Origin of the sequence: Acidovorax sp. FJL06 (assembly GCF_003852545.1) — a bacterium.
Taxonomy (GTDB): domain Bacteria; phylum Pseudomonadota; class Gammaproteobacteria; order Burkholderiales; family Burkholderiaceae_C; genus Acidovorax.
Map to the genome: position 1 here is coordinate 1 of NZ_QAJR01000008.1, position 42,082 is coordinate 42,082.

At 68.1% G+C, this 42,082-nt stretch carries 44 protein-coding genes and 1 riboswitch; of the genes, 15 read left to right on the plus strand and 29 right to left on the minus strand.

The window, feature by feature from the left end:
- Positions 1-126 precede the first annotated feature (126 nt).
- Entirely contained in the window at positions 127-738 is a 612-nt protein-coding gene (locus tag DBV10_RS04995; RefSeq protein ID WP_124511240.1) for a hypothetical protein, read from the minus strand.
- Positions 739-835: 97 nt separating this feature from the next.
- Positions 836-1,228 carry a hypothetical protein gene (locus DBV10_RS05000; RefSeq protein WP_124511242.1) on the minus strand — a complete coding sequence of 131 codons (393 nt, stop codon included), beginning with the start codon at positions 1,226-1,228 and terminating at the stop codon, positions 836-838.
- Positions 1,229-1,726: 498 nt separating this feature from the next.
- On the opposite strand from DBV10_RS05000, the gene DBV10_RS05010 reads away from it, so the two are divergent.
- Genes DBV10_RS05010 through DBV10_RS05020 form a run of 3 tightly spaced genes read left to right on the plus strand, consistent with a single transcriptional unit; the run spans position 1,727 to position 4,249 of the window.
- The gene (locus DBV10_RS05010; RefSeq protein WP_370451099.1) at positions 1,727-2,065 is read left to right on the plus strand and encodes a ferrous iron transport protein A; all 339 of its coding nucleotides are present in this window, start codon (positions 1,727-1,729) and stop codon (positions 2,063-2,065) included.
- Complete coding sequence (locus DBV10_RS05015; protein WP_124511244.1) at positions 2,062-3,987, plus strand: ferrous iron transporter B; 1,926 nt, start codon at positions 2,062-2,064, stop codon at positions 3,985-3,987. The genes DBV10_RS05010 and DBV10_RS05015 overlap by 4 nt, the downstream gene beginning before the upstream one ends.
- 13 nt (positions 3,988-4,000) lie before the next feature.
- Positions 4,001-4,249 (plus strand): hypothetical protein, encoded by a 249-nt coding sequence (locus DBV10_RS05020; protein ID WP_199740042.1) that lies wholly within the window; start codon positions 4,001-4,003, stop codon positions 4,247-4,249.
- 93 nt (positions 4,250-4,342) lie between these two features.
- Here DBV10_RS05020 and DBV10_RS05025 read toward each other — a convergent pair whose 3' ends face one another.
- Genes DBV10_RS05025 through DBV10_RS05035 form a run of 4 tightly spaced genes read right to left on the minus strand, consistent with a single transcriptional unit; the run spans position 4,343 to position 7,335 of the window.
- Complete coding sequence (locus DBV10_RS05025) at positions 4,343-5,023, minus strand: hypothetical protein (RefSeq protein ID WP_124511246.1); 681 nt, start codon at positions 5,021-5,023, stop codon at positions 4,343-4,345.
- Positions 5,024-5,030: 7 nt separating this feature from the next.
- Positions 5,031-5,195, minus strand: a complete 165-nt coding sequence (locus DBV10_RS22845; protein WP_199740041.1) for a hypothetical protein — start codon at positions 5,193-5,195, stop codon at positions 5,031-5,033.
- Positions 5,192-6,121 carry an ornithine carbamoyltransferase gene (gene argF / locus DBV10_RS05030; RefSeq protein ID WP_233589810.1) on the minus strand — a complete coding sequence of 310 codons (930 nt, stop codon included), beginning with the start codon at positions 6,119-6,121 and terminating at the stop codon, positions 5,192-5,194. The genes DBV10_RS22845 and argF overlap by 4 nt, the downstream gene beginning before the upstream one ends.
- Before the next feature lie 17 nt (positions 6,122-6,138).
- The gene (locus DBV10_RS05035) at positions 6,139-7,335 is read right to left on the minus strand and encodes an aspartate aminotransferase family protein (RefSeq protein ID WP_124511250.1); all 1,197 of its coding nucleotides are present in this window, start codon (positions 7,333-7,335) and stop codon (positions 6,139-6,141) included.
- 241 nt (positions 7,336-7,576) lie between these two features.
- Here DBV10_RS05035 and DBV10_RS05040 point away from each other — a divergent pair, with 241 nt between their 5' ends.
- Positions 7,577-7,900, plus strand: a complete 324-nt coding sequence (locus DBV10_RS05040) for a DUF3579 domain-containing protein (RefSeq protein ID WP_124511252.1) — start codon at positions 7,577-7,579, stop codon at positions 7,898-7,900.
- A gap of 17 nt (positions 7,901-7,917) precedes the next feature.
- Here the strand turns inward: DBV10_RS05040 and DBV10_RS05045 are convergent, their stop codons facing one another.
- Both DBV10_RS05045 and rpsT read right to left on the minus strand, forming a co-directional pair.
- The gene (locus DBV10_RS05045) at positions 7,918-9,123 is read right to left on the minus strand and encodes an AAA family ATPase (RefSeq protein WP_124511254.1); all 1,206 of its coding nucleotides are present in this window, start codon (positions 9,121-9,123) and stop codon (positions 7,918-7,920) included.
- Positions 9,124-9,352: 229 nt separating this feature from the next.
- Positions 9,353-9,655, minus strand: coding sequence for a 30S ribosomal protein S20 (gene rpsT / locus DBV10_RS05050; RefSeq protein WP_124511256.1), 303 nt, complete (start codon positions 9,653-9,655; stop codon positions 9,353-9,355).
- A 187-nt stretch (positions 9,656-9,842) separates the two neighbouring features.
- Here rpsT and murJ point away from each other — a divergent pair, with 187 nt between their 5' ends.
- Together murJ and DBV10_RS05060 are read left to right on the plus strand one after the other, a co-directional pair.
- Positions 9,843-11,402 carry a murein biosynthesis integral membrane protein MurJ gene (gene murJ, locus DBV10_RS05055; protein ID WP_124511258.1) on the plus strand — a complete coding sequence of 520 codons (1,560 nt, stop codon included), beginning with the start codon at positions 9,843-9,845 and terminating at the stop codon, positions 11,400-11,402.
- A gap of 93 nt (positions 11,403-11,495) precedes the next feature.
- On the plus strand, positions 11,496-12,347 hold the full coding sequence (locus DBV10_RS05060) for a SirB1 family protein (protein WP_124511260.1): 852 nt from the start codon (positions 11,496-11,498) through the stop codon (positions 12,345-12,347).
- A gap of 83 nt (positions 12,348-12,430) precedes the next feature.
- Here the strand turns inward: DBV10_RS05060 and DBV10_RS05065 are convergent, their stop codons facing one another.
- Both DBV10_RS05065 and DBV10_RS05070 read right to left on the minus strand, forming a co-directional pair.
- The gene (locus DBV10_RS05065; protein ID WP_124511315.1) at positions 12,431-13,306 is read right to left on the minus strand and encodes a plasmid replication/partition related protein; all 876 of its coding nucleotides are present in this window, start codon (positions 13,304-13,306) and stop codon (positions 12,431-12,433) included.
- A gap of 63 nt (positions 13,307-13,369) precedes the next feature.
- Positions 13,370-14,440 (minus strand): transporter, encoded by a 1,071-nt coding sequence (locus DBV10_RS05070; RefSeq protein ID WP_370451100.1) that lies wholly within the window; start codon positions 14,438-14,440, stop codon positions 13,370-13,372.
- Positions 14,441-14,559: 119 nt separating this feature from the next.
- Here DBV10_RS05070 and ppk2 point away from each other — a divergent pair, with 119 nt between their 5' ends.
- Positions 14,560-15,474 (plus strand): polyphosphate kinase 2, encoded by a 915-nt coding sequence (gene ppk2 / locus DBV10_RS05075; protein WP_124511322.1) that lies wholly within the window; start codon positions 14,560-14,562, stop codon positions 15,472-15,474.
- Positions 15,475-15,606: 132 nt separating this feature from the next.
- Here ppk2 and DBV10_RS05080 read toward each other — a convergent pair whose 3' ends face one another.
- The 7 genes from DBV10_RS05080 to DBV10_RS05110 all read right to left on the minus strand — a co-directional run bounded on the left by DBV10_RS05080 (position 15,607) and on the right by DBV10_RS05110 (position 23,265).
- A complete protein-coding gene (locus DBV10_RS05080; protein WP_124511262.1) occupies positions 15,607-16,608 on the minus strand; it encodes a GlxA family transcriptional regulator in 1,002 nt (333 codons plus the stop codon).
- A 48-nt stretch (positions 16,609-16,656) separates the two neighbouring features.
- Complete coding sequence (locus DBV10_RS05085) at positions 16,657-17,271, minus strand: DJ-1/PfpI family protein (protein WP_124511264.1); 615 nt, start codon at positions 17,269-17,271, stop codon at positions 16,657-16,659.
- On the minus strand, positions 17,268-17,828 hold the full coding sequence (locus tag DBV10_RS05090) for a cysteine hydrolase family protein (protein ID WP_124511266.1): 561 nt from the start codon (positions 17,826-17,828) through the stop codon (positions 17,268-17,270). Before DBV10_RS05090 ends, DBV10_RS05085 begins: the two co-directional genes overlap by 4 nt.
- 149 nt (positions 17,829-17,977) lie before the next feature.
- A complete protein-coding gene (locus DBV10_RS05095; protein WP_124511268.1) occupies positions 17,978-19,579 on the minus strand; it encodes a methyl-accepting chemotaxis protein in 1,602 nt (533 codons plus the stop codon).
- Positions 19,580-19,782: 203 nt separating this feature from the next.
- Positions 19,783-20,889, minus strand: coding sequence for an AI-2E family transporter (locus DBV10_RS05100; RefSeq protein WP_124511270.1), 1,107 nt, complete (start codon positions 20,887-20,889; stop codon positions 19,783-19,785).
- A gap of 34 nt (positions 20,890-20,923) precedes the next feature.
- Positions 20,924-21,967 carry a phosphoribosylformylglycinamidine cyclo-ligase gene (gene purM / locus DBV10_RS05105; RefSeq protein ID WP_124511272.1) on the minus strand — a complete coding sequence of 348 codons (1,044 nt, stop codon included), beginning with the start codon at positions 21,965-21,967 and terminating at the stop codon, positions 20,924-20,926.
- Between the two features lie 80 nt (positions 21,968-22,047).
- On the minus strand, positions 22,048-23,265 hold the full coding sequence (locus DBV10_RS05110) for an MFS transporter (RefSeq protein WP_124511274.1): 1,218 nt from the start codon (positions 23,263-23,265) through the stop codon (positions 22,048-22,050).
- A gap of 272 nt (positions 23,266-23,537) precedes the next feature.
- Here DBV10_RS05110 and hda point away from each other — a divergent pair, with 272 nt between their 5' ends.
- The 4 genes from hda to folK are packed head-to-tail and all read left to right on the plus strand — an operon-like array spanning position 23,538 to position 27,148.
- On the plus strand, positions 23,538-24,236 hold the full coding sequence (gene hda, locus DBV10_RS05115; RefSeq protein ID WP_124511324.1) for a DnaA regulatory inactivator Hda: 699 nt from the start codon (positions 23,538-23,540) through the stop codon (positions 24,234-24,236).
- Positions 24,237-24,270: 34 nt separating this feature from the next.
- Entirely contained in the window at positions 24,271-24,981 is a 711-nt protein-coding gene (locus DBV10_RS05120; protein ID WP_124511277.1) for an HAD family phosphatase, read from the plus strand.
- A gap of 38 nt (positions 24,982-25,019) precedes the next feature.
- Complete coding sequence (pcnB, locus tag DBV10_RS05125) at positions 25,020-26,624, plus strand: polynucleotide adenylyltransferase PcnB (RefSeq protein ID WP_124511279.1); 1,605 nt, start codon at positions 25,020-25,022, stop codon at positions 26,622-26,624.
- An 11-nt stretch (positions 26,625-26,635) separates the two neighbouring features.
- Positions 26,636-27,148: a 2-amino-4-hydroxy-6-hydroxymethyldihydropteridine diphosphokinase gene (gene folK, locus DBV10_RS05130; protein ID WP_124511281.1), complete on the plus strand. Its 513-nt coding sequence runs from the start codon at positions 26,636-26,638 to the stop codon at positions 27,146-27,148.
- A gap of 179 nt (positions 27,149-27,327) precedes the next feature.
- On the opposite strand, the gene DBV10_RS05135 is transcribed toward folK, so the two are convergent.
- The 4 genes from DBV10_RS05135 to DBV10_RS05150 are packed head-to-tail and all read right to left on the minus strand — an operon-like array spanning position 27,328 to position 32,322.
- On the minus strand, positions 27,328-28,305 hold the full coding sequence (locus DBV10_RS05135) for a tripartite tricarboxylate transporter substrate binding protein (RefSeq protein ID WP_124511283.1): 978 nt from the start codon (positions 28,303-28,305) through the stop codon (positions 27,328-27,330).
- Positions 28,306-28,337: 32 nt separating this feature from the next.
- Positions 28,338-29,030: a response regulator transcription factor gene (locus DBV10_RS05140; RefSeq protein WP_124511285.1), complete on the minus strand. Its 693-nt coding sequence runs from the start codon at positions 29,028-29,030 to the stop codon at positions 28,338-28,340.
- Positions 29,027-31,255 (minus strand): ATP-binding protein, encoded by a 2,229-nt coding sequence (locus DBV10_RS05145; RefSeq protein ID WP_233589811.1) that lies wholly within the window; start codon positions 31,253-31,255, stop codon positions 29,027-29,029. Before DBV10_RS05145 ends, DBV10_RS05140 begins: the two co-directional genes overlap by 4 nt.
- Before the next feature lie 2 nt (positions 31,256-31,257).
- A complete protein-coding gene (locus DBV10_RS05150) occupies positions 31,258-32,322 on the minus strand; it encodes a CDP-6-deoxy-delta-3,4-glucoseen reductase (protein ID WP_124511287.1) in 1,065 nt (354 codons plus the stop codon).
- 49 nt (positions 32,323-32,371) lie between these two features.
- Here DBV10_RS05150 and DBV10_RS05155 point away from each other — a divergent pair, with 49 nt between their 5' ends.
- Complete coding sequence (locus tag DBV10_RS05155; protein WP_124511289.1) at positions 32,372-33,346, plus strand: NAD-dependent epimerase/dehydratase family protein; 975 nt, start codon at positions 32,372-32,374, stop codon at positions 33,344-33,346.
- Between the two features lie 4 nt (positions 33,347-33,350).
- On the opposite strand, the gene DBV10_RS05160 is transcribed toward DBV10_RS05155, so the two are convergent.
- From DBV10_RS05160 to DBV10_RS05190, 7 genes are all read right to left on the minus strand, one after another.
- Positions 33,351-34,013 carry a DUF4124 domain-containing protein gene (locus DBV10_RS05160; RefSeq protein WP_124511291.1) on the minus strand — a complete coding sequence of 221 codons (663 nt, stop codon included), beginning with the start codon at positions 34,011-34,013 and terminating at the stop codon, positions 33,351-33,353.
- A 21-nt stretch (positions 34,014-34,034) separates the two neighbouring features.
- Positions 34,035-34,583 carry a hypothetical protein gene (locus DBV10_RS05165; protein WP_124511293.1) on the minus strand — a complete coding sequence of 183 codons (549 nt, stop codon included), beginning with the start codon at positions 34,581-34,583 and terminating at the stop codon, positions 34,035-34,037.
- A 326-nt stretch (positions 34,584-34,909) separates the two neighbouring features.
- Positions 34,910-35,869 (minus strand): chemotaxis protein, encoded by a 960-nt coding sequence (locus DBV10_RS05170; RefSeq protein WP_124511295.1) that lies wholly within the window; start codon positions 35,867-35,869, stop codon positions 34,910-34,912.
- 154 nt (positions 35,870-36,023) lie between these two features.
- Positions 36,024-36,329: an antibiotic biosynthesis monooxygenase gene (locus DBV10_RS05175; protein ID WP_124511297.1), complete on the minus strand. Its 306-nt coding sequence runs from the start codon at positions 36,327-36,329 to the stop codon at positions 36,024-36,026.
- Between the two features lie 33 nt (positions 36,330-36,362).
- Positions 36,363-37,241, minus strand: a complete 879-nt coding sequence (locus tag DBV10_RS05180; protein WP_124511299.1) for a LysR family transcriptional regulator — start codon at positions 37,239-37,241, stop codon at positions 36,363-36,365.
- A gap of 29 nt (positions 37,242-37,270) precedes the next feature.
- On the minus strand, positions 37,271-37,675 hold the full coding sequence (locus DBV10_RS05185; protein ID WP_124511301.1) for a hypothetical protein: 405 nt from the start codon (positions 37,673-37,675) through the stop codon (positions 37,271-37,273).
- Between the two features lie 297 nt (positions 37,676-37,972).
- The gene (locus tag DBV10_RS05190; RefSeq protein WP_124511303.1) at positions 37,973-38,875 is read right to left on the minus strand and encodes a LysR family transcriptional regulator; all 903 of its coding nucleotides are present in this window, start codon (positions 38,873-38,875) and stop codon (positions 37,973-37,975) included.
- A 119-nt stretch (positions 38,876-38,994) separates the two neighbouring features.
- Between DBV10_RS05190 and DBV10_RS05195 the strand changes: the two genes are divergently transcribed.
- From DBV10_RS05195 to DBV10_RS05205, 3 genes are all read left to right on the plus strand, one after another.
- Positions 38,995-39,636, plus strand: a complete 642-nt coding sequence (locus DBV10_RS05195) for an NAD(P)-dependent oxidoreductase (protein WP_124511305.1) — start codon at positions 38,995-38,997, stop codon at positions 39,634-39,636.
- Positions 39,637-39,703: 67 nt separating this feature from the next.
- Positions 39,704-40,201 (plus strand): hypothetical protein, encoded by a 498-nt coding sequence (locus tag DBV10_RS05200; RefSeq protein ID WP_124511307.1) that lies wholly within the window; start codon positions 39,704-39,706, stop codon positions 40,199-40,201.
- Between the two features lie 231 nt (positions 40,202-40,432).
- A riboswitch (FMN riboswitch) is annotated at positions 40,433-40,606 on the plus strand.
- A gap of 319 nt (positions 40,607-40,925) precedes the next feature.
- Positions 40,926-41,480 (plus strand): 6,7-dimethyl-8-ribityllumazine synthase, encoded by a 555-nt coding sequence (locus DBV10_RS05205; RefSeq protein ID WP_124511309.1) that lies wholly within the window; start codon positions 40,926-40,928, stop codon positions 41,478-41,480.
- An 89-nt stretch (positions 41,481-41,569) separates the two neighbouring features.
- Here the strand turns inward: DBV10_RS05205 and DBV10_RS05210 are convergent.
- The coding region (locus DBV10_RS05210) for a methyl-accepting chemotaxis protein (RefSeq protein ID WP_233589812.1) at positions 41,570-42,082 on the minus strand (513 nt) is incomplete at its 5' end.

The following is a 42,082-nucleotide window of genomic DNA, read 5'->3' on the forward strand; positions in this document are numbered from 1 at the left end:
ATCTCACAACCCTAAACAACACCAGCCGGTGGCAGCCAAAGAAAGCGGACGCTCAACGTTTGAGTTAAGCGGCGCCGTCAGGCGTCCGCTTGAACAAAGGGTTAGGCGTCACCGTAGATGACTCTACTAGTACTTCTTTTGGACCCATTCGCGGAGCCAGATAACGCCGTCTTCGAGTTCTATGCACTGGAGGGCTGTCAGCCGGTTAACGGCCGAAGCGTACTGACCTTGGGTTAGCGGAGGCAACGTGTATCGTCCTCTGACTTCATTGGTCTTCACAAAACCCTCTTGCTCTGGAATTTTGTTCTTCCCGTTCCTGTGCTCCCACAGCGCCAAAATCGTGACGGCTTCCACATCCGAAAACTCCTCCACTGCCCCGCGCCAGACCTTGTTCCAGATGTAGAGGCCGGCAAGAACGACTGCTACTTGCGGGGCAACTGGCAATGTTGCCGCACCGAGGCCGGCTAGTGATACGTCCGGGACGATGTCAAGTAGTTTCCGCCAATTCAAGACTACGTTGCCTGGCTTGCGCGAACTCGCTTTCGGCGCGTCGTAGAGCGAGCTGATGGTGATCAGTTCGAGCGTGATTTCTGGTTCTGCTGGGGGCGTGACCCTGGCGAATGCGTCGACAAGCTGACGCAGCGCGTCTTCGGAAAGCTTTTGACCGATCGGGCCGAGTGCCGCATGTTCCAAGAGCTGTGCTCGCTTTGCGCGTGCTGCGTCTTTGTCGTATTCCATCGTCGGTGAGATCCCCGGGGAGTTGTTGTGTGACGCCTAACGTTTGAGCTCAGCGGGCGGCGAAGCCGTCCGCTGGAGCGACCAGTTATGCAGTGCGTCAGCGAGCGAGAAATGTACTTGGAGCATCGCCACGTATTCCGAAAGAACCCCAGCCGTTCTCCGGGGTGCCACTCACAAGCACATACTCTCTGACCGCTGGATCGAACAGCAGTCGGTAACTACCATCTTCAGCTACTACCCAAGCTGAGCGCACGACAGGGGCCGCTCGTTCGGCATCAGGCAGTATTCTGTCTTCGGAAAAGTACTCGAACGGGTAGGGATCCACCAACAAAGTTCGCATCGTTTCCAACTCCGCCGCGACTCGCTCTTTCGACCATGGCGTTCCATAAGTCGCGCCAGAAAGTGGCAACGTGTACTCAGCCAAATATCGCGCCATATCCTCAAGCACGGCTCGGCGCAGAGCATCCGGATCGACGTCAAAGTGCTGCATAACGAAATGTAGACCGCACCAAGCCGCAGGCCATATCTGGCGCCTGCGGTCTAAATTGGCACGCGAAAAGCGCCGCAAGGGGCTTGCAGCCTAGCTGCGCGGCACGTTCTCTGCATACAAATACAGTACTAAATTTGGTCATGAAACCCGCCGCCCCTCCTGTGTTGCGCGCGACACGGTTGCTGGATCAAGTCCGTGAGCGAATTCGTTACAAACACTATAGCCTGCGCACGGGGCTGGGCCACGCCATGGCGCCGTTCATCGTCAGACGACGGCTTTGTAGCTGTGCACTGGCCGGCTGCTCCGGGCCCTGAGCCGACAGTGATGGCTCAGGGCTCTAAGTGGTATGGGCCGCGCCAGTCTCGTGTGAAGCGCGCGGCGCACAGCGCCCAGGGCTGGGTTTGCTCTGGATCAGACTCCGCAGCCTCGCCCTCAGCAGCAGGGCTGTGATATTGATAAAATTGAGAATCAATATCATTCACAACAAGGCATTCCCCCATGAAAGCCATGGATCATGGCGCGGCTGCGCTGCTGCATCAGCGCGCCGGGTGCTCCGCATCCACCGGCCTGGACACGCTGCCCCTGCACGCCCAGGCGCTCGTGACCGGGCTGTTGCCTGCCCGCGATGCGCAGGAGCACAGCGTTCTGTTGCGCCTGCTGGAAATCGGTTTTCTGCCCGGTGAAACCGTGCGCGTGGTGGCACGCGGCGGGGTGGGGGGCGACCCCATCGCGGTGCGCGTGGGGCAGGTCACGTTTGCGCTGCGCAGGCAAGAGGCGTCCATGGTGCAGGTGCAGTGGCTGGATGCCGCCGGGCAGGCGCTGGAGGTGGCGGCATGAACGCACCCACGGCAGCGTCCGTGCCCCCGTCTGATGCCCCCTTGCGCATCGCGCTGCTGGGCAACCCCAACTGCGGCAAGACCGCGCTGTTCAACCTGCTCACCGGTGCGCGCCAGAAGGTGGCCAACTACGCGGGCGTGACGGTGGAGCGCAAGGAGGGCTTGCTGCAGACCGCCGCAGGCCGCCGCGTGCGGGTGCTCGACCTGCCGGGCGCCTACAGCCTGCACGCGCACAGCCTGGACGAGGCCATCACCCGCGACATCGTGCGCGGTCGGCGCGCGGGCGAACCCTTGCCCGATGTGCTGGTGTGCGTGACCGACGCCACCCACCTGCGCCTGAACCTGCGCCTGGTGCTGGAGGCCCGCGCCTTGGGCCTGCCCATGGTGCTGGTTCTCAACATGATGGACGTGGCCCAGCGCCAGGGCATAGAGATCGACCGCGAGGTGCTGGCGCGCGAGCTGGGCATGCCCGTGCTGGCCACCGTGGGCGTGCGCGGGGATGGCGCCCGGGAGCTGGTGCAGTGGCTGGACGGGGCCGACCTGCAGCACCTGCAGCGCCCGGTGGTGGCGGCCGGTGCGGCGGCACGGCTGGATGCGGGCGATCTGGACGCGCAGAACGATGTCATCCGCACGCACCAGGAGGTGCGGCGCATTCTGGATCGGGCCGTGCGTGTGCCTGTGGTGAGCCTGCGCGCCGACGACCGGATTGATGCGGTGGTGCTGCACCCGGTCTGGGGTTTGCTGATCCTGGCGGCCACGCTGTTCCTGATGTTCCAGGCGGTGTTCAGCTGGGCCGAATACCCCAAGTCCTGGATCCAGGCGGGTGTGGCCGGGCTCACGGCGCTGCTCAATGGTCACATGGCCGACGGCCCCTTGCGCAGCCTGCTGACCGACGGGGTGCTGGCGGGCGCGGGCGGGGTGCTGGTGTTCCTGCCGCAGATTTTGTTTTTGTTCCTGTTCATCCTGGCGCTGGAAGACTCGGGCTACCTGCCGCGCGCGGCGTTTTTGCTGGACCGTGTGATGGGCACGGTGGGGCTGTCGGGGCGCTCGTTCATCCCGCTGCTGTCGAGCTTTGCCTGCGCCGTGCCAGGGGTGATGGCCACGCGCTCGATCACGCACTGGCGCGACCGGCTGGTGACCATCATGATCGCCCCGCTCATGACCTGCTCGGCGCGCCTGCCGGTGTATGCGCTGCTGATTGCGGCCTTCATCCCCGAGCGCACGGTGGCGGGGGTGTTCAACCTGCAGGGCGTGGTGCTGTTCGGCCTGTACGTGGCGGGCATTGCCAGCGCCATGGCTGTGGCAGCGGTGGCCAAGCTGGCCCGCAGCGACACCCGTGCCACACCGCTGATGATGGAGCTGCCCGCCTACCGCTGGCCCAGCGTGCGGGGCCTGGCGTTTGGCCTGTACGAGCGGGCGCTGATCTTCATCAAGCGCGTGGGCGGCATCATCCTGGCCGTCACCGTGCTGCTGTGGTTTTTGTCCACCTACCCCGGCGCGCCGGAAGGCGCCACCCAGGCGGCCATCACCTACAGCTATGCGGGCCAGCTGGGTCGGTGGCTGGAGGTCATCGTGGCGCCGATTGGCTTCAACTGGCAGATCGCCATCGCCCTGGTGCCCGGCATGGCCGCGCGCGAGGTGGCGGTGAGCGCGCTGGGCACGGTGTATGCCTTGTCTGCCACGGGCGACGAGGCGGCCAACCAGTTGGGGGCGCTGGTGGCAGGCTCGTGGTCGCTGGCCACAGCGCTGTCGCTGATGGCCTGGTATGTGTTTGCGCCCCAGTGCATTTCCACCATCGCCGCCGTGCGGCGCGAGACCAATGGCTGGCGCTACCCGCTGCTGATGCTGGGCTATTTGTTTGCGCTGGCCTACGGTGCCAGTTTTGTGACCTACCGCGTGGCCCTGGCGCTGGGCGCGGGTTGAGGAGGCGTTTCGCATGGCCCAGCAACTCATCGTCGGTGTGATCGTCGCCGCCGCCGCGCTGTATGTGCTCTGGCGTTACCTGCCCGCGCGCTGGCGCCGGGCGCTGGGCCGGGTGCACCCGGGGCTGGCCGAGGTGCCCGGTTGTGGCGGGGGCGATGGGGGCGGTGGGGGATGCAGCAGCTGCGGCAGTTGTGGGGTGGCGCCCGATGCGGGGGCTGAAAAGCCCGTGGCCATGCCCGCGCGGCGCGGACCTGCACCGTAGCGGGTTGCTCTTGTTTTAATAGCTTTTTGCGCTTTGTGGGTGCGCGGAAAAGGCGGTTTTGTTCTATAAACGCCTGCGCTGTTGCACGCTTTGCTACTGGTAGAGCTGGCCTTCGCCCAGGGCCCGCAAGGCCTGTTGCAGGTTGGTGCGTGCCTGCGCCTCATAGCGCTGCGCAAAGTAGCCCGTGCCGTAGATCTGCGGGCGGTCCAGAAACCCTTGTAGTACCGCGCTGCGCCCCGCCACATAGCGCGGCCAGCGCACAAAGAAGTATTCGCGCCGCACGTTGCGCTCGAACTGGCGGTACACGGTGTCGCTCTGGCCGAGGATGGCCAGGTCGATGTCCACCACCCACAACGCGTCGCCCGTGAGCGGGCCCGGGGTGTGGCGGGTGTCCATCACATGCTGGTGCACGGCCTCGGCCAGTGTGGTGGGGAGCCCTTGGCTTAGCAGGAACTGGCGCGCCCAGTCGGCGCTGCGCGCCTCGTTGTGCCCGCTCCACGGGCAGTAGATGGCGTCGTGGTACCACAGGGCCAGCGCCACGGCATGGGGGTTATGGAGCACGCCGGGGTGCCGCTCTTGCACCGCCTGCAGGTGCCGCAGGCAGGCCCGCAGGTGCGTGGTGTCGTGGTAGGCCCGGGGCCAGCGGGCCCAGCTGCGCAGCAGGCGCCGGCCCTCGGCGCGCCAGGCGGGGGTGTCGCGCCCCAGCGCTTGGCCCAGGGCCTGCCAGTGCGCCAGCAGTTCGGCGCTGTGGGCGGGCTGGCGGCGCCAGGGCATGGGGCTGTCAGGCCAGCTTGCCCAGAAGCAGATATTCCATCAGTGCTTTCTGCACATGCATGGCGTTCTGGCTACGGCCCGCAGCCTCTGGCTGCTTCACGTCCGCTACGCGGACATGAGCCTGCGCCGAAACAGGCTGCTGGCGCTGGCGCGCCACCGCATTGCATTTCATGCAATACGGCCGAGCAAAAGGTACTCCATGAGCGCCTTCTGCACGTGCATCCTGTTTTCCGCCTCATCCCACACCACCGACTGCGGCCCGTCGATCACGTCGGCCTCGACCTCTTCGCCCCGGTGCGCGGGCAGACAGTGCATGAAGAGGGCATCGGGCTGGGCGGCGGCCATCATTTCGGCGTCCACGCACCAGTCGGCAAAGGCCTTTTTGCGCGCCTCGTTCTCGGCCTCGTAGCCCATGCTGGTCCACACGTCGGTGGTGACCAGGTCGGCGCCCTGGCAGGCTTCCATGGGGTTGCTAAAAAATTGATAGCTATCAGCGCTTATCCCGTGTGCGCCAGCGGCCAATTTCTCATCCACTTCATAGCCGCGCGGGGTGCTCACGTGCACCTTGAAGCCCAGCAGCGAGGCGGCCTGCAGCCAGGTGTTGGCCATGTTGTTGCCGTCGCCCACCCAGGCCACCGTCTTGCCCTGGATGGAACCCCGGTGCTCGATGTAGGTGAAGATGTCCGCCAGGATCTGGCAGGGGTGGTACTCGTTGGTCAGGCCGTTGATGACGGGCACACGCGAGTTGGCGGCAAAGCGCTCGATCTTGGCCTGCTCGTAGGTGCGGATCATCACCAGGTCGGTCATGCGGCTGATGACCTTGGCGCTGTCTTCGATGGGCTCGGCGCGGCCCAGCTGGCTGTCGCCCGTGGTCAGGTGCACCACCGAGCCGCCCAGCTGGTACATGCCCGCCTCGAAGCTCACGCGCGTGCGGGTGCTGGCTTTCTCGAAGATCATGGCCAGCGTGCGGTCCACCAGCGGGTGGTGCTTGTCGTAGGCCTTGAACTTCTTCTTGATGAGCGCGGCGCGCTCGAACAGGTAGGCGTATTCGTCGGCGGTGAGGTCGGTGAACTGCAGGTAGTGTTTCAGCGTCGTCATGACAATCTTGCTTTGCTTCATTCAGCCAGGATGGCTTTGACCAGCGGGGCCAGTATGGCGACGATGGCGTCGGCCTCGGCGGTGGTGAGGATCAGCGGGGGCACCAGGCGGATCACGCTGTCGGCCGTGACCGACAGCAAGAGGCCTGCCTCAGCCGCGCGGCCAATCAGGGCGCCGCAGGGCTTGTTCAGTTCGATGCCCAGCATCAGGCCCTGGCCGCGGATTTCCTTCACGCCCGGCAGGCTGCCCAGCTCGCGCTGCAAGGCGGCCCGCAGGTGGTCACCCACCTGGACGGCATTGTGCAGCAGGCCGTCTTCTTCCATGATGCGGATGGTCTCGACCCCGGCGCGCATGGCCAGCGGGTTGCCACCAAAGGTGGTGCCATGGTTGCCGGGCTGCAGCACGTGGGCGGCCTTGGGGCCCGCCACCACCGCGCCAATCGGCACGCCCGAGCCCAGGCCCTTGGCCAGGGGCATCACGTCGGGCACGATGCCGGCCCACTGGTGGGCAAACCACTTGCCCGTGCGGCCCATGCCGCACTGCACTTCGTCGATCATCATCAGCCAGCCGCGCTCGTCGCAGAGCTTGCGCAGCTGCTGCAGGTATTCGATGCGCATGGCGTTGATGCCGCCTTCGCCCTGGATGGTCTCGAAGAACACCGCCACCACGTTGGGGTTGCCCTCGGTGGCCTGCTTGATGGCCTCGATGTCGTTCATCGGCACGCGCACAAAGCCTTCGACCAGCGGGCCAAAGCCGTTGTGGATCTTGGGGTTGCCCGTGGCCGACATGGTGGCAATCGAGCGGCCATGGAAGGCCTTTTCGTACACCACGATCTCGGGTTTGGCGATGCCCTTGTCCACGCCGAACTTGCGCGCGATCTTGAGGGCCGCCTCGTTGGCTTCCAGGCCCGAGTTGCAGAAGAACACGTTCTGCATGCCCGACAGCTCCACCAGCTTGGCTGCAAGCGCCTCCTGGCCGGGCACGTGGTAGTAGTTGGAGGTGTGGATCAGCTTGGCGATCTGGTCCTGCAGCGCGGGCACCAGCCGGGGGTGGTTGTGGCCCAGCGTGTTCACCGCGATGCCGCCCAGGCCGTCGATGTATTCCTTGCCGTTCACGTCCCACACGCGGCAGCCCTGGCCGCGCTCCAGTGCGATCGGCACGCGGCCGTAGGTGTTCATCACGTGGGGCGAAGCGGCTTCGATGAAAGCGGTCATGCGGGAATCTCCAGACGGTACGGTGGCAAAAATCGAAGCACGATTCTAGGGGGCGCACGGTGATCGTCTGTTGACGATTGCGCATTACTGCAATGCAGGCTGCTACCAGGGATTTGCGCCAGATTCCCGGTGCTGGCGATGGATTAGAGGCCCAGCTCTTATATAAGAGTTAGAATGTCGCGTTGCGGTGCAGCACGCAGTGATCCTGTGTCTGGCGCGCTCACTACCACTCCAATCCCCGATGGTTTCCCCCTCCTCCAAAGAAGTCTTCATCCAGGGCATCACCCACGACGGGAAAACCTTTCGTCCCAGCGACTGGGCCGAACGGCTGGCCGGGGTGATGAGCAGCTTTCGCCCGGGCGGTGCCCGGCCCGGCAGCCACCTGAGCTATTCGCCCTGGTGCATTCCCACCACGCTCAATGGCATCAAGTGTGTGGTGGTGCACCGCGATCTGCAGGGGCACGAGCCCATGGCCTGGGATTTCGTCATCAACTTCGCCCGCGACAACAACCTGCAGGTGGCCGAGGCCTGCCTGCTGCCCGACCCGCCCGCCGCCAAGGGCTGAGGCGCTCAGTTTCCCCTTCAGCTTCCCTTGCTCGCCTTCAGCCGGGGCACGCCGCCTGCTGGGCTGGCGCGCAGCAACTGGTCGGCCTGCAGCCGGCCCATCCAGGCTTTTTCCACAAACGGGTCCGTCACGCCGTAGTGCCCGTGCTTCACACGCATGAGCAGGTTGGCCGAGGTCATCATGCCGATGATGCCCTGCACCTCCTGGGCCGTGACCTCGCGGCCGATCTGCGCCGCATAGGCCTTGAGCGCCTCGCTGGTGAACACGCCCTTCACGTCGCCGCCAATGCTGCAGATGCGCGAGAACACGGCCTCGGCCAGCGGGCCCATGGCTTCCACCTTCTGCAGTTCCACATCGGCCGCCGCTGCCCCCAGGGACTGGGCGATGGTGGGCAGGTGTTCGTCGGGCAGGGCGTCCGGCGGCAGGCTGCGCAGCACGTTGAGCGCCTTCATCAGCTCCTCGGGCCGGCTGCCCATGCTGCGAAAAGCGGCCTCGGTGACCTCTGCCGAAGGCAGCATGGCGCCCAGTTGCGGGCGGACCTGCGCCAGCACATAGTCGATGAAGTCCCGCCCCAGCACCGGAAATTCGTTGGTCACCGCGCCGTTGAAGGCCTGGTTGCCCTTGAGCGTGAGCTCCTGCACACGCGCACGGTGCGAGCCGGTGCCAATGAAAAGGAAATGGCCCGGTGTGCCCGGGCGGGTGTTGATGGCGTCGCGCGCGGCTTTGAGTGCGTGCAGCAGGTGGTCGCCGTCGGCGCTGCCCAATGCGTGCTGCACCTCGTCCACGATGAGCACCACGTCGGTTTGGGCCTGGTCGATCAGCTCCTGGAACGCCTGGGCCAGGCTCACGCCATCGTCCTTGCCCACGTCCGCGAGCTTGAAGCCGAACTTGAAACCCGCCGCGCCGGCTTCGAGGTTGGTCACCTGCTTGAGCCGCTTCAGGAGGCCTGAGCCGGGCATCTGCAGCTCCTTGAGCGTCTTGCGGATGGCCTCGTGCACCAGGTCGGCCGGGTTGGCCTGGGGCTGGCTCCACAGGTCCACATACACCACGATGGCGCCCAGGGCCTCCAGCGCGGGGATCAGGTCGGTGGCCAGGAAGGTGGTCTTGCCCACGCGCCGCTGGCCCGACAGGAACAGGCCGGAGCGCAGCGAGGTGTCCAGGAAGGAGGGCCGTAGCAGCTGTGTGGCCATCTGCTCGGCGAGGGCGGTGCGGCGGAAGGTCATGGTTTATTGGTTTTTATGAAATTCCAATAATTATGCTTTGCCACTAATTTTTGATAAAGCCCGCCGGTATGGCCTGCGTGGCTGGTAGGGCGATGGTGTCAGCAAGGCCCGGAAACGAAAAAACCGCCCGAAGGCGGTTTGTTCGTTTTTGCTGGCAGCGCACCCGTTACAAACGGCGAACGGCGCGGGCCGTCCGGGCTGTTTGCCTGCCGGGGCAGGCGGTGAGTTTTTAAGCGGAAGCGAGTGCCAGGGCTTTCACCTTGGCAGACAGACGGCTCTTGTCGCGAGCGGCCTTGTTCTTGTGGAAGATGCCCTTGTCAGCCACGGTGTCGACCACGGCTTGCATCTTGGCGAACAGTTCGGTCGCCTTGGTCTTGTCGCCAGCCAGAACAGCCTTTTCGACGTTCTTGACAGCGGTACGGTACTTGGAGCGCAGCGAGGTGTTCGCAGCGTTGATCTTGACGTCCTGGCGGACGCGCTTGCGGCCCGATGCCAGGCGGGGGTTCTTCTTTTTGGGTTTAGCGGATGCCATTATTTAGTTCCTTGGGTCTGAGGATGATGCCAGCAAAGCCCGCAATTATAGCCCAGGGACGATTTTCTGCCACTCCCTCGCTGGAAACCGATGCGGCTTCGTCGCAGGCGCCCCCATGGGGCCGGCTTGGCCCGGCCACGGGGCGCGCGATCTGGGGGGATGATCATCCAGGGCTACACTTCTTGCGGTGTCGTTATTCAAAGCCGCCTCCACCGTTTCCCTGTTGACCCTCGCCTCCCGCATCACCGGGCTGGTGCGCGAGCTGCTCATGGCCTCCGTCTTCGGGGTCAGCGCCATGACGGACGCCTTCAACGTGGCGTTCCGCATTCCCAACCTGTTCCGCCGGGTGCTGGGCGAGGGCGCCTTCAGCCAGGCGTTTGTGCCCGTGCTGGCCGCCACCCGCGCGCAAGAGGGAGACGACGGCGCCCGGGCGCTGATCGACCATGTGGGCACGCTGCTGGCCTGGACGCTGGTGCTTGTGTGCATTGCCGGCGTGCTGGGCGCGCCGTGGATGGTGTGGGCCATGGCCAGCGGGCTCCAGCCCCAGGGGTTTGACGCCGCCGTCACCATGACGCGCTGGATGTTCCCCTACATCGGCTTCATGTCGCTGGTCGCGCTGGCCGGGGGCATCCTCAACACCTGGAAGAAGTTTGCTGTGCCGGCGGCTTCGCCCGTGCTGCTCAACATCGCGCTGATCCTGTCCATCACGCTGGGCGCGCCTTTGTTTGCACGCCACGGCATCGAGCCCATCTATGCCCAGGCGGCGGGCGTGATGCTGGGCGGTCTGCTGCAGCTGGCTTTGCAAGTGCCCGCGCTGCTGCGCCTGGGGCTGTTGCCACGCATCGGCGTGCGCTGGGCGGCCATCCGCGCGGCCTGGGCCGACCCCACCACGCGCAAGGTGGCCCGCCTGATGCTGCCCGCGCTGCTGGGGGTGAGCGTGGCGCAGATCTCGCTGCTCATCAACACGCAGATCGCCTCGCACCTGGCCACGGGCAGCGTGAGCTGGATCACCTATGCCGACCGCCTGATGGAGCTGCCCACGGCGCTGCTGGGCGTGGCGCTGGGCGTGGTGCTGATGCCGCAGCTGGCCGGCGCCCGCGCCAAGCAGGACGACGAGCGCTACTCGGCCATGCTCGACTGGGGGCTGCGCCTGGTGGTGCTGCTGTCGGTGCCCTGCATGGTGGCTTTGCTGGTGTTCTCCGAGCCGCTGGTGGCGGTGCTGTACCACTATGGCGCTTTTGGTGACGAAGACGTGCGCAAGACCACGCTGGCGCTGACGGGCTACGGCGCGGGCCTGGTGGGCATCGTGGCCATCAAGGTGCTGGCGCCGGGCTTTTATGCCAAGCACGACATGCGCACCCCCATGCTGATTGCCGTGGCGGTGCTGGTGCTCACGCAGCTGATGAACCTGGTGCTCGTGCCCTACCTGCAGCATGCGGCCTTGACGCTGACCATTGGCATCGGCGCGCTCATCAACGCCACCTGGCTGTTGGTGGGCCTGCTGCGGCGCGGCAGCTACCAGCCCCTGCCGGGCTGGGGCAAGTTCGCGCTGCAGGTGATTGCTGCGAGCGCCTTGCTGGCGGTGCTGCTGGGGTGGGGCGCGCAGCATTTCGACTGGGTGGAGATGCGGGGCAAAACCCTGCAGCGCATCGGGTTGCTGGCCGCGCTGATGGTGGCGGCCGCCGTGCTGTACTTCGGTGCGCTCTGGGCGGCGGGCCTCAAGCTGCGCCACATGCTGCGGCGTTGACCGGCAGGGCGCCCCCAGGACCGCTCCATATGCTCCGCAAAGCCCGGCCTCCTGCTGCTTGACGCCGCCGGGCGGGGCCTTTACAACTTCACCATGTCCCTCAGCTATTCCGTGCCCACCTCGCTGGAGTACTTTGCATCGCTGGTGCAAAGCGATGAGCACTTTCCGCTGCTGGAGGCCGCTGCGAGCCTGGCCCAGGACGAATACCCCGAATTCGATGTGCAGCAACTGCTGGGCGACCTGGACCAGCTGCTCGCGCGCATACAGCGCCGCCTGCCGGCCGATGCCCCCGCGCTGCAGCGCCTGCGCACGCTCAACCAGTTCTTTTTTGCCGACCTGGGCTTTGGCGGCAACATCAACAACTACTACGACCCTGAAAACAGCTACCTCAATGCCGTGCTGCGCACGCGCCGGGGCATCCCCATCAGCCTGGCGGTGCTGTGGATGGAGCTGGCCCAGGGCCTGGGCCTGCATGCGCGCGGCATTGCGTTTCCGGGGCACTTCATGGTCAAGGTGCTGCTGCCCAAGGGCCAGGTGGTGCTGGACCCGATCTCGGGCCAGTCATTGAGCCGCGAAGAGTTGGCCGAGCGGCTGGAGCCCTACAAGCGCCGCAATGGCCTGGTGGACGACTACGACGTGCCGCTGGGCCTGTACCTGCAGGCCGCCACGCCGCGCGACATCATTGCGCGCATGCTGCGCAACCTGAAGGAAGTGCACCGCACCCAGCAGGATTGGCAGCGCCTGATCGCCGTGCTCGACCGGCTCATCGTGCTGCTGCCCGAGGCCTGGGGCGAGCGGCGCGACCGGGGGCTGGCCCATGCCGAGCGGGGCAACACCGCCGACGCCGTGGCCGATCTGGAGGCCTACCTGGCCCATGCCGAGGACGGGCTCGACATCGACCTGATCGCCGACCGCCTGAGCGCGCTGCGCCGGGCTGGCGACTGAGCGATCCGCGATCAACCCCCCGTTCAGGCTGAGCGTGAACGGTTGGGGGCATTTGATCGCAAGTTTCTAAACGCAACCTGGCGTCAGAACGGCGCGCTGCCCGCCGGAAGCGCCGCCTGCAGCTGCGCTACCTGCCGGCGCAGCTCGGTGTTTTCTGCCGTGAGTTCCGCCACGCGGCTGCGCAGGGTGTGCAGTTCGTCGGCACCGCCCTCGGCGCTCGATGTGGTTTCAGTGGTTTCCGCAGCCGATTTTTCTTCGGACGGCGCTTCGTCGCGCGGCTTGCGCTTGTTCGATTCACGCACGCGCTTGGCGGCCTGCTTGAGTTCGTCCTTGCCCGCCACCACGGCCGCCACCTGCTCTTCGGCGGGCAGGGTGGCCACGGCGGCTGCGGCATTGATGGAGATGGTGCCGGACTTCACGGCGGCCACCAGCTCCGGCGCGGCCTGCTTCTGGATCTTCTCGATCATCACCACCTGGCTGCTGCTCAGGCGTGCGGCCTTGGCAATGGCCTCGCGGCTGCTCAAGGGGTCGGGGGCGGGCAGCGCGGCCATGGCTTCGGGGGCGGCTGCCGGCACCTCGGCTGTGGTGGAGGCGGCTGATTCGGTCGGCTCCGGTGCGGTGCTGGCCCGTGCCTTGCGGTCGGAGATGATCTCGCGCTTGCGCAGCGCCAGCACGCCGCGCTGGAAGTCCGACACGCTGCGCCGACCCAGGTGCTGGTCGATCATCCACAGGTGCACGTCTTCCATTGACGTGAAGCGCGGGTTCTGCACGGTCTGGAAAGGCAGACCGTGCTTTTGGCAGATGCCATAGCGGTTGTGGCCGTCCACCAGCACATCGCCCCACAGCACCAGCGCGTCGCGGCAGCCTTCGGTGAGGATGCTGCGCTCCAGCGCATCGTGCTCGTCGGGGGTCAGGGGTTCGATGTAGGCTTTGAGTTCTTCGTTGACGACGATGTTCATGGTGGCAGGCGGGTCCGGGGAGCTGGGCAAGGGGCGGCATTGTAGTGGTGCCCGCCACCGGACCTACCGATCCCGCGTGTCCCGCAGCGCCAGCCAGCCCGCCACCGCCGTGAAGGCGACGACCACGGCCACGATGATCCAGAAGCCATGCGGGTCGGCCGACAGCGGTACGCCCCCCACGTTCATCCCGAAAAGCCCGGCCAGGATGTTGATGGGCAGGGCCAGCACGGTGACCACCGTCAGCACGAACAGGCTGCGGCTGTTGGCCTCCTGCACGCTGGCGGCAATTTCTTCCTGCAGCAGCTTGATGCGCTCCTGCAGGCCCTGCATGTCGCGCAGCACCACCGAAAACTCTTCGGTCGAATCCCGCAGCTCTTGCGCGTCGTCCGCCCCCATCCAGGCGGGCGGGTGCTGCAGCAGGCGAAACAGCGCCGCAGGTTCGGGCGCCAGCAGCCGCTGCAGGCGCACGAGCAGGCGCCGCAGCACGCCCAGGCGGGCGCGCTTGTGGTCCAGGCGGCCGGCCAGCAGCGCGTCTTCCACGTCGTCGATGCGCTGGGTCACGCCGCGCACGATGTCCACCAGGCCCGAGGCCTGCGTGCGCATCAGCTCGGCCAGCAGGGCCACGCTGGAGCTGGGGGCGTTGCCGCTGCGCACAGCGGTGCGCAGCGCGTCCACCGAGCGCAGCGGGCGGGTGCGCCCTGTCACCATCAGGTGGGGGGCCACGCTGGTCCACAGGGTGGCGATGTCCGAAGGCTCGAACGCAAAGTCGAAATGGGCGTCGTTGAGCACCGCAATCAGCGTGTCGTCGTCGCGCTCGATGCGGGTGGAGACCGAGCGGTCCTTGAGCGCGTCGAAAAACGCCTCGGGCAGGCGGGCATGGCGCTCCATCCAGCGCACGGCCTGGGCGTGGCTCAGGTTGAAGTGCAGCCACAGGAACTGGCCTTGCGGCGCCGTCCCGGCCTGCAGGCCCGCCAACCATTGCGCAGCCTGGGCCGAATCCACCTCGCGCGGCGTGGCATCGGCACCGAGCAGGTAGCCGCAGATCAGCCCTGCGGCATCCCCGCCATAGTTCAGGCTGGTGCCGGCAGCAAGGGCTGCGGGGGCGGGAGAAGGGGGAGGGGCAGCAAGCGGCACGGGCCTGGATCGTGGCCTGCCGGCATGACAACGTTGTGACAGATCGCGCCGATGTCACGGCGCTGTCACTGCGGCGCACCACCATGGCGCATCTGTTTTGTACCGCCGGATGGCCGCCCATGTTCTACAACAACGCCCTTGACTCCCAGGAACTGATGCAGCGCATCGCCAACGACCTCATCGACAGCTACGACGAGGAGCTGGAGCTGGAGATCGAAGACCGCGAGGTGGACGACATCGGCGCCCCCACCGCTGCCGACAAGCTGGCGCGCCAGCAGTATTTCAAGGAGCTGTTCCGCCTGCAGGGCGAGCTGGTCAAGCTGCAGGACTGGGTGCAGCACAGCCGCGAGAAGGTGGTGATCCTGTTCGAGGGGCGCGACGCCGCCGGCAAGGGCGGCGTGATCAAGCGCATCACCCAGCGCCTGAATCCGCGCGTGGCCCGTGTGGCGGCGCTGCCTGCGCCCAACGACCGCGAGCGCACGCAGTGGTACTTCCAGCGCTATGTGGCGCACCTGCCGGCCGCCGGTGAGATGGTGCTGTTCGACCGCAGCTGGTACAACCGCGCGGGCGTCGAGCGGGTCATGGGCTTTTGCAGCGACGACGAGTACGAAGAATTCTTCCGCACCGTGCCCGATTTTGAAAAGATGCTGGTGCGCTCGGGCATCCGGCTCATCAAATACTGGTTCTCCATCACCGACGAGGAGCAGCACCTGCGCTTTCTCGGCCGCATCCACGACCCGCTCAAGCAGTGGAAGCTCAGCCCCATGGACCTGGAAAGCCGCGTGCGCTGGGAGGCCTACACCAAGGCCAAAGAGACGATGCTGGAGCGCACCCACATCCCCGAAGCGCCCTGGTGGGTGGTGCAGGCGGTGGACAAGAAAAAGGCGCGCCTGAACTGCATCGCCCACCTGCTGGCGCAGATGCCTTACCAGGAAGTGCCCCACCCCGCCGTGGTGCTGCCCGACCGGGTGCGCAACCCCGAGTACCTGCGCCAGCCCGTGCCGGGCAGCATGTACGTGCCGGAAATCTACTGAATTCCGTGGGTGCAGTGGGCCGCGATGGCGTGGGATGGTTGCTATTGATTGAATAGCTTAAAGCGCATGTCCAGTGGGCGGTAGAGGCCAAAAATAGCCCATATAGTGCGACCCGCGGGCCGCCACGGGCACTCAGTGCGTCCGGCTGGTGCCGCCCTGCGACGGCGTGCCCCCGCGCCCGAACTGGTGCCAGGCCCGGCGCAGCTGGGTGTCCGAGCTGAAGCCCGCCATCTGTGCCGCCTGCGTGACGTTCTGGCCGGACCGCAGCGCGGCCTCGGCCGTGGCCAGGCGGATGCGGCGCAGGTACTGCAGTGGCGCGATGCCCGCGTGTTCCAGAAACAAGCGGGTGAGGTGGCGCGGCGAGGTGTGCGCCACCTCGGCCATCTGGGGCACGCTCCAGTCGGCCTGGGGCTGCTGGCCCACGGCGTCCTGCACGCGGTGCAGGGCGGGGTGCAGGTGGTTGCGGTGGTGCAGAAAGGGCGAGAACTCCGGGTCATTCGGCCCCCGGCGCAGCGCCACCACCATGGACTGCGCCACCTGGGCCGCCAGCGCGGGGCCGCAGGTGTCCGAGATGCGGTGCAGCAGCAGGTCGATGCCCGTGGTCACGCCCGCGCTGCTGTACACGGCGCCATCGGCGACAAACACGCGGTTGGCCACCACGTCGCAGCGCGGGTCCACGGCGGCCAGCTCATCCAGGTGCAGGTGGTGGGTGGTGGCGCGGCGGCCCGTGAGCAGGCCGGCGTGGGCGGCCAGCACCGAACCGGCGCACACGGTGATCAGCTCCATCTGTTCGGCCACGGGCCGCAACCCGCGCAGCCAGTGCAGCAGCGCGCGGGCCTCGTCGCCCGCCACGTCGATGTGTTTGCCCGCCAGCCCCACCAGCACCACCCAGGCGGGTGCGGGCAGGGTGGCGGGCAGGGGCTCCAGCCCCGTCAACAGGGCGCCCACCGAGGTCATGGACTGCGGCGTGGGGCTCACGAAGTGCTGCACAAACCGCTCGGGCAGGCCCCGGCCCACCAGCGTCTGGTTGGCAATGCGCAAGGCCTCGGCCGGGCCGGCCCAGTCGAGCACCAGGCTGCCTGGGAGCAGGGCGAAGTACACGTGGATGGGGGAAGAAGGTGGTGTGTCCTGCATCGAAGGTTCTTGCAAACGGGGCGGTCTCAGAGCCTGTTCAAAGGCGTTTCATGGCGCCGTGTTCCACGGGGTGTCCATCTGGCGGGCGGTGCGCTCGGACAGCGCCGCGCCCGCGAGCCGGGTGACCAGGTGCAGGCTCATGTCGATGCCCGCGCTGATGCCGGCCGACGTGACCAGCGCACCCCGGTCCACCCAGCGCACATTCTCCCGCACGTCGAGTGCCGGGAACTGTGTGCGCAGGTCGGCGATGTCCTCCCAGTGCGTGGTGGCGGGCCCGTGCGTGAGCACCCCGGCGGCCGCCAGGATGAAGGCCCCCGTGCACACCGAGGCCGTGATCTGCGCGGCCCCGGCCGCTTGCGCCACCCAGGCGCGGGTGGCGGGGCAGGCGGCGGCCGCATCGACCACGCCGCCTGGCACGATGAGCACATCGGGCGCGGTGGCGCTGGCAAAGTCCGCATCGGGCAGCACGCGCAGGCCCGCGCGGGCGCGCACCGGGGGCAGCGTGCGGGCCACGCACTGCACGGCAAACGGCGCGGGGGCGCCGGGGTGCAGGCGTTGGTGCATGCGGCTGGCAGTGGTGAACACCTCGTAGGGCCCGCCCAGGTCCAGGGCTTCCACCTCGTCAAACACCAGGATGGCGATCTGCAACGGCTGGGCGCTCATGCTGCGGCCCGGTCCAGCGCCTGCTGCACGGTGCACAGCGTGGCAAAACGGCCCTGCAGCACCGTGGCGGTGCGGGTCTTGATGTCGGCGGCGGCCAGCACCTGGCCGTCGGGCTGCACCATGTCCCAGGTCAGGGTGGCGTCGGTCACGTAGTCCACGGCCCAGCCCAGGTCGGACGCGTGGCGGGTGGTGGTCTCGCAGCATTGTTCGGTGCGGATGCCGCTGATGATGAGGCGCTGGATGCCATGGCGCGTGAGCCACACGTCCAGGCCCGTGCCCACCAGCGCACTGTGGCGCGACTTGGTGAAGGTGGCCGCTGCTTCAAAGCCCGCCAGGCCGTCCAGGGCGCGCACCTGGCCCGAGGCCAGCGAGAACGGGTTCTCGGCCACCTCGGGGCCTTCGCTGTGGAACACCCGCACCACCGGGATGCCCTGGGCGACGCTGCCCGCGATCAGCGCATTCTGGGCCTGCAGGTAGGCGGGCAGGTCCTGCTCCGTGAAGAACGGGCGGTGGCGGAAGGATTCCTGGACATCAATCACAATCAGACAGGTTTTCATGGGGGTTCCTTGGGGATGGGTCGTTGGGAGCCCCTATCTTCCGGCTGCAGGCCAAGGATGTCCGAGCCCATCGGGACAGGCTTCGATCAATTTAGGCCATCATTCTGATCGCCGGCTGGCAGCCGGCCCCGCGCGCCGGTGCGGGCGTGTTACCGCAGCTGGCGGGGGGATGTTGCCGCCGGCAAGGCGGCCGGGGCGGTGTCGTGCCCACCCCCCTGCAGCTGGAAGGACGCCACCACCTGGTTGAGTTCGTGCGCCTGCTGCTGCAGCGCGGCGGCCGCGGCCGTGGCTTGCTCCACCAGGGCGGCGTTTTGCTGGGTGCCTTGGTCCATCTGGGCGACGGCCTGGTTGATCTGTTCGATGCCGTCGGTCTGCTCGCGGCTGGCCTGGCTGATCTCCTCGATCACGGCGGACACGCGCTGCACGCTGGTCACGACCTCCTGCATGGTCGTGCCGGCCTGCTGGGCCAGCTCGGCACCGGCTTTGACCTGCTCGGCGGAGTTTCCGATCAGGGCCTTGATCTCCTTGGCGGCTTCGGAGGAGCGCTGGGCCAGGCTGCGCACCTCGGAGGCCACCACCGCAAAGCCCCGGCCCTGTTCGCCCGCACGGGCGGCCTCCACGGCCGCGTTCAGCGCCAGGATGTTGGTCTGGAACGCAATGCCTTCGATCACTCCGGTGATGTCGGACACCTTGCGCGAGGACGCGTCGATGGAGCCCATGGTCTGCACCAGCTGCTCGACCACCGTGCCGCCCTTGCGCGCCACCTCGGACGCCGACTGCGCCAGCACGCTGGCCTGGCGGGCGTTGTCGGCGTTCTGCTTGACGTTGGAGGTCATTTCCTCCATCGAGGCGGCGGTCTGCTCCAGCGCGCTGGCCTGGGATTCGGTGCGGGCCGACAGGTCGTGGTTGCCGGCCGCGATCTGCTGCGAGGCGCTGGCGATGTGCTCGGTGCCGTTGCGCACCTTTTGCACGATGCGGTGCAGGCTGTCGCGCATCGCCTGCATGTCGAGCATGAGGCTGGAGCTGTCGCCGGCGCGCGTGGCCACGGCCACCGACAGGTCGCCCTCGGAGATGCTGCGGGCGATGCTGCGGGCATAGCCGGGCTCCCCGCCCAGTTGCCGGATGAGGTTGCGCGAGATCAGGGTGCCGATCACCAGCAGGGCGGCGCCCAGCAGCAGCGCCAGCACGCCAAAGCGGATCGCCTGCTGCCAGATGGCTGCGTCCACCGTGTCGATGTACACGCCCGAGCCGATGACCCAGCCCCAGGGGGCAAAGCCCTTCACGTACGAGGTTTTCTCGACCGGCGTGGTGCTGCCGGCCTTGGGCCACAGGTAGGGCACGAAGCCCGCGCCGCTGGCCTGCACGGTGCGCACGAACTCGACGAACAGCTGTTTGCCGTTGGGGTCCTTGTTGGCGGTGAGGTCCTGCCCGTTGAGTTCGGGGCGCACGGGGTGCATCACCATGCGCGGGTGCATGTCATTGATCCACACATACTCGTTGCCGCTGTAGCGCACGGCCTGGATGGCCGCCGCAGCGCGCTTGCGGGCCTCGTCTTCGGGCATGCCGCCCTTGGTGCTCAGCTCATGGAAATGCGTGGCGATGCCGTGGGCTGTTTCCACCACCTGGCGCACGCCGGCCTGGCGTTCTTCAAGGATCAGCTGGCGTTCGGACAGCAGGAACCAGGCGGTCAGGACGGCGATGCCGAGGAGGGCGCTGAGCACCAGAAGGGCCAGTTTGCGTGCGATGGTCATGGAGGGCCTCCTGAAACGGAATGGGACAACCGTGCGGAGCGGCTCCGTCTGCAGGCAAGCAAGGCAGGCAGGCAGGCAGAACAACCACTCAACCGTTTGCAGGGTACTGCCGCAACCCTGGCCCGTGGCATGGCGATAACCCGCATGGGCGGGCTGGGGAGGCCAGGAAGGTGCCCCGGGGGCGGGAAAGCAAGTGGGGGGCGCTACACCAGCCGCGCCGCCACCAGTTCCTTCTTGAGGTAGGCGTAGAACAGCGGCGCCGCCACCAGCCCGGCGGGGCCGAACACGGCCTCGGCCACGAACATCACCGACAGCAGCTCCCACACGCCCATCTGCGTGCGGCGGCCCACCACCTTGGCGTTGATCACGTACTCGGCCTTGTGGATCAGGATCAGAAAGCCCAGGCAGGCGGCGGCCGCCAGTGGCGACACCGACAGGCCCACGATGGTGATGACCACGTTGCACACCAGGTTGCCCACGATGGGCACCAGCCCTGCGACGAAGGTGAAGGTGATGAGCACCGGCGTGTAGGGCAGCTCCAGGTCCCACAGCGGCAGCGCGAACAGCAGGAACAGCGCGGTGAGCAGGGTGTTGAAGGCCGCGATCCAGAACTGGGCGGCCACGATCTGGCGAAAGGCCTCGCCAAACACCGTGATGCGCAGCTTGAGCTGCTGGGCCAGCGGCCCCCGCGCCAGCACCGGGGGGCGCACGGCGGCCAGGGCGCCAATCAGCAGGCCCACGTAGGCAAACAGCACGCTGGCCAGCCAGGCCCGCCCGGCCACGGCCAACGCACCGGCCTTGGCGCCCAGGTAGCTGGCGATGATGCGCTGGATGTCGGCGGCGCCCTCGGGCAGGTGCGAGGCCATGTCGGCCGGCAGCTTCAGCCGCAGCTCCAGCACCGTGCGCGCCATGTAGGTGAGCAGCTCCTGGTATTGCTGCGGTGCGCTGACCAGGTAGCCCCGCGAATGGGTGAGGCCGACGGCCAGCAGGGCCAGCGGCGCCAGCATGACCAGCCCCGCCGCGCCAATCTGCGCTGCGCGCAGGGTGGTTGCGGAGGGCGGGGGTTGGCGCCACACGCGGCCCAGGCCCTGTGCGAACCAGCCGGTGAGCGCGCGGGTGAGCAGAAAGCCCAGGCACACGCACAGCAGCCCGGGCAACAGCCCGCGCCACATGACCAGCAGCAGCACCCCGGCCACCAGCAGGTAGCTGGCCGTGACGATGGCCTGGTTCAGGGCACGCGGGGGTAGTGTGGCGGGCGTGGGCTCAGGCGGGGCTGAGGGTGCGGGGGCTGGAGACGGGCGCTGCGCCATGCGCTGGGGCGGGCTGAACGGGGAGCGCCGTGGTTCAGGCCACCACCACGGCGGCACCTTCGCCGCGCGCAGCAATCGTGCCGATGGCGTACACCTGCTCGCCGGCGGCGCGCAGCGTGGCGGCCGTGGCTTCGGCGTTGGCGGCATCCACCACCACCACCATGCCGATGCCGTTGTTGAAGGTGCGGTTCATCTCGATGTCGTCGATGCCCGCGGTCTTTTGTAGCCAGGCGAACAGCTCGGTCTGGGGCCAGCTGCCCTTCTTCAGGTGGGCGGCCGTGCCTTCGGGCAGCACGCGGGGGATGTTTTCGAGCAGGCCGCCGCCGGTGATGTGGGCCAGGGCCTTGATGGGATGCTGGGCCAGCGCGGCCAGCACGTTCTTCACGTACAGGCGGGTGGGTTCCATGATGGCCTGCTTGAAGGGCTTGCCGTCCAGCGTGGCGGGGGCGCTGTCGCCCGCGCGGTCGATGCACTTGCGCACCAGGCTGAAGCCGTTGGAATGCACGCCATGGCTGGCCAGGCCCAGCACCACGTCGCCGGGCTTCACATCCTTGCCGGTCAGGATCTTGGACTTTTCGACCGCGCCCACGGCAAAACCGGCCAGGTCGTATTCGCCCGCAGGGTACATGCCGGGCATTTCAGCGGTTTCGCCGCCGATCAGCGCGCAGCCGGAGAGCTCGCAGCCCTTGGCAATGCCGCCGACCACGGCCGCTGCCGTGTCTACATCGAGCTTGCCGCAGGCAAAGTAGTCGAGGAAGAACAGCGGTTCGGCGCCCTGCACCAGCACGTCGTTCACGCTCATGGCCACCAGGTCGATGCCCACGGTGTCGTGCATGTTCCATTCGAACGCCAGCTTGAGCTTGGTGCCCACGCCGTCGGTGCCGCTCACCAGCACGGGCTCTTTGTAGCGCTTGGGCACCTCGAACAGCGCGCCAAAGCCGCCGATGCCCGCCAGCACGCCTTCGCGCATGGTCTTCTTGGCCAGCGGCTTGATGCGCTCGACCAGGGCGTCGCCCGCGTCGATGTCAACGCCGGCGTCTTTGTAGGAGATGGGGGTGGAGGAGGCAGAGGAGCTCATGGGAGGTGCTTTGGTGCTGGTAGGCCCGCCAGGCGGGCTGGAATCCGGGGATTTTAAGGGGCATGCCCCGCCACCCCTGCTCAGCCCTGCGGGGTGGGGGGCTTTGGGGTGGCGCGGACCCGCGCCGCATGCACCAGCACACCGGCCAGCGCCAGCGTGGCAAACAGCATTCCGGCGCTGAAGGTGGCGCTGGCGCCCAGGCGGTCCCACAGCAGGCCGGCCAGTGCGCTGGCCACCAGCAGTGCCACGCCGCTGACCAGGTTGAACATGCCAAACGCCGTGCCGCGCAGGTCGGCGGGTGCAGCGCTGGCCACCATGGTGGCCAGCAGCCCCTGCGTCATGGCCATGTGCAGGCCCCACAGCGCAATGCCCAGCCAGGCCACCAGGCCGCGCCCGCTCAGGGCCAGCAGGGCATCGGCGGCGAGCAGCACCACCAGGCCCCAGGCCAGCAGCGTGGTGTGGCTCACCCGGTCGGAGAGCTTGCCCAGCGGGTAGGCGCCGAGCGCGAACACCAGGTTCATGAGCACCAGCGCCAGTGGCGTCCAGGCCAGGGGCAGCCCATCCTGCTGCAGGCGCAGCACCAGGAACGCCTCGCTGAAGCGCGCCAGCGTGAAGATAGCGCCCAGGGCCACCACCCACCAGTAGCCCGGGCTCAGGCGGCGCAGGTTTTCGCGCCGGATGGGGTTGGTGCGGGGCTGGCCGGCCGGGCGCTCGGGCTCCTTCACGCCGCACACCAGCACCACGATGCACAGCGCGGCCGGGATCACGGCCACCCAGAACACGGCACGGAAATCATTGGCCCACAGCAACATCAGCCCCATGGCCAGCAACGGGCCCACGAAGGCCCCCACGGTGTCCAGCGACTGGCGCAGCCCGAACGCCGCGCCGCGCTGCTCCGGCGGCGCCAGGTCGGCCACCAGCGCATCGCGCGGCGCCCCCCGGATGCCCTTGCCCACCCGGTCCAGCAGCCGGGCCGTGACCACCCAGCCGGCCGTGGAGGCCAGGGCGAACAGCGGCTTGGACAAGGCCCCCAGGCCGTAGCCCAGCACGGCCAGCGGCTTGCGCTTGCCCCACCAGTCGCTCAACGCCCCCGAAAACACCTTCAGGATCATCGCCGTGGCCTCGGCCGCCCCCTCGATGAGGCCCACGGTGAGCATGCTCACGCCCAGGGCTGTGACCATGAAGACCGGCAGCAGGCTGTGGATCATTTCGGAGGAAATGTCCATCAGCAGGCTGACAAACCCCAGGGCCCAGATGCCGGCAGGCAGGCGCTTGGAGGGGGAGGCGGGAGGGGCCATGGTGCAGGGATCTTGACGACGGGGATGAATGGGGCCGCGAGGGCGCTTGCGGCAGACTAAAATCCTTCCGATTGTCGCCCACCGCCCTGCAAGGGGCCTGGCCAGGACAACGCGCTGCAAGCCCCTTTTTTCGCCGAGCCCCGCCGCAGTCACCTACGGCCGGGCCCTTCCTCCCATTCTCCTGTGATGCTGCTGCTGATCCTTTCCTCGCCTGCCGCTCCCGCACCGACCGCCACGGGCCTGCCCTTGCCGCCGGGGTGCCGCGCATGATGATGAAGCAACTGGCGCTGGACATCGGCCTGGCCACGGGCCCCACCCTGGCCCGTTTTTATGCCGGCCCCAACGAGGCCGCCCTGCAGCACCTGCGCCTGGCCGCCGGCGAGGGCAGCAGCCAGGCCACCCGTTCGCCCGTGCCCACCTACCTGTGGGGCGAGCCCGGCAGCGGCAAGACCCACCTGCTCAAGGCCGTGCGCCAGGCCCTGCGCGAGCAGGGTGCCAGCGTGGGCTGGCTCGACCCCTCGGTGGCCGAGCCCCCGGATTTCAATGAGGACTGGGCGGCCATCGTCATGGACGATGTGCACCTGTACGACACCGCCCAGCAGGCCACGGCCTTCAACTGGTTTGTGAATGCCATCAGCCCGGCCAGCGGCGGCCAGCGCTGGGTGCTGGCCGCGGGCAACCTGCCCCCGGCCGACCTGCCCCTGCGCGACGACCTGCGCAGCCGCCTGGGCTGGGGCCATGTGTTCCAGCTGCAGCTGCTGGGCGAGGACGAGCGCCGCTCCGTGCTGCGCCAGGAGGCCGACGCGCGCGGCGTGTTCCTGGGCGACGAGGTGATGGACTACATGCTCAACCGCTTCTCGCGCGACCTGGGCAGCCTCATGCAGTTGCTGGACCAACTGGACGCATTCGCGCTGCGCACCCAGCGGGCCATCACGATCCCCCTGCTCAAGACGATGTTGGAGTCCGAGTGACCCGCCGCGCCCTTTTCGTAACTTTCTGCACTGCATGACTTCTTCCACACCTGCCCTGCGGTTGGCGCTGTTCGACCTGGACCACACGCTGCTGCCGCTCGACTCCGACTACGAGTGGGGCGAGTTCACCATCCGCATCGGCTGGAACGACCCCGTGGAGTTCGCGCGCCGCAATGGCGAGTTCTACGCCCACTACCAGGCGGGCACGCTCAACGTGCACGACTACGTGCGTTTTGCCACCGAGGCCGTGCGCCTGCGCGGGCCCGAGGCCGCAGCGGCTGCGCACCAGCAGTTCATGTGCGAGGTCATCACCCCGGCCATCCAGCCCCAGGCGCTGGATCTCATCCGCCAGCACCAGGCGGCAGGCGACGAGGTGCTGATCGTCACCGCCACCAACGAGTTCGTGACCACGCCCATCGCCCAGGCGCTGGGCGTGCCGCAGCTGCTGGCCGTGCAACTGGCGCGTGACGCGAGCGGCTGGTACACGGGCGAGATCGACGGCACGCCCACCATGCGCGAGGGCAAGGTCACGCGCATGGAGCAGTGGCTGGCCGCGCGCCAGCTCACCTGGGCGGACGTGGACAGCACGTTCTACAGCGACTCCATGAACGACGTGCCCCTGCTCGAAAAGGTGAACCGCCCGGTGGCCACCAACCCCGACCCGCGCCTGCGCGCCCTGGCCCAGCAGCGCGGCTGGCGCATACTGGACCTGTTCGCGGCGCCTGCCAGCCAGACGGCCTCCTGACCCCTGCGCGCGCGCAGTCCCCTGATTACTCCCTACCCATGATCAAGAAGTTCATCGACAAACTGCTGGGCAAATCGACGCCCGGCACCTCGGGCGGCAAGCCGCATTTCGGCAAGCGCGAAGAGGTGCCCGCCAGCGTGCATGGCATCAACCCCGAGCTGGTGGATCGCCGCGCCGTGGAGGTGGTCACCACCCTCAAGCAGGCGGGTTTTGAGGCCTACATCGTCGGCGGCGCCGTGCGCGACCTGCTCTTGGGCCTGCGCCCCAAGGACTTCGACGTGGCCACCAATGCCACGCCCGAGCAGGTCAAGGGCCTGTTCCGCCGCGCGTTCATCATCGGCAAGCGCTTTCGCATCGTGCACGTGGTGCACGGCCGGGGCCGCGAGCACGAGGTGATCGAGGTCTCCACCTTCCGCGCCTACCTCGACAACGCTGCTGCAGGCCAGGTGTCGGGCAACGAAAAGACCAGCAAGGCCCAGCTGTCGGGCATGCAGCACGCCGTGGACGCCAGCGGCCGCGTGCTGCGCGACAACGTCTGGGGCCCGCAGGACGAAGACGCCACGCGCCGCGACTTCACCGTGAACGCCATGTACTACGACCCGGTGAGCCAGGTGGTGGTGGACTACCACAAGGGCTTGCAGGACGCCAAGAAGAAGACGCTGCGCATGATTGGCGACCCGGCCACGCGCTACCGCGAAGACCCGGTGCGCATCATCCGCGCCGTGCGTTTTGCGGCCAAGCTCAGCCCCCTGGGCTTCAGCATCGACGCCAAGTCGGCCGCACCGCTGGTGCAGTCGCAGGCGCTGCTGGCCGAGGTGCCGCAAAGCCGCATGTTCGACGAAATGCTCAAGCTGCTGCAAACCGGCCACGCCATTGCCACCATCGAGCAGCTCAAGAAGCTGGGCATGGCCAAAGGCATCTACCCGCTGCTGGACGTGGCGGTGGAGCGTGCCGACACCCCGTTTGTGAAGGCGGCCCTGGTGGACACCGACCGCCGCGTGAACGAAGGCAAGCCCGTGGCCCCCAGCTTCTTGCTGGCCTGCGTGCTGTGGGAAGACGTGCGCAATGGCTGGACGGAGCGCCTGAACCAGCGCCAGCACCCGCTGCCCGCGCTGCAGGAGGCCATTGACGAAGTGTTCGACCGGCGCATCGGCGACGTGTCGGGCCGGGGCAAGCTGGCGGCCGACATGCGCGAGATCTGGGTCATGCAGCCCCGCTTTGAAAAGCGCGTGGGCAGCACCCCGTTTGGCATGGTCATTCAACCGCGCTTCCGGGCAGGTTTTGATTTCATGCGCCTGCGCGCCGACGTGGGCGAGGTCGAGGAGGCCCTGGCCGAATGGTGGCAGGACTTCCAGGCCGCCGACGACGAACGCCGCGAAGACCTGATGGACCAGGCGCGCGAAGAGCAGAAGGCGCGCCAGAAAGCGCAGCAGCCCGTGGTCAAGCGCGTGCCGCGCAACCAGGCGCCAGCGCCCGCATCGGCCCCGCGCGCGGCAGGCCCTGCGGCAGACGCTGGGCCGTCGGAGGGGGACGCAGAGTTCGCCACCGAAGGCGGCGCACCCAAGAAGCGCCGCCGCCGTCGCCGCAAGCCCGGTGGGGCCGGCGGTGGCGAAGGCGCAGCCCCTGCCGCGGCAGGCGAGTGAGCTTGCGCGACATGGGCGCAGAGCCCGTCCGGGTCTATGTGGGCCTGGGTGCCAACCTGGGCGAGCGTGAGGTGGCCTTGCGCAAGGCCCTCGCTGCCCTGGGCCAATGCCCGGGCACCCGCGTGCTGCGGGTGTCGCCGCTGTACGGCAGCGCCCCGGTGGACGCTGGTGGCCCCGACTACCTGAACGCCGTGGCCGAGGTGGCCACCGCGCTCACACCCGAGGCCCTGCTGCAGGCGCTGCAGGCCATCGAACAATCCGCCGGCCGTGAGCGCCCCTACCGCAACGCGCCGCGCACGCTGGACCTGGACATCCTGTGGTTTGGCGACCAGGTGATCGACACCCCCGCGCTCACCGTGCCCCACCCCCGCATGGCCGAGCGCGCGTTCGTGCTGCGCCCGCTGGCCGATCTGGTGCACGAGCGCGTGGCCGCCGCAGCCCTGCAGGCGGTGGCTGCGCAGAGCATCTACCTGCTGGCCGATGCGGGTTGGGCAGAGGGTGGTGTGGCTGGTGAGTGCTCCTGAATCAGGAGCTGCTTGCGCTTGATGGACGCGCGCAAGAGGCCAAAAGGCCTAAAAATTCCTCACCGTTCGCCAGGTTCATCCACACCGGACGATGCGGGCGCAGCCCCCTCCAGCGCCACCGTTGGGGGGCTGAGCTGCCGCCTCTGGCGGCGGCAACGAGCGGGTTGCGGCCCAGGGGGTTAATCGACTTTCGCGCCTGAAGCCTTCACCACCTGCTGGTACTTGGCGCGTTCAGTGGCCATGAAGCTGTCGAATTGCTGCGGCGTGGTGGCCACGGGCTCGGCCAGCAGGGCGCCAAAGCGGGCCTTGGTCTCGGGCGCGTGCAGCGCCGCCACAAAGGCCTTGTTCAGCTTGTCGATGATGGGCTTGGGCGTGGCCGCAGGCGCCACCAGGCCCCACCAGGTGTCGATGGAGAAACCCTTGAAGGTGGCCGACAGCGGGGGCACGCCGGGCAGTGAGGCCGAGGCGTCCAGCGAGGTCACGGCCAGCGCCTTGAGCTTGCCCGCGCGGATGTTGGGCGCGGCGGCAGCCAGGTTGTCGATGTTGAAGTCCACCTCGCCTGCCAGCAGCGCGAGCTGGGCCGGGTTGGCGCCGCGGTAGGGGATGTGCAGCGCGAAGATGCCCGCGCGCTGCTTGAACATCTCGCCCGCCAGGTGGCCCGCGCTGCCGTTGCCGCCACTGCCGTAGTTGAGCTTGGCGGGGTTGGCCTTGGCGTAGGCGATCAGGTCGGCCACGGTGTGGATCTTGAGCTGCTCGGCCTTGGCGGCGTTCATGACCAGCACGTTGGGCACGCGCACCATCTGCGTGATGCCTGCGAAGTCCTTGCCCGCGTCGTAGGGCATGCGGGCATACAGCCAGGGGTTGACCGCATGGGTGGCCGTGGCGGCGATGCCGATGGTCAGGCCATCGGGGGCGGCCTTGGCAATCGCGTCGGCGCCGATGTTGCCGCCCGCGCCGCCCTTGTTGTCGATGATGACCGTGCCCAGCGCTTCGCGCACGCGCTCGGCCAGCGCGCGGGCCGTCACGTCGATGGGGCCGCCGGGGGCGTAGGGCACGATCAGGCGGATGGGTTGGCCTGGGTCCTGGGCCCAGGCGGCAGAGGAAGAGAAGACCGCTGCGGCTGCAGCGGCGCTGAGGAGGAGGGTTCTGCGGTTCATGGGTGCATTGTGCAAAAAAATCGTAAGAGAGCTTACGAGCCCCTTGGCGGTGTGCGGGATGTGTCCTGCGCAAGGCCCAGGTCTTCCACCAGCCTGCCCAGCTCATGGGACGAGCGGATGTCCAGTTTCAGGAAGATGGCCGAGCGGTGCGTGTCCACGGTGCGCGGGTCGATGGGGCGGTCGGGGTCGCGCTGGGCCAGGGCGCGGGCCACTTCCTTGCTGCTGATGCCGGTGGCCACGAGGCGTGCCACCTCCTGCTGGCGCGGGCTCAGGGCATTCCAGCGTTCGCGCAGCAGGGCGCAGCGCTGCGCCTCGGCGGCCACCTCGTGCGACAGGTGGGCCGCGCGCTGCACGGCTGCCAGCAGCGTGGCCTCGTCGCAGGGTTTTTCCAGCCAGTCCACCGCGCCCTGCTTGACGGCGGCCACGGCCGAGGCGAGCTCGCCGTGGGCGGACAGGAACACGGTCTTGAGCACCGACCCGCGCTGGCGCATGGCCTCGAACACCTGCAGGCCGCTCATCCCGTCCATGCGCAGGTCCAGCAGCACGCAGCCGGGCTGGGCCAGGTCGGCCTGGGCCAGAAACTCCGCCCCGCTGGCAAAGGCATGGGCCGCGTGGCCACGGGCCAGCAGCAGCGCGGCCAGCGAATGGCGCACGCCTGCGTCGTCGTCCACGATGTAGACCTGAAGAAGCGGGGCAGCGGGCGGGGCGGTGGGGTGGTGGGTCATGGCGGGTTCGCTGCGGTGGCGGGCGCCGGGTGCAGGGGAAGCCGGATCTCGAAGATGGCGCCGCCCCCTTCGCGGTTGCGGGCCAGCAGCGCGCCGCCCATGCTTTCGACGATGGAGCGGCAGATGTTGAGGCCCAGGCCCAGGCCGCCTTCGCGGGTGGTGAAAAACGGTTCGAACAGGCGCTCGGCAATCTCGGGCGCCAGGCCCGGGCCCCGGTCCAGCACCTGCAGGCAGGCATGGCCGTCCTCGGCCGCCGTGCGCAGCAGCAGCTCGGGGCCGTGGGCCGGCGTGGCCTGGGACTGCATGGCCTGCAGCGCGTTCAGCCCCAGGTTCAGCACCACCTGCTCCAGCAGCACGCGGTCGGCGCTCACCCGCACGGGTTCGCGGGCCAGGTCCAGCCGCACGGCCACGCCGTGCCGGCGCGCCTCGGCACGCAGCAGCAGGGCGAGCGACTGGTCCACGGTGGCGTTGAGGTCGCAGGGTTCGCGCGCCGCATCCGCCGCCGGGTGCTGGCGCACCCAGCGGCGGATGCGGCCCACGATGTCGGCTGCGCGCAGCGCCTGGGCCGAGAGCGCGGCCAGGGTGTCGTTCAGCAGCTCGGGCTTGCCCTGTGCGGCCAGGGACTTGGCGGCGGCCGCGTAGTTGACCAGGGCCGCGAGCGGCTGGTTCAGCTCGTGCGCCAGGGTGGAGGCCATCTCGCCCACGGTGATCACGCGCTGCACGCGCTGCAGCTGGGCTTCGCGCTGCTGCTGCTGTTCTTCGGCGCGCTTCTGGGCGGTGATATCCACCACCGAACTCATCCAGCCGATGTGCTGGCCATGGCCGTCGATGAGCCGGGTGGTGTAGAACATGGTGTACACGTCCGAGCCATCGCGGTGGCGCAGCCGGTTTTCGCGGCCCTGGGGCGAGGCCTTGCCGGCCTGGACGATGTCCACGTCACGCCAATGCCGGTCCAGGTCGTCGGGGTGCCAGTAGGGGTAGGGCGGCAGGCTGCCGATGAGTTCGGAGGCCGTGTAGCCCACCATGTCGCACATGGCGGCGTTCACGTAGACGATGCGGCCCTCCAGGTCGCGCGCGCGCATGCCGACCAGCAGCGAGTCTTCCATCGACTGGCGGAACGCCTGGGCCTGTTGCAGCGCATGGGTGCGTTCCTGCACGCGCTGCTCCAGCCCGATGCGGGCCTGGCGGTTTTCGGCCAGGCGGCGCTCGCGCAGCTGCCAGTACAGGGTGCCCAGCACCAGCAGGCCCGAGGCCAGCGTGGCCAGTGCCCAGGCCTGCTGGCGCGCCACGGTGACCACCCGGCTGTCGGCCGTGACGGTGAGTGTCCAGCCCAGGTCGGGCAGGGCTTCCTCGAGCGCGAGGTACTGCTTGCCGTTGCCTGCCAGGTGCAGCTCGGCGCCGGGCTGGTCGTCCAGCAGGCGCAGGGCCCAGGGCACGGGGCGGGGCGTCCAGCCGGTGCCGTACTGCTCGTTGTGCTGCAGCAGCTGCACGTCGGCGGCGGGCACGGGCCGGCTGGTGCGGTACAGCCAGGTGGGCTCGGAGCCCAGGAACACGATGCCGCGCGCGTCCGTCACAAACACCGGGTCGCGCAGCTGCTCCCAGGGGTTGGCGATGGGCTCCATGCGCACCTTGACGGCCACCACGCCGATCACCCGGCCGTTTTCGCGCACGGGCGCCGACACAAACAGGCCGGGTTCGCCCGTGGTCTTGCCCACGCCATAAAAGCGCCCGGTGTCACCGCCCAGCGCATCGTGAAAGTAGGGGCGGTTGCGGTAGTTCTGGTGCACGAAGCTGTTGGGGGTGTCCCAGTTGCTCGATGCGAGCGTGAGGCCTTGCAGGTCCATCACATAGAGCATGTCGGAGCCCGCGTGCTCGTTCACGGTCTGCAGGTAGGCGTTGGCGGCGTCGCGCACTGCCTGGGATGCGGGGTGGTGCAGCAGTTGGCTGACCAGCGGGTGCTGGGCGGTGGTGAAGGGCAGGTAGTTGTAGCGCGTGGCCACCCCCCGCAGCGCCAGGGCCTGCACCTCGCCCGAGCGGCGCAGGTTGTCCCACTGGGCATCCCGTTCGCTCTGGGCCGCCCATTCGCCGGCCGCCACCACCAGCAGCACGGCCAGGCACAGCAGGGCCGCGATGAACCCCGCACCCCGGCGCAGCCGGGGCAACCGGTGTGAAGGGCGCGGGGCGCCGGCCTCGGCAGAGTCGGCGGGCGCCGCGCGCGGGTCCACGGTCAGCCGCCGTGTTTATCGGCTTCGGAGGTGAAGGAGTCGGCGAAGAACTCTTCGGGCGGCAGGCCGCGCTGGGCACTGTAGGCCGCGCGGGCCGAATCGACCACGATGGGCGCGCCGCAGGCATAGACCTGGTGGCCCGAGAGGTCGGCAACATCGTCGAGCACGGCCTGGTGCACAAAGCCCGTGCGGCCACTCCAGCCGTCTTCGGGCAGGGCGTTGGAGATGACGGGGATGTAGCGCAGCCAGGGCAGCTCGGCCGCGCGGGCCTGCACCCAGTCGTGCATGTAGAGGTCTTCTGGGCGGCGGCCGCCCCAGTACAGCGCGGTGGGGCGGGTGATGCCCTTGAACTGCAGGTGCTCGATCAGCGCCTTGATGGGGGCGAAGCCCGTGCCCGAGGCCAGCAGCACGATGGGCTTGTCCGAGTCCTCGCGCAGGAAGAAGCTGCCGAACGGGCCTTCGACGCGCAGGATTTCTTTTTCCTTCATCGCGCCGAACACATGGTCGGTGAACTTGCCGCCGGGCATGTGGCGGATATGCAGTTCCACCCCGGGCGCCTCGGTCTGCGTGTGGGGGGCGTTGGCCATGGAATACGCGCGGCGGGCGCCATCGCGCAGGATGAATTCGATGTACTGGCCCGCGTGGTAGCGGAAGGTGTCGGCGGCGGGCAGCTGCAGGCGCACCTGCATCACGTCCGGCGACTTTTTCTCCAGGGTGGACACGCGTACCGGCATCTTCTTGATCGGGTAGGCACTTTCGTCGGTGACCTGGCGCGATTCGAGCACCACGTCCGACAGTGGCTCGGCGCAGCAGGTCAGCACCAGGCCGGCGGCCTCTTCGTCGGCGCTGAGCGCCTTGGGCTGGTGCTCGCCATGGCGCACCGTGCCGCTGATCTTTTTGCACTTGCAGGAGCCGCAGGCGCCGTCCTTGCAGCCGTAGGGCAGGCCCACGCCGCTCTGGATGGCGGCGGCCAGGATGGTCTGGCCCGTGTTGGCACTGAAAGCGCGGCCGCTGGGCTGCACGGTGATCTGGAACGCTGCGGTGGTGGCAGCCTCGGCGCTGGTCATGTTGTGGGTATCCTCGGGACGTGTTCTATCCAAGCAAACGGCCCCGATTTTGCCTTCAAACCAAAACCCCCTTGGCGCCCTGCCGGCGCGCTTTCGCCGTGAACGCCTGCTGATCGTGGGCTGTGGTGACGTGGGTCAACGTGTGGTGCGTGACCTGAACACCGGCCCGGGCGCGGGGCGCCTGCAGGTGCTGGCGCTCACCTCCAGCCCGGCCCGCGTGGCGGGGCTGCGCCGCCTGGGCGCACGGCCGCTGCTGGGCAATCTGGACGATGCCGCCACCGTGCGGCGCCTGTCGGGCGTGGCCACGCGGGTGCTGCACCTGGCGCCGCCGCCCGGCGAAGGCGCTGGAGGGGCGGCCTGGTGGAGCGATCCGCGCACCGTGGCGCTGGCCCGTGTGCTGCGGCTGCGCCGCCTGCCGGTGTCGCTGGCCTATGCCTCCACCAGCGGGGTGTATGGCGACTGCCAGGGCGCCCTGGTGCCGGAGACGCGCACCTTGGCCCCCGCCACGCCCCGCGCGCAGCGCCGGGTGAACGCCGAGCGTGCCGTGCGCCACCTGGGCCGCGCCGGGGTGCGGGCCAGCGTGCTGCGCATTCCGGGCATCTACGCCCCCGACCGCGAGGGCGGCACGCCCGAGGCCCGCCTGCGGCGCGGAACGCCGGTGCTGGTGCCCGAGGACGACGTGTTCACCAACCACATCCATGCCGACGATCTGGCACGCGCCTGCATGGCCGCGCTGTGGAAGGGGCGGCCCCAGCGTGCCTACAACGTGAGCGATGCAACCCACCTGAAGATGGGCGACTACTTTGATCTGGCTGCCGATCTGTATGGCCTGCCGCGCCCCCCGCGGGTGCCGCGCAGCACGGCGCAGGAGCAGTTGTCCTTGATGCTGCTGAGCTTCATGGGCGAGTCGCGCCGACTGGACAACCGGCGCATGCAGCAGGAGCTGGGTGTGCGGCTGCGCTACCCCAGCGTGGCACAGGGGCTGCAGAGCTTGCGCGGTGCCGAGAGCTCAATAGATCAATAGGCTCTCAGCGCGGGTAGCTGTTGCCCTGGCTGTCGTAGCAGCGGAACACATTGCACTGCGTGAACTTCTTCGGCTCCGGCACCGGAGCGGGCGGGGGGACGACGGGGCGGACCGGGTGGCGGGGCGGCACCACTACCACCACCGGCGGTGTGGTGGTGTTGACCGTGGTGGGGCGGGCTGCACGGGCTTTCTCCACCTCTGCATAGCCCTCGGGGCCCAGGCAGTCCAGGTCCACCTGCCGCTGGGCGGCCTCCATGCGCTGGCTTTGTTCGTAGCTGCCTGCGTTGCCACTGCCCAGCACCATATCTAGGTTGCGGCGCGAGCGCGCGCATTCGGGGGACCGGGCGTAGTCCGGGGATTTGGCGGGCGCTGCGCGGTCCCGTTGCGCATTGCGCAGGGCTTCCGTTTCCGCAGCCTTGTTCTCGGCCTCCAGGCGCTTTTGCTTGAGTGCCAGCGCTTCGGCGGCCTGTTCGCGTTCGTGCTGGATCTCTTCGGGGGTCTTGCGGGCCTCCACTTCGCGCGCCGTGGCCCCGCCTGCACATTTGCCGTCGGTGTAGGTGACCTTGCCCGTGGCGGCGTCGGTGCAGCGCACCACCTGCGCCTGGGCGCCTGCGCCGACCCAGGCCACGCACAGGCATGCAAGGAGGAGAGGGTGGAGTCGGGCCATGGTGGGTTCGTTCACGCCTTCTTAGGGCTTGTCCTGGCTGTTCGACTGCTGGCGCGAGCGCCAGTCCTGCGGGTGGGGCGTGTAGCTGTCGGGCGCCAGGCGCCCGGGGGGATTGTCGCGGTTGCGCCGGTCTTCTGCGGCGCGGCGGTCGCGCTCGGCTTGTTCGCGGCGGGCCTGGTCGCGTTCGCGTGCACGGCGGTCGGCTTCGCGGGCCTGTTGGTCGCGCTGCTCCCGCTCGCGGGCCGCACGGTCCCGCTCGGCACGGTCGCGGTCCCGGTCCCGCTCGCGCCAGTCATTGCGGTCACGGCCATTGTCCCAGCGGTCATCATGCCGGTCGCGCCCGCCGTAGTAGGCAGGGGGCGGTGGTGGGGCGGAATAGATCACCCCCGGCGCACGGTACACGGGCGGGGCCTGGTACACCGGCGGCGGAGCGTTGTAGATGTACCCCGGCTGTTCGTACACCTGGTAGCGCGGCGGGTCGTAGTACGGGTCGCCCGGCACGGTGGCGCACCCCGTCACAAGGGCCCCCAGGGCCGAGGCAGAAATGATGCGGGCGAGTGTGTAGGTCATGGTGTTCAGACTCTGGCCGGCGGGGCGTGTTCCGCGCGGTTCCGTAAAACCCATGAAAAACACCCCGGTGGGATGTTACAAATTTCAGGGGCTGGCATGGGCTGTGCCAAGCACTTTAGCGTTTGGCCGCACCATTTGGTTGACCCCAGGGCCAGGCGCCTGACGAGCGGTAGCGCCGTCCACCTGTGGGCCGGCGGGTGCGCGGCCCCTGAGAACTTCAAAATCCATAGCTGCCAGCGCTTGCCGCATCTGCGCTGGAGGCACAAAACACCAAAACCTGCGCCGGCCCGCCATGCCCTCCACCGGTGGCGGGGCCCTGTGGCGGCTTACTTGGGCAAGACGCGGCGGATGGTTTCTGCCAGGTCTTCGGCCACGAACTTGGCCACATAGCCGTCTGCGCCTACGCTGCGCACATGGTCTTCGTTGGCCGAGCCCGACAGGGACGAGTGGATGACCACCGGCAGGCCGTGAAAGCGGGCGTCCTGCTTGATGTTGCGGGTCAGCGTGAAACCGTCCATTTCCGGCATTTCCAGGTCGGTGAGCACCATGGCAATGCGGTCCAGCACGGTCTTGCCCTCGGCTTCGGCGCTTTTGGCAATGGCGTTGAGGCGGTCCCAGGCCTCCTTGCCCGACTTGACCATCTCGTAGGGGGCGTTGAGCACCTTGAGTTCCTGCTCGATGAGCGAGCGGGCCACGAACGAATCGTCTGCCGCAAGGATCATGGTGCCGGGCTTGAGCTTGAGCTTGGCGCCCACCTTTTCCTCGGTCACTTCGTGGCCATCCGATGGCGACACCATCTGCAGGATGGCCTCCACGTCCAGCACCTGGGCCAGGCGCGATTCGTCGGTGTTGCCGTCCAGGCGGGCAATGCTGGTGACCAGCTTGCCGGCGGCGCCGCTGGTTTCGGCCGAAAGCACCTGCTTCCAGTCCAGCCGCACGATGTCTTCCACCGATTCGACCGCAAACGCCTGGGTGGTGCGTGCGTACTCGGTCACCAGCATGATGTTCAGGCCCGTCTGGGGCTTGCAGCCCACGATGGCGGGCAGGTCCAGCACCGGGATCACCTGGCCGCGCAGGTTGACCACGCCCAGCGAGTATTGCGTTGTGCCCGCAATGGGCGTGATGCTGGGCATGGCCACGATCTCGCGGATCTTGAAGACGTTGATGCCAAAAAGCTCGGACTTGCCCAGGGCGTTGTCCACGCCCAGGCGGAACAGCAGCAGCTCGAACTTGTTGGTGCTGGTGAGGTTGGTCCGCTCGTCGATGTCCTGCTGGATGGCTTTCATGATGGGTCCTTCGCGCAGAAATAGGAAGATACGCGCTATTACAAATTCTAGGACCCAAACGGCGCGCGCAGTACGCTAAATCTTCAGGCAATACCCGAATAGTGCGCTGCAGCATGCCGCCGTCGCCGCGCCGACACAGTCCGCCTGAAATCTGTTACGCCGCCGGGGGCAGCACCACCGGCGCGAAGTGCACTACGGTGGGGAAGGGGTCGTAGAAATGGTGCAGCAGCCGCTTCCACTCCTGGTACGGGGCCGATTGGCGGAATCCCACCTCGTGATCGGCCAGGGTGGCCCAGCGCACCAGCAACACATAGTCCTGAGGGCGCTCCACGCAATGCCCGAGTTCGTGCGAGAGATAGCCGGGCATGGAGGCAATGATGCGCTGCGCCTGGGCAAAAGCCTGTTCAAACGCGCTGTTCTGGCCAGGGCGGACGGTGAGGTGGGCAATTTCCAGAATCATGGGGGTTGCAACAGGGGTGGATGGGGCAGGGTATCAGACCACATTGCTGCGCTGCATGGGCTCGGGCTGGGCTGCGGTGGCCTTCATGCCGTCCGCCAGGCGGTGCAGCAGCCCGAGCAGGGGCGCATCCGACGCGTCGCAGGCCAGGCCAATGTGGCGCGAAAAGGCCAGGGGCCCATCCAGCGGGCGGGTGAGCGCGCGGCGCGCCTGGGCTGCATGCGACTGCGGCACCACGGCCAGGCCCATGCCCGCGTCCACCATGTGCAGCAGCAGCTCCTCGCGCGCGGCGCTGGCCTGCACCTGCAGCGCAATCCCCCGCTCGGCCAGCAGGCGGATGAAGGACTGGTGCAGCGGGCAGTAGGGCCATTCGATGAGGGGCAGGCCTTCGATGTCTGCCAGGCCGAAACGCTTCTTGAAGCGCAGCGGGTGCTGCTCGGGCACCAGCATCACATAGGGCTCGTGCCACAGCGGCGCAAAGGTGTCGCCCGCCGGCTTGCAGTGCTCGGCCACCATGCGCAGCCGCGCCTCTTGCCCGCTGGCGGTGAGCCGCACCAGGGTGTGGGGCAGCTCCTGCGCGATGTGCGCGAACAGGGGCGTGGCCTGCTGCACCATCAGGTCATCCTGCAGGAAGATGCCCAGCGTTTCGCGTGGAGCGTCACGAAAGTCGCGCACCATCGCGCTGGACTGGGCCAGCAGGCTGCAGGCACGGGGGTACAGCCGGTGCGCGGCGGGCGTGGGGGCCAGGCCCTGGCGGCTGCGCTCGAACAGGGGAGTGTCGAGCGCATCCTCCAGCCCCTTGATGGCCATGCTGATCGAGGGCTGCGCCACGAAGCAGCGGCGCGAGGCGGCCGTGACCGAGCGCTCTTCATACGCCGCCACGAAGTAGCCCAGGGCGCGCAGGTCAAACAGCATGGCGGCGGAGCCTTTCTTGGATCAGGTTGTCAGACCGGGGTGATGGTGGTGACGGTTTCGCGGAAATAGTCCACCTGGCCGTTCTGCGAATGGCTGGTGATCCAGGTCACGGATTCCACCTCGCGCTGTTGTACCGCATAGAAGAAGCGCTGGTGGAACTGGGTGAGTATCCAGTCGTTGCCCAGCGGCTGGCTGTGGGTGTGCAGGATCTTCGTGCCGCGCGGAAACACCTCGGCGCCCAGGCGCTGCACCACGGCCATGAGATCGGCCTTGTTGTGCGCGATTTGCCAGCCGGTGTCGGCATCGTCGCGGTAGTGGTCGATGCGGAAGTCCACATCGTCGGAAACGGTGGCCAGCAGCGTGGGCACGTCTTGCTGCTCGAAGGCGGCAAGCACGCGGTCGATGGGGAAGGCAAGCGGCGGGAGGGTCGTCATCTCGGGTCTCCGGTGGGGGGTAGGAACAATCAATCCGTCAAACCCTGGCCAGGGAGCCGCGACTGTAGGCACAGCCTGCCTGCGGCACAACGATGGAATTTGTGGGCCGCGGCGATAAAAAACCGATGGATGCGTTAAGGCAACGCTGAATAAGTCCTCGCGTGTCGCGCATCCCTGTTTTGGGCGGTCTGCGGCGTTGCAAATGCTCGCAATAGCTACGGCTATTGCTGCGCTTTGCGCCTTGCCGCCCATCCCAAACCAGGGCGCGCGCCATCGCGGGACTTATTCAGCGTTGCCTTAATCCGTGACGCCCGGCACCTGGCGCAGATAGGCCTGCAGCGCGGCGATCGCTTGGCGCACCTTGGCCGGCTGCGCATCGCGCTGGGGCGTCACGGCCCAGATGTCCAGCGCGCCGAACGACCAGTCGGGCAGCAACCGCACCAGCCGGCCGGCCTGCAGCGCATCGTGCGAATCCATGCTGCCCACCAGTGCCAGGCCCAGCCCGGCCTCGCACATCTGCTGGATGGACAGCTGGTTGTTGCTGGCGATGCGCGGCTCCACACGCAGCGCGCGGGGTTCTCCGTCGGGGCTGCGCAGGTCGACCACCAGGCCGCCGCTTTCGCGCGCAAAACCCAGCCAGCTGTAGCCCAGCAGCGCATCGGGGTGCTGCGGCATGCCGTGGGCCGCCACCCAGGCCGGCGATGCGCACAGCCACCACTGCAAGCCGCCCAGGCGCCGCGCGGCCCAGCTGGAGTCCTGCAGCCGGCCATAGCGCACCGCCAGGTCGATGCGGGCATTGATGAGGTCGATGGGTGCGTCGTCCACCAGCAGGCGCAGGCGCAGCGCCGGGTGCGCGGCCAGCAGTTGCCCCAGGGCCGGGGCGATGTAGCGCGCAAAACCCACCGTGGCCGACAGGCGCAGCTCGCCGCTGGGCGCATCGCGCGAGGCGGCAAGCTCGGCCCGCGCCTGCTCGGCGGCGGCCCACATCGCCGCACAGCGCACGTGGTAGCGCTGGCCGGCTTCGGTGAGCGCCAGCTTGCGCGTGGAGCGGTGCAGCAGCGTCACGCCGCCATCGCTTTCGAGCTTGCGCACCTGCTGGCTCACGGCCGAGGTGCTCATGCCCAGGGCGCGGGCCGCCCCGCTCATCGAGCCGTGCTGCACCACGGCGGCAAACACGGCCATGCGTTTGAGGTCATCCATGGGGATTGGGGTGGATTGTGAAGTATGGCTTCAAAGAGAAGGTGTTTTAAGCCCTCTACCGCCTGCTTTGACAAGCCCGTATTCTCACTCCATCGCAACTTTGATCCCCAGGAGACCCCATGAACATCGCCCTGATCGGTGCCACCGGCTTTGTCGGCTCGGCCGTGCTGAATGAACTGCTGCAACGCGGCCACCGGGTGACGGTGTTGGCCCGCAACCCAGGCAAGCTGGCGGCCCGTGAAGGCCTGACGGTGGTTGCCGCCGACGCGCAAGACGCCGCCCAGGTCGCCAAGGCGGTGGCAGGCCATGATGCGGTGGTGAGCGCCTACAACCCCGGCTGGACGGTGCCGGACATCCACGACCAGTTCCTCCAGGGCACCCGCGCGATCATCGACGGCACCAAGCAGGCCGGCGTGCGCCGCCTGCTGGTGGTGGGCGGCGCGGGCAGCCTGTTTGTGGCGCCCGGCCTGCAGCTGGTGGACACGCCCCAGTTCCCCGCCGAATGGAAGCAGGGCGCCCTGGCCGCCCGCGAAGCCCTGAACTGGATCCGCACTGAAAACACGCTGGACTGGACCTTCCTGTCCCCCCCCATCCTGCTGCAACCCGGCGAGCGCACCGGCCAATACCGCCTGGGCGACGAGGCCCCGCTGATGAACGGCGACCAGCCCGGCAGCATCAGCGTGGCCGACCTGGCCGTGGCGATGGCCGATGAGCTGGAAGCGCCGCGCCACGTGCAGAAGCGGTTTACGGTGGCGAACTGAGGGGGTAATGCAGGGCGCGGCGGTCTGGGCGTATGCTCTGCGCCTTTTTTCCGTTTCGCCCGCACCCATGACCGACGCCCTTGCCAACACCTTCGACGCACCCGAAACCCTCCAGGAGCCGCGCCGGTGGAGCGATGGCCACTGGACGGCGCAGGTCATCAAGAACGAGGACGACGACGGCTGGGCGGTGTCCATGACGCTGCGGGGCGAGGCCGAGCCCGCGCTGGTGGGGCCGTGGACGATGGGGCGGGACAAGAAAAACCCCAAGCCGCTGGATGTCTCGGCCTTCCACACCCTGGTCAAGACGGCCAGTGAGGTGCTGCGCCGCCATGAGCAGCAGCTGCATGCACAGCTCAACAAGAACGTGCGCATCACCACGGCCGAGGGCCAGCGCCTGCGCGTGGCCCTGGCCATCGTGCCCGACGAAGAGGGCGCTACGGCCACGCTGAGCGCCCAGGACGAGCTGGGCGAAGAACTGGCGCGCGTGTCCGTGCCGCCCACCTTCAAGCTCACGCCCGCCAGCGCAGCGGCCTGGGCCGAGGGCGGGTTTCAGCGCGTGCGCTGAGCGGCATTGCGCAACGCACCACCGTTCACGCCGAGATTGTCGAAGCGCCGCGCAAGGCTTCGACAAGAACCTCAGCCCGCACGGGAGGCGGCGATGGGGTGGGTGGCGCCGTGACGAACACCGAAGCAAAGCGCGCAGCAGGGGCACCCCGCCCAATCGCCTTGGCGACCCTGCTGGCATCACCAACCTCCTAAAATGTCCCCGTCGGCCCCGGATGACCTTCGGGGCCGACAGCGTTCTCAGGGCGGGGCGTAATTCCCCACCGGCGGTATTTGCGGGCTGAAAGGCCAGCAAGAGCCCGCGAGCGCCTGCAGGGCCGTTCCTCGGAACCACCACCCCGCAGGGTCAGCAGATCTGGTGCGATGCCAGAGCCGACGGTCACAGTCCGGATGAAAGAGATCGCGAAACTAGGGATGTCCTGCATAACCCTCGCGAGTCGGTGGTAGTGCAGATCGGGATGGGCCGCAAGGCGACTTTTTGCAGCCAGTAGCGCGGCTATTGGCAAGAAAAGCAACGCAGCGGACCGCCCGAGACCGCGCTATCACGGACCGCAGAGAGTTATGCAGGACATCCCTAGAGCACCCGCCATAGGGTGGCTGGACCTTGGGTGCCTGCGTGCTTGCTCTCTTGCTTGCTTGCTCGCATGCCCGGGGTCTGCGCCGCTTTGTGCGGGCGCCGTGTTCGCGCGCGCCCTGATTCTGGCCATACCTGTCTTGAGGAACCCATGAATCAGTTCTCCCCTTCTGCTATTTCTTCCCTTCCCGCCTCCGTGGCAGCCCACCGTGGCGCCCGCGTGGCCATCATCAGTGCCAGCTGGCACCAGGACATCGTGCACCAGGCGCGCGACGCGGCGCTGGCCGAGTTCGACCGCAACGGCCTGCCGCCCGCGCAGGTGGCGCTGTTCGACGTGCCCGGTGCGTTCGAGATCCCGCTCTTGGCACGCAAGCTCGCACGCAGCGGGCGCTACGACGCCATCGTGGCCTGTGCGCTGGTGGTCAACGGCGGCATCTACCGCCACGAGTTCGTCACCACCGCCGTCATCGACGGCCTGATGCGCGTGCAGCTCGACACCGAGGTGCCCGTGATGTCGGCCGTGCTCACGCCGCGCGACTTCCACGACCACGAGGACCATGTGCGCTTCTTCCGCGAGCATTTCGTGAAGAAGGGCACCGAGGTGGCGCAGGCCTGCCTGCAGACCATGGCCTACCTGCGCAAGCTGGCCTCGCCCACGCTGGCAACGCCCCAGCAGGCAGTGCCTGCCGTGGCCGAAGCCGCCTGACCCGGGACGCTGGATGCGTGTTTGCTATGTAAAAAATAGCTGATAGCGCTTGCTGGGCGGGCGCTATGGCCCTTTTTGGCGCAGACCGCTCAGGTTGCCGCTAGCCGGGGCGGGTGGGCCACGGGGGCTGCGGGGTAGGCCCGTGCCGGAGGGGCATCCGTCTCTGCCAGCCGGAACACCGCCACCGCCTGCACCAGCTGCTGGGCCTGGGCCTTGAGGCTGTCGGCGGCGGCCGCGCTTTGCTCCACCAGCGCCGCGTTCTGCTGCGTGGCCTGGTCCATCTGCATCACGGCCTCGCCCACCTGGGCCACGCCTGCGCTCTGCTCGCTGCTGGCTGCGCTGATCTCGCCCACGATGTCGGTCACGCGGCGGATCGAGGCCACCACCTCGGTCATCGTGGCGCCCGCCTTGTCCACCAGCGTCGTGCCTTGCTCCACGCGCTCCACGCTGGCATGGATCAGGCCCTTGATCTCCTTGGCCGCTTCGGCACTGCGCTGGGCCAGGTTGCGCACCTCGCTGGCCACCACGGCAAAGCCCCGGCCCTGCTCGCCTGCGCGCGCGGCCTCCACGGCGGCGTTGAGCGCCAGGATGTTGGTCTGGAA

What these genes read in the sequence shown, in the direction of transcription:
- DBV10_RS04995 (WP_124511240.1), bottom strand. Translation starts at nt 738, where the DNA reads ATGGAATACGACAAAGACGCAGCACGCGCAAAGCGAGCACAGCTCTTG.
- DBV10_RS05000 (WP_124511242.1), bottom strand. Translation starts at nt 1,228, where the DNA reads ATGCAGCACTTTGACGTCGATCCGGATGCTCTGCGCCGAGCCGTGCTT.
- DBV10_RS05010 (WP_370451099.1), top strand. Translation starts at nt 1,727, where the DNA reads ATGAAAGCCATGGATCATGGCGCGGCTGCGCTGCTGCATCAGCGCGCC.
- DBV10_RS05015 (WP_124511244.1), top strand. Translation starts at nt 2,062, where the DNA reads ATGAACGCACCCACGGCAGCGTCCGTGCCCCCGTCTGATGCCCCCTTG.
- DBV10_RS05020 (WP_199740042.1), top strand. Translation starts at nt 4,001, where the DNA reads ATGGCCCAGCAACTCATCGTCGGTGTGATCGTCGCCGCCGCCGCGCTG.
- DBV10_RS05025 (WP_124511246.1), bottom strand. Translation starts at nt 5,023, where the DNA reads ATGCCCTGGCGCCGCCAGCCCGCCCACAGCGCCGAACTGCTGGCGCAC.
- DBV10_RS22845 (WP_199740041.1), bottom strand. Translation starts at nt 5,195, where the DNA reads ATGAAATGCAATGCGGTGGCGCGCCAGCGCCAGCAGCCTGTTTCGGCG.
- argF (WP_233589810.1), bottom strand. Translation starts at nt 6,121, where the DNA reads ATGACGACGCTGAAACACTACCTGCAGTTCACCGACCTCACCGCCGAC.
- DBV10_RS05035 (WP_124511250.1), bottom strand. Translation starts at nt 7,335, where the DNA reads ATGACCGCTTTCATCGAAGCCGCTTCGCCCCACGTGATGAACACCTAC.
- DBV10_RS05040 (WP_124511252.1), top strand. Translation starts at nt 7,577, where the DNA reads ATGGTTTCCCCCTCCTCCAAAGAAGTCTTCATCCAGGGCATCACCCAC.
- DBV10_RS05045 (WP_124511254.1), bottom strand. Translation starts at nt 9,123, where the DNA reads ATGACCTTCCGCCGCACCGCCCTCGCCGAGCAGATGGCCACACAGCTG.
- rpsT (WP_124511256.1), bottom strand. Translation starts at nt 9,655, where the DNA reads ATGGCATCCGCTAAACCCAAAAAGAAGAACCCCCGCCTGGCATCGGGC.
- DBV10_RS05060 (WP_124511260.1), top strand. Translation starts at nt 11,496, where the DNA reads ATGTCCCTCAGCTATTCCGTGCCCACCTCGCTGGAGTACTTTGCATCG.
- DBV10_RS05065 (WP_124511315.1), bottom strand. Translation starts at nt 13,306, where the DNA reads ATGAACATCGTCGTCAACGAAGAACTCAAAGCCTACATCGAACCCCTG.
- ppk2 (WP_124511322.1), top strand. Translation starts at nt 14,560, where the DNA reads ATGTTCTACAACAACGCCCTTGACTCCCAGGAACTGATGCAGCGCATC.
- DBV10_RS05080 (WP_124511262.1), bottom strand. Translation starts at nt 16,608, where the DNA reads ATGCAGGACACACCACCTTCTTCCCCCATCCACGTGTACTTCGCCCTG.
- DBV10_RS05085 (WP_124511264.1), bottom strand. Translation starts at nt 17,271, where the DNA reads ATGAGCGCCCAGCCGTTGCAGATCGCCATCCTGGTGTTTGACGAGGTG.
- DBV10_RS05090 (WP_124511266.1), bottom strand. Translation starts at nt 17,828, where the DNA reads ATGAAAACCTGTCTGATTGTGATTGATGTCCAGGAATCCTTCCGCCAC.
- DBV10_RS05095 (WP_124511268.1), bottom strand. Translation starts at nt 19,579, where the DNA reads ATGACCATCGCACGCAAACTGGCCCTTCTGGTGCTCAGCGCCCTCCTC.
- DBV10_RS05100 (WP_124511270.1), bottom strand. Translation starts at nt 20,889, where the DNA reads ATGGCGCAGCGCCCGTCTCCAGCCCCCGCACCCTCAGCCCCGCCTGAG.
- purM (WP_124511272.1), bottom strand. Translation starts at nt 21,967, where the DNA reads ATGAGCTCCTCTGCCTCCTCCACCCCCATCTCCTACAAAGACGCCGGC.
- DBV10_RS05110 (WP_124511274.1), bottom strand. Translation starts at nt 23,265, where the DNA reads ATGGCCCCTCCCGCCTCCCCCTCCAAGCGCCTGCCTGCCGGCATCTGG.
- hda (WP_124511324.1), top strand. Translation starts at nt 23,538, where the DNA reads ATGAAGCAACTGGCGCTGGACATCGGCCTGGCCACGGGCCCCACCCTG.
- DBV10_RS05120 (WP_124511277.1), top strand. Translation starts at nt 24,271, where the DNA reads ATGACTTCTTCCACACCTGCCCTGCGGTTGGCGCTGTTCGACCTGGAC.
- pcnB (WP_124511279.1), top strand. Translation starts at nt 25,020, where the DNA reads ATGATCAAGAAGTTCATCGACAAACTGCTGGGCAAATCGACGCCCGGC.
- folK (WP_124511281.1), top strand. Translation starts at nt 26,636, where the DNA reads ATGGGCGCAGAGCCCGTCCGGGTCTATGTGGGCCTGGGTGCCAACCTG.
- DBV10_RS05135 (WP_124511283.1), bottom strand. Translation starts at nt 28,305, where the DNA reads ATGAACCGCAGAACCCTCCTCCTCAGCGCCGCTGCAGCCGCAGCGGTC.
- DBV10_RS05140 (WP_124511285.1), bottom strand. Translation starts at nt 29,030, where the DNA reads ATGACCCACCACCCCACCGCCCCGCCCGCTGCCCCGCTTCTTCAGGTC.
- DBV10_RS05150 (WP_124511287.1), bottom strand. Translation starts at nt 32,322, where the DNA reads ATGACCAGCGCCGAGGCTGCCACCACCGCAGCGTTCCAGATCACCGTG.
- DBV10_RS05160 (WP_124511291.1), bottom strand. Translation starts at nt 34,013, where the DNA reads ATGGCCCGACTCCACCCTCTCCTCCTTGCATGCCTGTGCGTGGCCTGG.
- DBV10_RS05165 (WP_124511293.1), bottom strand. Translation starts at nt 34,583, where the DNA reads ATGACCTACACACTCGCCCGCATCATTTCTGCCTCGGCCCTGGGGGCC.
- DBV10_RS05170 (WP_124511295.1), bottom strand. Translation starts at nt 35,869, where the DNA reads ATGAAAGCCATCCAGCAGGACATCGACGAGCGGACCAACCTCACCAGC.
- DBV10_RS05175 (WP_124511297.1), bottom strand. Translation starts at nt 36,329, where the DNA reads ATGATTCTGGAAATTGCCCACCTCACCGTCCGCCCTGGCCAGAACAGC.
- DBV10_RS05180 (WP_124511299.1), bottom strand. Translation starts at nt 37,241, where the DNA reads ATGCTGTTTGACCTGCGCGCCCTGGGCTACTTCGTGGCGGCGTATGAA.
- DBV10_RS05185 (WP_124511301.1), bottom strand. Translation starts at nt 37,675, where the DNA reads ATGACGACCCTCCCGCCGCTTGCCTTCCCCATCGACCGCGTGCTTGCC.
- DBV10_RS05190 (WP_124511303.1), bottom strand. Translation starts at nt 38,875, where the DNA reads ATGGATGACCTCAAACGCATGGCCGTGTTTGCCGCCGTGGTGCAGCAC.
- DBV10_RS05195 (WP_124511305.1), top strand. Translation starts at nt 38,995, where the DNA reads ATGAACATCGCCCTGATCGGTGCCACCGGCTTTGTCGGCTCGGCCGTG.
- DBV10_RS05200 (WP_124511307.1), top strand. Translation starts at nt 39,704, where the DNA reads ATGACCGACGCCCTTGCCAACACCTTCGACGCACCCGAAACCCTCCAG.
- DBV10_RS05205 (WP_124511309.1), top strand. Translation starts at nt 40,926, where the DNA reads ATGAATCAGTTCTCCCCTTCTGCTATTTCTTCCCTTCCCGCCTCCGTG.